Consider the following 57,671-nt stretch of genomic DNA (forward strand, 5'->3'; position numbering starts at 1 on the left):
ACGCCGGCATCGCCCCCGTCACCCGCGGCTCCGGCACCTCGACCAAAGGCGAGCACCCGGCCCGCACCGGCAACCGCAAGCTCAAACGAGCGTTCTTCCTGGCCGCGTTCGCCGCCCTGTCCAACCCCACCAGCAGCGCCTACTACGACCGCAAGAGAACCGAGGGCAAGAAACACAACGCAGCACTCATCCACCTCGCCCGCCGCCGCTGCGACGCCCTCTACGCCATGCTCCGCAACAGCACCCACTACCGACACCCCGAGACCGTCCCCACCCCAACCGCGGCTTGACAACCACATAGGGACACCCCCCCCGGGAAGGGTGGGGGCTGGCCGGGTCGGTGGGTCGGGTGGGGCGGGCGTGATCCCTGGTTGATCATGTGGTTGTCAAGGCCCGTGATCTGTTGAGGAAGTCGGGCCCGTCGGGGCGTCGTCCCCGGTCGTGGTTGTCCTGAGTCCGTCGGCCCCGGTGTCCGGTGACGCCGTGGTCGATCCGCGTCGTTTTCCGGGGGTCGCGGTGCCTGGTCCGCGTCGACGGTGTGGGATCGGCACTCGTTGGTCGGCGTGCCGGTGTTGGGGGTTGCCGCGGGAGCGTGGTCGTTGACCGTGATCGCGGAGTGGGTCGTGGGCCTGGCTCAACCGGTCTTGGCGGAGTGCGGTGTGCGCCGTGATCGTGGTGTCGGCGACCGAGTCCACGGTGCGCCGCGTGTTGGCGCGGGACCACGACACCCAGCACAACACTGGCGACGACCATTCCGACTACTCGACACCATCATCTGACCACCACACCGACTTTGCCGGACCTCTGCCGGATCGGGTGGGGGCTGGCCGGGACTCCGGCATGAAGTGCGGCTTGAATCGTCGCCGGTCCGACCCGGCGCCCGACTCGTGGGATCGCCTGGTCCGCAGGTGACCGGGGTGAGTTGTCCACATTGCCGCCGGCGGTCCCCAGCTTGTCCGAGGCTTCTCCGCCGAGCTGCCGGGCCGGTAGACTGGACCAGGGACGCCCCCCGGGACTGGGTGGGGGCTGGCCGGGAGTCCTGGTATGAGGTGCGGCTTGAATTGCGGTCGGTCCAGTGGCAGGTGCGGCTAGGGGCCAAGCTCGCGGCGTCGCCTCCGTGGGTGACGAGGTCGGGTACCCCTTATCGACGTCGTCGGCTCGCAGCAGGCCTAGCGCCGACGTAGGTTGCCAGGTGTTCTCCGGTCAGCGTGGATCGGTCGGCTACCAGGTCTGCCGGGGTTCCCTCGAACACGATCCGGCCGCCGTCGTGGCCTGCGCCGGGGCCGAGGTCGATGATCCAGTCGGCGTGGGCCATCACGGCCTGGTGGTGTTCGACCACGATGACCGACTTGCCCGCGTCGACGAGGCGGTCGAGTAGGCCGAGCAACTGGGCCACGTCGGCGAGGTGCAGGCCCGCGGTGGGTTCGTCGAGGACGTAGATGCCGCCCTTGTCGGCCATGTGGGTTGCCAGCTTGAGGCGTTGGCGTTCGCCGCCGGAGAGGGTGGTGAGGGGCTGGCCGAGGCTGAGGTAGCCGAGGCCGACGTCGGCGAGTCGGGTCAGGATGGCGTGTGCGGCGGGGGTGGCGGCGGGGCCGTCGGCGAAGAAGGCGGTTGCCTCGGTGACCGGCATGGCCAGTACCTCGCTGATGTCGCGGCCGCCGAGCTCGTACTCCAGTACCGCCGCCTGGTAGCGCTTGCCTTCGCAGTCCTCGCAGGTGGTCGCGACGCCCGCCATCATGGCCAGGTCGGTGAAGATGACGCCCGCGCCGTTGCAGGTGGGGCAGGCGCCCTCGGAGTTGGCGCTGAACAGGGCCGGTTTGACCCCGTTGGCCTTGGCGAACGCCTTGCGGATGGGTTCGAGCAGGCCGGAGTAGGTGGCCGGGTTGCTGCGCCGAGACCCGCGGATCGGGCTCTGGTCGACCGACACCACGCCCTCGCTCGCCGGGATCGACCCGTGCACCAGCGAGCTCTTGCCCGAACCGGCCACACCGGTCACCACGCACAGCACCCCGAGCGGGATGTCGACGTCCACATCGCGCAGGTTGTGCGCGGAGGCGCCCCGGATCGACAGCTTGCCGGTGGCGGCGCGGACGGTGTCCTTCAGCGACGCCCGGTCGTCGAAGTGGCGGCCGGTGATGGTGTCGCCCGCGCGCAGGCCGTCGACGGTGCCCTCGAAGCAGACGGTGCCGCCGCCGGTGCCCGCGCCGGGGCCCAGGTCGACGACGTGGTCGGCGATCGCGATCGTCTCCGGCTTGTGCTCGACCACCAGCACCGTGTTGCCCTTGTCGCGCAGCCGCAGCAGCAGGTCGTTCATCCGCGCGATGTCGTGCGGGTGCAGGCCCGTGGTGGGCTCGTCGAACACGTAGGTGACGTCGGTGAGCGCGGACCCCAGGTGCCGGATCATCTTGACCCGCTGCGCCTCACCGCCGGACAGCGTGCTCGACGGCCGGTCCAGCGCCAGGTAGCCCAGGCCTATCTCGACGAACGACTCCAGGGTGTGCACCAGGGTCGCCAGCAGCGGCGCCACCGACTTGTCCTTGATGCCCGCGACCCACTCGGCCAGGTCGCTGATCTGCATCGCGCAGGCCTCGGCGATGTTGATCCCCTTGACCTTCGACGTGCGGGCGCCCTCGGCCAACCGGGTGCCGCCGCAGTCGGGGCAGGTGGTGAACGCGACCGCCCGGTCCACGAAGGCCCGGATGTGCGGCTGCATCGCCTCCTTGTCCTTGGACAGCATCGACTTCTGGATGCGCGGCACCAACCCCTCGTAGGTCATGTTGATGCCCTCGATCTTCATCCGCTCCGGCTCGCGGTGCAGGAAGTCGTGCAGCTCGCGCTTGGTGAACTTGCGGATGGGCTTGTCCGGGTCGAAGAAGCCGGACGACGCGTACAGCCGGTAGTTCCACCCGCCCGGGGTGTAACCGGGGATGGTCAGCGCCCCCTCGGACAGCGACTTGGCGTCGTCGTAGAGCTGGGTCAGGTCGATGTCGGAGATCGAGCCGCGGCCCTCGCAGCGCGGGCACATGCCGCCGGTGCGGGAGAAGGTGGCCTTCACGGCCTTGCTGCCCGCGCCGCGGTCGACGGTGATGGCGCCGCTGGCCTTGACCGAGGCCACGTTGAAGGAGAACGCGCTGGGCGGGCCGATGTGCGGCTTGCCCAGCCGGGAGAACAAGATCCGCAGCAGCGCGTTGGCGTCGGTGGCGGTGCCCACGGTGGACCGGGTGTCGCCGCCCATCCGCTGCTGGTCGACGATGATCGCGGTGGTCAGCCCCTCCAGCACGTCCACGTCCGGTCGGGCCAGCGTCGGCATGAAGCCCTGGACGAACGCGCTGTAGGTCTCGTTGATCATCCGCTGCGACTCGGCGGCGATCGTGCTGAACACCAGCGAGCTCTTGCCCGACCCGGACACCCCGGTGAACACGGTCAGCCTGCGCTTGGGGATCTCGACGCTGACGTCCCTGAGGTTGTTCTCCCGCGCGCCAAGCACCCGGATCAGGTCGTGGCTGTCGGCGACGTGCGCCCCGTCCTGCTTACCGGTCCTGCTCATTCGTGTCTCCGTGTCTCCACCGTGCTGTGGCTGATCTGCGCTGCTCTGATCTGGGATGACTTCCTACTGTCTACCCGATCGGGCGGGCCGACCGGGGGTGGCGCGACGCCCGTCCGGGTGAGCGGTCGGGGTCGCGCCGCCGGGCTCACCGGTCCTGCAGCAGCCCCAGGACGTTGCCGTCGCGGTCGGTCACGGTCGCCACCAGGCGGCCACCGCCCACGTCGCGCACCGGGTTCTGCACGGAGCCGCCCGCCGCGGTCACCTCGGCGAGCTTCGCCTCGATGTCGGCGACGTGCCAGTGCGCCACCGGACCGGTCATGCCCTGCTGCGCCCCACCCGGGACCAGGCCGATGTGCTGGCCCGCGGTCTCGTAGCCGACGTAGTACTCGGCGTCGTGGGCGGGTTCGACGCCGAGCAGGGCGGTGAACACGGCCTTGGCCGCCGCCAGGTCGGTCACCGGGTGCAGCACGGTCTTGATCCCCTGTGTCTCGCTCATCCGTCACTCCTGAAGTGTTCGCTGTGTTGTGCCTACTGGGCCGTGGGCCGCCTGACCAGGTGTTCGTGCCCACGACGGTCACACTATGTGCCGGTCCGGCCGGGCCGCTTCTCGAATCCTGACCGGTCTCCGCGCACTGTGGACCGCCCGTGGACTGTCCCCAGACCGTCCCCGGACTGCCCCCGACGGCCCTTGGACGCCGAACGGCCACCGCGCCGGGACGCGCGGTGGCCGTTCGGGTGGGGCGGTGATCCAGTTGACGGCGGTGGTCAGTTGAAGATGACGTCCGAGCAGGAGTAGAACGCCTCACCGCTGTCGGGCAGGTGCCGCTGCCAGATGCCGTAGATCAGGTTCCGGCCCGTGTGGCCCGCGGGGAGGGTCACCTTGAGCTGGTAGGCGCCGCCGACGATCGGCGGGTTGAGCTGGCTGTAGAACGGCTTGTCCTCCAGGTCGGACCACTTGAGCGGTTTGGTCGGGTCCCAGCCCTGCTTGGTCACGTACAGCTCGAAGGTGCCCGGGTGCGCGGCGGTCTCCTTGTACTGGAACGTGTACGGGCCGCCGGCGGGCAGCGTGGTGGCGGGCCAGTCCGCGCGGGGCAGGTCCAGACCCTTGTACTTGTCGCGGCCCGCGCTGCACAGCTTGCCGTCCGGGATGATCTGGCGGCTGCGCCCGTTGGCGTTGAGGAGGTTCACCTCGTCCCAGTCGTAGAGCGGCCACGCCTCGCCCGCCTTCACAGCGGCCTTGCAGGCGGCGGACTTCGGGCTCTCCGGGCCCTCGGTGAAACAGCGGTAGATCCGGCTGGCCGGGTTGCTCATCGAGCCGTGCGCGGAAGCGGGCCCGGCGAGCAGCGCCGTCATGGACAACAGCGCCCCCGTGATGGCCGCCAACGCGGTGGCGGCGCGGCCGATCCTCATCTGCGATCTCCTTCGGCTGTCGAGTAAAGGTCTAGACCATTATGGATCTCCGGCACCGCCAAGTCCACCGTGGGGAATTCGCGAAACACCACCGCGACCGGCGAGGATCTGGACTGTTTATCTGTTCAGGGGGCAACCCTCTTGCCCGGCGGGCGGATCGTTCCGATCCTGATCGCATGACCGGTTCCCGGATGACCGTCCGCGGCGCGTTGCTGCTGTCCGCGGTGTTGACTTTGTGGTCGGGTTCGACTGCCCCGGCGTATGCCACCGGCGCCGGGACGGGTGCCTGGAACATGAACCCGGTTCCGCTGGACACCACCCACTCCGGCTCCACCTACAGCATGCGCGACCCCCGGTGGCCCGGACTCGCCTGTCAGGACGCCGTGACCAACACCGTGTTCAGTGGTCCGGACGACGTCTGGGGCAACGGTGACCCGATCGATCGCGAGACCGGCTGTGTGGACGCCTTGTACGCGGCGCAGAACTTCCAGCGGATGGCGGTGAACTGGTTGGGCCGCAACGGAGCCGATGGCAACGGCCGGGCGAGCCTGAGCATCCGGGTCGGTGTCGCGCAGCTCGGTCTCGGCACCAGCGGTTCGGTGATCTCGGTGGGGCACAACACTTCCGGCCAGTGGGTCGGCTCGCTCGACCTGATCGGCCGCGAGTACGGCAGGGTCATCGACCAGTACACGCCGACCGGGCCGTCGGCCAACGGCACCGCGGAGTTCATCGCGGACGCTTTCGGCACCGCCAACGAGTGGTACGCCGCGCAGCCCGCCGGTGACGTGCCGGACTTCCTGATCGGCGAGCGGGTGAACGTGCTGGGTCAGGGGCCGTTGCGGGACATGGCCAACCCGGCCGCGACCGGCGGGCGCAACTGCTACGCCGCCGACATCCCGCGGATCGACCCGGTCGCGGCGGCGGGGGTCGGTGACCACTGGTTCGTGTTGCTGGCAGCGGGTTCGGCGAACAGCCCGACGTGTGACGGGTTGTCGGCGACCGGGATCGGCGTCCAACGGGCCATCAAGATCCTTTATGCCGCGCTGCAGTTGAAGACCTCCGGGAGCAGCTACCCCAAGTACCGCGTCCAGACCCTGCGCGCCGCGCGGTCCCTGTACCCCGGCGGCTGTGTCGAGTACTCGGCGGTGCGGGCGGCCTGGACGTCGGTGGGCGTGCCCGCCCAGCCGGGGGAGCCCGGGTGCTGACGCCGCCGGACCGCTCACCCGATCGGCACGCCCCGATGTGATTGGTTGAACCATTTGGTGTGACCGTGGGTGCGGTTGGGCAGTTCTGCGACATGACCGCCGACACCGACCGCGACCTGGCCGTGTTCACCGCGACCGTGCCCACCCGCGCCGAGCAGTTGGCCCCGCTCCGGCACCGGATTCGCCGGTGGTTGACCCGGTGTCGGGTGCCCGCCGCTGTCCGTGGCGATGTCGTGTTGGCCGCGCACGAGGCGGTCAGCGACGCGATCGACCAACCACGCTCGGGGGACCCCACTACGGTGACGTTGCACTGGGACGAAGAGGTCGTCGTGCTGACCGCGATCGACCATTTCACCTGGACGGCGCGGGCGGCGGCGGTGGATGGCCCCGGGGAGCGGCGGTTGCGGGTGATCACCCGGGTCGCGGCGCGGGTGGACCTGGACGTGGACGCCGACCGGGGCACGTTGACGGCGTACTTCCAGGTGCCGGGCCGACCGTGATCCAATCGCGCTGATCATGGAAGCGTTACAGCGGTGATCTAGCTCGATCGGCTGCAAGAGTGCGTGATCGGGTTATTGGTTCGACCAGGAATTCCGGCGGTTCGGTGACGAATTCGCCGACTTTAATCCTCTGTGGCCACTCTTCCGGGTGGACACTCCGCAGCACCGTTGTCGCAGGCCAGGACGGCCCTAGTCTTTGATTCCACCCAGGGAACATCCGGGCTGGTCCGACCATGTGGTGAGGTGCGGGATGGGTAAGAGCAAGTCGTCCCCAGGCGAGACCGGCAGGGTGTTCCTGCCGCCCCTGGCGCGCAGACCCGGCGGTCGGGTCGCCGTGCTCGCGCTGGTGTTGGCCGCCATGGTCGGCACCGGGGGTCCGGTCTTCGCCGACCCCGACCCGGGTGGCGCCTCGACGTCCCAACCCGCGCCGTCCACGTCGGACACACCACCCGGCGCCGCCGCCAACGCCACCGGCACCGCAGGCACCGCGACGGACTCCACCACCGCGGACACCCCGACCCCGTCGGACTCCCCGACGGCCGACCCGTCCGGGCAAGCGCCCTCCCCGTCGGACCAATCACCCGCCGACTCCCCGTCTCCGGACCAAGCGCCGTCGAGCGGGCCACCCGCTGAGGCCCCGGCGCCCGCGGCCATCGACCCGCGCGCCCCGGTCGACCTCGCGTTGAGCGTCTACGCTCCCGAGGCCGCGAACGCCGGTTCCACCATCACCTGGACGTTGACGGTCACGAACAACGGCCCCGGCGCCGCGTCGGCTTTCACCGTCACCGACACCCTGCCCATCGAGGTGACCGGGATCAGCAGCCCCGGTTGTTCGGTCGCGGGCAACGTGGTGACGTGCGCGGGTGCCGCGCTCGCCGCGGGCGCTTCCACCACGCTGACCGTCAACGGCAGCACGCCGACCCCGTTCACCTTCCCCTTGGTGAACTCGGCCTCGGTGGCCACCGCGCCGACCGACAGCGACGCCGACACCGCCAACAACGAGGCGACGACGGTCACCACGACCGCCGCCCCCGCCCCGCAACTGGGCCTGCTCGCCACCGCGCACCTCAACGACACCAACGGAAACGGCGTCGGTGACGCGGGCGAGTCGATCGGCTACTCGTTCACCGTGCACAACTCGGGCAACGTGACGCTGTTCAACCTCGCGCTGCAGTTCAACGGCGGCGGCACCACGACCTGCGCCGACACCACGCTCTCGCTCAACGAGAGCACCACCTGCTCAGTGGGGACGCACGTGATCACCGCGGCCGACGTGACCGCGGGCCAGGTCGTCACCACCAGTACCGCCACCGCGACCGCCCCGGACGGCGCCGCGGTGTCCTCCGGGCAGTCGGTGACCAACATCCCGACCTTCGCCGCGGCGCCCGCGATCAAGCTGGTCCGCACCGCCGTCCTCGGCGACACCAACGGGGACAACCTCGGCGAGCAGGGCGAGCAGATCGACTACCGGTTCCTGGTGAGCAACTCCGGGAACGTGCCGCTGACCAACATCGTGGTCACCGGCGACGACCTGACCACCAACCCGTGCGCGGCGGTCACGACGGTGCAGCCCAACCAGACCGTCGAGTGCGTCCGCCAGCCGGTCTACGTCATCACCGCGCAAGACGCGGTCAACGGCACCGTGGTGCACAACGCCATCGCGACCGGTGTCGCCCCGGGCGGCACGTCGGTGACCTCCGATACGTCCACCACTACGACACCCACGTTCGTGCCCGCCCCCGCGGTGACCATCGCGCAGACGTTCACCCCGGGTGACGAGAACAACGACGGCCTGGTCGAGGCCGGTGAGACCGTCCGGTTCAAGTCCACGATCACCAACAACGGCAACGTGAAGCTGACCGACCTCGATGTCACCGTCATCGATGGCGCGCCGAGTTCCGCGGGTTGTGTTGGCGGTTTGACCGCACAACCCGGGGAAACCGTGGTGTGCAACCAATCCCTGCCGTATGTGGTCACACCGCAGGACGCGGCGGCGGGCGCGGTCACCCGCACCGTGCGCGCGCACGGCACCGCTCCCGGTGGCACGATCGTGCAGTCGACCGATGTCACCTCGTCCATCCCGGTCTTCGTGCCGCGGCCATCGATCGGGTTGACCCTGCACGAAGACCTGGTCGACGGCAACGGGAACGGCATCGGCGACCTGGGTGAGCAGGTCCGGTTCAGCGTGACCGTCAGCAACACCGGCAACGTGCCGCTCACCAACGTGATCGTCGAGGGCCAGCTCAGCGGCAACGCCGAGACCATCTGCCCGCAGGCGGTGATGATCCCCGAGCAGAGCGCCACCTGCGTCCGCCCGCTGTACACGATCAGCCAGCACGACGTCGACGTCGGCGCGGTGCTCGGCATCGGCACCGCGGTGGGCACGGCGCCGGACGGCGCGCGGATCCGGTCGACGCCGATCGCGGCCAACATCCCGGTGTTCGACCCGGACCCGGTGCTGGCGCTGGTCAAGAACGACCACCTGCGTGACGGCAACGGCAACGGCCTCGCCGACCTGGACGAGCCGATCGACTACACCTTCGCGGTCACCAACGTCGGCAACGTCACCGTGACCGGGCTCAACATCCAGGACGCCACCCTGTCCGGCACCACCTGCCCGACCACGACCCTGGCGCCGCAGCAGAGCACCACCTGCACCTCCAACGCGCCGCACGTGACCACGGTCGACGACATCGACGCCGCCGAGGTCATCAACGTGGCCACCGCGCGCGGCACCGCGCCGGACGGCTCGACGGTCGTGTCGCCGCAGTCGCGGACGAACACCCCGACGTTCGTGGCCAACCCGGCGCTGGCGCTGGACAAGCGGGCCGTGCTCGGCGACACCAACAACAACGGCCTCGCCGATCTCGGCGAGCGCATCCAGTGGTCGTTCCTCGTGGTGAACAACGGCACCCTGCCGCTGCACGGGCTGCACATCGCCGACCCGGTCGCGGGCGCGGTCACCTGCCCGGCCACCGACCTGGCCGTGCTGGCCGCCACCACCTGCGTCGCCGACGCGCCGCACAACGTGACCGAGGCGGACATCCTGCTCGGCAAGGTCGCCAACACGGCCATCGCCATCGCGAGCCTGGGCGACGCCGCCAACACCGAGGTCGTCTCGCCGCCGGACTCGACGATCACCCCGACCGCGGGCCCGAACCCGGTGCTGACCCTGGCCAAGCGTGCCGACCTGGTCGACACCAACAACAACGAGTTGGCCGACAAGGGCGAGACCATCAACTACTCGTTCGTGCTGACCAACACCGGCAACGTGACCCTGACCAACCTCCGGGTCGACGACCCCAAGGCCGGTCCGGTGACCTGCCCGAGCACCACCCTGGCGCCGGGCGCCACGGTCACCTGCACGGCCGCGCCGTACATCGTGACCGGCGACGACATCGCCGCGGGCATCGTCCGCAACGTCGCGGTCGGCTACGGCACCCCGCCGACCGGCCCGCCGGTGCAGACCCCGCCCGCGACGGCCGAGGTGCCCATCGCCAACCCGGCGCTGGAGCTGGTGAAGAACGCCGTGCTCAACGACACCGACGACGACAACCTGGCCAGTATCGGTGAGACGATCACCTACACCTTCGTGCTCACCAACACCGGCAACGTCCCGCTGACCGACATCAGCGTCGACGACCCCAAGGCCGGGGTGGTGACCTGCCCGGTGACCACGCTCGCACCGGCGGCGAGCACCACGTGCACCGCGGAGCCGTACGAGGTCACCGAGGACGACGTCGCCGCGGGGGTCGTGCACAACGTGGCCGTGGCGTCCGGACAGCCGCCGGGCACCGGTGGCCGGATCATCGCGCCGCCCGCCAGCCGCGACGTGCCCACCACCTCGGGGCAGATCAACGGGGATGACGCCAACCAGGCGGGCAGCCCGTCGTCGCCCGCGATCGGTCTGGAGAAGAAGGCCGCTCTGCACGACACCGACGGCGACAACCTCGCCGACGTGGGCGAGCTGATCGACTACAGCTTCGTGGTGACCAACACCGGCGACGTGGCGCTGACCAACATCCTGGTCAACGACCCGAAGCTGACCGATGTCACCTGCCCGAGCACCGCCCTGGCGGTGGGGGCGTCGGTCACCTGCACCCACGCCGGGTACGTGGTCACCCAGGCCGACATCGACGCGGGCACGGTGCACAACGTGGCCACCGCGACCGGTGACGTCACCGGCGGCGACAGCGTCACCTCGCTGCCCGCCACCGCGGACGTGCCGGTCGACAACAAGGTCGTCGCGGCCGCCACCCCGCAGGGTGGGGTCACCCCGGCCCTGGCCGAGACCGGTGTGCCCGGTCTGGTGACCCTATTCGGCTGGGCGATCGTGTCCCTGGTCGGCGGTGCCCTGCTCCTGCTGGGCGGTCGGGGCAGGAGGAAGCGCGCCTGATCGTCCGCGGGGCGGGTCGGCCGGTTGATCCCGGCGGTCCATTCCGGTAGCTGATCGACAAACACGGTGGCCGCGGTTAATTCCCGCGGCCACCGTGTTTTTCCCAGCGTTGCCGCCGGAACTACCCGGTGGCGCAACGAAAAGCGGGCAGACTACCAGCGTCGCCTTGGGTGTCGCCGGCATTTGCGCCGATGGGTCGAACGTGCGATCGGGTGCTACCCGACCGTCGGACCGCTGTGCTTTCATGTGCCCACGGGAATGCGCTACGCGCGTAGACGTTCCACCGCGACCGGTGTGGACGTTTCCCCGGCAGGTGCGGTCGGGTCGAGTCGGGGGAGTTGTTGTGGTCTGCACGGGGTCGAACCACGGGCGACGCGGGACGGACGCGGTCTGCCTGCCGGACCTGCTGCGCGAACAGGTGCGCGCGAGACCGGGCGCGGTGGCGGTCCGCGACGGCGAAACCGTTGTCAGCTATGCGGATTTCGCCAGCCGGGCCGATCGGGTGGCCGGGTTGGTCGCCGCCGCCGGGGTCGGTCCGGACCAGCCGGTCGGCCTGTTCGTCGAACCGTCGGTGGATTCCGTGGTGGCGGTGTGGGGTGTGTTGCTCGCGGGTGCCGCGTATGTCCCGTTGTCACCGGATTACCCGGAGGAACGGCTGCGGTTCATGGTCGCCGACGCGCGGCTGCCGCTCGTGGTGACCGATCGGGCGCTGCTGTCCAGGTTGTCCCGGTTCGTCCCCGGTGGAACCAGGGTCGTGTGCCTGGACGACGCGACCGGTTCCGTGTCAACGGGTGTCGAGGTCGGGCCGGACAACCTCGCTTATGTCATCTACACGTCCGGGAGCACCGGGCGGCCCAAGGGGGTGCTGGTCGAGCAGCGTGGGGTGGTCAGCCAGTTGCGGTGGCTGCGCGACGCGCACGACATCGGGCCGGGCGCGGTGGTGTTGCAGAAGACGCCGTTGAGTTTCGACGCCGCGCAGTGGGAAGTGCTGTCGCTGGCCGTCGGCGCGACGGTGGTCGCCGGATCACCGGGTCTGCACCGCGATCCGGACCGTCTCATCGCGACAGTCCGATCCGCCGGTGCCACCGCGGTGCAGTGCGTGCCCACGTTGCTGCGGGCGCTGTTGGACACCGAGCGGATGGCCGAGTGCACGTCGCTGCGGCAGGTGTTCAGCGGTGGCGAGGTCCTCTCCCAGTCGCTGGCCCGGCGGTGCCTGGACGCGGTGCCGTGGTGCAGGCTGGTGAACCTGTACGGGCCGACCGAGTGCACCATCAACTCCTCCGCGTTCACCGTGGACGCCGCGACCCTGGTGCCCGGCCGGGAATCGGTCCCGATCGGGAAACCGGTGGCGGGCACGCACTACCGCATCCTCGACCACAACGGCGATCCGGTCGGCCCGGGGGAGACCGGTGAACTGCACATCGGCGGCGTCCAGGTCGCCCGGGGCTACCTGGACCGGCCAGAGCTGACCGCGCGGCGGTTCGCCGCCGATCCCCTGTACGGCCGGGTGTTCCGCACCGGCGACCTGGCCCGGTGGAACGCGGACGGCACGGCCCAGTTCGTCGGCCGGGTGGACAACCAGGTGAAACTGCGCGGTTTCCGAGTCGAGCTGGACGAGATCCGGTTGGCCATCGAGGCACACGCCTGGGTTCGGGCCGCGGCCGTGGTGGTCAAGGACGACGAGCGCACCGGTTTCCAGAACCTGGTCGCCTGCGTGGAGTTGGACCCGCGGGAGGCCGCGCTGATGGACCAGGGGCGGCATTCCGCGCACCACCAGTCCAAGCAGAGCAGGGTGCAGGTGCGGGCCCAGTTGTCCGATCCCGGCGTGCGCACCGATCTCGGTGACCGGCCCACCGTCGTGCTGCCCGGCCGCGAACCCAGCGAGCGGCAGCGGCGGGAGGTGTTCGCCCGCAAGACCTACCGGTTCTACGAGGGCGGCGCGGTCACCTCGGCCGAACTGCTCGCGGTGCTCGGTCGTCGCGCCGAACAGCCGTCGGAGTCCGGAGTGGTTGATGTCCCGGTTCTGGGTGCGGTGCTGCGGTATTTCGGCCAGTTCCGCAGTGGGGAGCGGTTGTTGCCGAAGTACGGGTACGCGTCGCCCGGATCGCTTTACGCCACCCAGCTCTACCTGACGCTGGTAGGTGTGCCGGGAATGCGAGCCGGAACGTACTACTACCACCCCGCTGATCACCGGCTCGTGTTGCTGACAGCGCTACCCGGCGTAGAACCCGCGGCGCGGGTGCACTTCGTGGGCAGGCGGCGGGCGATCGAACCGGTCTACCAGGACAACATCGAGGAGGTCCTGGAGATCGAGGTCGGGCACATGGTCGGCCTGTTCGAGGAGGTCTTGCCCCGGTACGGCCTGGACATCCGGCCCGTCGGTCCGCGCACGCCCGCGCTCGCCGCCGAGCCCGGCGACCACCACATCGGCACCTTCGAGATCGGGCCCTGGCTGCCTCGACCGGGCGACCACATCGACCTCTACCTGCAAACCCATCCTGGCCACGTGTCCGACCTCCCCACCGGGCAGTACCGGTACACCGGTCACGGCCTGGAGTGGGTGAGCGGTGAACTGGTGCGGCGCAACCACGTCATCGCCATCAACCAACGCGTCTACCAGCGCGCGAGCGTCGGCGTGACGGTGGTGGCGCGCAACCCCGAGCCGTGGCTGCGGTTCGTCGACCTGGGTCGGACGCTGCACCGGTTGTCGGCCAACGACACCGGGATCGGGTTCATGTCCGCCGGGTACAGCTCCCGTTCGGGGCACGACCTGCCGTCCGCCACCAGGATCGACGCCGTGCTCGCCGCGTGCGGGCTGCCGACCGGGCCGTCGTACTTCGCCGTCGGCGGCAAGGTCAGCGCCGACCAGCGGGCGGGCGAGGGCATGCGCGAGGACGCCGTCCACATGAAGGGCCCGGCCGAGCTGATCCGCGACGACCTGGCCGAGCAGTTGCCCGACTACATGATCCCGAACAAGGTGGTCGTGTTCGACGCGCTCCCGGTCACCGCCAACGGCAAGGTCGACCAGTTCGCCCTGCTCGCCTCCGACCGCACCGACATCGCCGCCGCGCGCCCGCTCATCCCGCCGCGCACCGACACCGAGCGCCGGGTCGCCGCCGTCTGGGCCGCCGCCCTGCGCCGCGAGGCGGTCTCGGTGTCCGACGATTTCTTCACGGTGGGCGGCAATTCGCTGGTCGCGGTCGCGTTGATCAACCGGCTGAACGCCGAGTTCGACAGCGCCCTGCCGGTGCAGGCCCTGTTCGAGGCGCCGACCGTGGCGCAGTTGGCCAAGCGCATCGCCACCGCGGCCGAGTCCACGTCCCGGTTGATTCCACTGTGGACAGATGGTGGCGGTCCGCGGGTGTTCTGCTGGCCCGGTCTCGGCGGCTACCCGATGAACCTGCGCCTGCTCGCCGCCGCGGTCGGCCGCCCGTTCCACGGCGTACAGGCCCGCGGCATCAACAGCGGCGAGACCGCGCACGCCACCATCGCCGCTGCGGCGGCCGAGGACATCGCCGAGATCCGCCGCGACCACCCGCACGGCCCGTACGCGCTATGGGGGTACTCGTTCGGCGCTCGCGTCGCGGTTGAGGCTGCTCACCAGCTCGCGGGGGCGGGGGAGCGGGTCAGTGAACTCGTCCTCATCGCCCCGGGCGCGCCGACCGTCACGATCGACGGTCACCCCGTCACCGCCCGCACCGCCGCCTACACCGACCGCGCCTACATCGCCCTGCTGTACTCCGTCTTCGCCGGTCGGCTACACGGCCCCGATCTAGCCGAATGCGTCCGCACTGTCCACAACGACGACACCTTCGCCCAGTTCGTCGCCCACCGCTTCGACCTCACCCCCGACACCGTTCGCCGCATCGCCACCGTCGTGCACCGCACCTTCACCGCCGGTTACCAGATCCCCGAACTCGCCTGCCGCAGGCTCACCACCCCCATCACCATCCTCAAAGCCAACGGCGACGACTACTCGTCCCTGGAGGCAACCACCGACTACGCCACCCAGCCGCCCCAGGTCATCACCCTCCCGATCGACCACTACGCCCTGCTCACCCACCCCGGTGTCGACACGGTCGCCGCGCACCTGAGACCGAGCCCCTAGCGGCGGGCAGGCGCCTCGTCCAACTTCGCGACGATGGGGCCCAGCAGGCTGTCCAGTTCCCGCACCAACACCGCCACCGCCCGCCGCGCCGTCTCCGCAACGGCGTCCGCCGGGCTCTCGGGCGTGGGCGGCAGCCCCTCGAACGGCAACGGCGCCTCGACCAACAGCGACGCCCGCAGCCGCGGTGTCGTCGTCAGATCGCGCGCGGTCGGGTGCACGAACTGGCCCAGCACGCTGGGCCAGCCCCGCCAGTTCCGATCCCGCGTCCAGTCCCGTGGCCAGTCCAGCGCCGCAGGCCACGGCGACACCATCGACACCCGCGTGGTCAGCGTGCCATCCCACTCGCTGCGCGCGCACGTCACGTCCAGAATCCGGCGGTGCCACCGCACATAACCGGGGATCGACACCGGCGGCACCGCCAGCCGCCAAGCGACACAGGCAAAACCAACCGGCGAGATGTCCCCGAACACCCCGTCGAACTCCCCCACATGCGACTCGACCCGGCCGCCGTACTCCGCCGCCTTCGCCCGCTCGACCCAGAACACCACGTGCCACCCCCACACCGAGCCACGACCCAGTTCGACCATACGCGCTACGGCCCGGCGCAGAGGGGGACGGCGCAGAGGGGGATGGCTGGGTGTGAGACGGCTCGGTGTGGGACGGCTCAGCCGCACGGTGGTTCGTAGGGCAGTTGCGGGACGTGGGCGCGCCACTGGTCGACGGTCAGCCTGCCGTCGGTCGAGGCGCACACCTGCTGGGCGACCCGGGCCGGGTCGAGGTCCCACCGGCGGATGACGTCGTCGCCGCTGCCGGTGATCAGGGTGTTGTCGCCGGGGCCGAAGGTGACCGAGTTGGCGCCGTTGCTGTGCGTGGTGATCGGGCGGTCCGCCGAGCGGGACCCGACGGTCCACAGGTGCACGGTGTCCTCCGCGCCCGCCGCCGCGATGGTCTGGCCGTCTGGGCTGAAGGCGACCGTGTTGAGCGTGTCGGTGGGGCCGCTCAACGGCGGCCCGACCGGCCGGGTGTGCGCCGGGTCGCTGGTGTCCCACAGCCGCACCGTTTTGTCGTCCGCGGCGGTGGCCAGGGTGCGGCCGTCCGGGCTGAACGCGGCGGCGCTGACCGACGCGGCGTGCTCGGTGAACGCCGGTCCGAGCGGCGCAGGCCGGTCCGGGACGCTGACGTCCCAAAGCTGCACGGCCCGGTCCGAGGAGACCAGGGCGAGCGTGCGCCCGTCGGAGCGGAAGGCGGCGGCGTTGACCGCGGCGTTGGTGGGCCGCGCCATCGGCTGCCCGCGCGGCCGCGGGTCCTTCGGGTCGCGGATGTCCCACAACCGCGCGGAGCTGTTGTCGCCGCCGGTGACGAGGTATCCGCCGTCGGGGCTGAACGCCAGGACGTGGGTGCGGCGGGCGTGGGTGTCCACCGGCGGGCCGACCGGGACGGGGTTGGCCGGATCGCGGATGTCCCACAGCTGGACCGTCGGGCTGGCACTGGTGGCGAGCATGGTGCCCGCGGCGTTGAGGGCGACTGTGCTGTCGGTTCCGTTGCCACCGGGAGAGCCGGTGCCGATGGCGAATGACGGGCCGAACGGGCGGGGGTGCGGCGGGTCGGAGTAGTCCCACAGTTGCGCGGTGCGGTCGACCCCGGCGGTCGCCAGGATCTGCCTGGTCCGGTTGAACACCGGGCTGAGCACAGCACCCCCGCGGCCGATCGGGGTGGTCGGCAGCGACCACAGCCGCAGCGTGTTGTCGGCGTCGCCGGTCGCCAGGGTCCGGCCGTCGGGGCTGAACCGGACGGTGAACACGCTGCCCCCGCCGCCGGTCAGCGGCTGCCCGATCGGCGTGACGTGGGTCGGGTCGGTGACGTTCCACAACCGCGCCGTGCTGTCGCTGCTGCCACTGGCCAGTACCTCGCCGTCCGGGCTGAACGACAGCGCCCAGACACCGCGGGCGTGGCTCGCCAGGGGTTGGCCGAGCGCGACGGGGTGGTGCGGGTCACGCACGTCCCACAGCCGGATCGTCTTGTCGGCGCTGCTGGACGCCAGCACCTGCCCGTCCGGGCTGTACAGCATGCTTTGCACGCTGTCGGTGTGCCCGGTGGGGCTGCCCTCCGCGACCGGGTGCCCGAGGTCCGCGATTCCCCACAGTTGGACGGCCCCGTCGGTGGTGCCCGCGACGATCGTGGCGCCGTCCGGGCTGAACGCCACCGACCGCACCCGGCGACCAGGGTCCGCGCCCACCGCGGTGACCGGCTCGACCCGGTCGCGCGGGCGTACCCGCCACACCCGCACCCCCCGCGCGTCGTTGGCGGTGGCCAGCAGGGCGCCGTCCGGGCTGAACACGGCGACGTAGACCGGCGCGCCGCTGTCGACCGGTGGACCCAGCGGCCAGGCCCGCTGGGGGTCGGTCACGTCCCACAGCCGGATGGTGTGGTCCTCGCCCGCGGTGACCAGGGTCTTGCCGTCCCGGGTGAACGCGGCGACGCTCACCCAGCCGCGGTGTCCGGTCAGCGGCTGACCCAACTGCCGCGGGTGGCGCGGGTCGCGCACGTCCCACAGCCGCACCGTGCCGTCCTGGCCCGCGCTGGCGAGCAGGTGGCCGTCCGGGCTGAACGAGGCCAGGTAGACGGCGCCGGTGTGCCCGGTCAGGCTGGTGGCCAGCGGCGTGTTCTGGGTGGACAGCAGCCGGGTCCGCGCCGTCTCGTCGTCGGGCTGCAGCCGGTAGGCGGCCAGGTCGAGTTGAGCCGAGAGCGACGAGTCGACCTGCTGCACCCGGTCCGCCTCGACGAGCAGTTGGCGGTAGGCGGCCTCGTCGCGCTGCCGGATCGCCATGGACGCGGTGACCGCGGACACGACTGTCAGCACCGCCAGCAGCGCCACCGCGGCCCGCCGCAGCCACGCCGTGCGCTGCCGGTGCCGCACCGAGGCCCGCAGGAACCGCCGAGCCGTGTCGGTGACCGCCGCGGGTGGCCGCGCGGCGGTCTGCGCGATCTCCAACCGGCCGCGCGAGTAGAGCATCGACCGGTGGCCGCCGGTGTCCGCCCAGGCCGCGGCGTCGTCCTCCAGCCGCTGCCCGGCCAGGATGCCCGCCCGGTTCTCCGCGACCCAGCCGCGCAACCGCGGCCAGGCGTTGAGCACCGCCTCGTGCGCGAGACCGACCGAGGTGGCGTCCAGGGTGACCAGCCGGGCCGCCACGAGCGCCTCCAGCGCCGTCGCCGCCGCCTCCGGGTCGGCGGCCAGGTCCACCAACTCGCCCCGGGTGGCGTCCCGACGGGTGTCCCTGGCCTCCGGGTTCACCCGCACCAGCCGCAGCAACACCGACCGGGCGGCTGCCTGCGCGGCCGCGGCCAGCCGGGCGTAGACCTGCTCGGCGGTCACCGCGACCGCGCCGCGCACCCCACCCGCCTGGCGGTAGGCGGCGACGGTGAGCAGGTCACCGGTCCGGTCCTGCCAGACGGCCAGCAGGGTGTGCGACAGCAGCGGCAACGCGCCGGTCTCGCGCACCCGGCCGGGCAGGTCCTGCCAGAGCACGCCGACGTCGTGCAGCAGCAGGTCCACCAGCCCACCCTCCAACCGCAGCCCGGCGGCCTCGGCCGGTCGGGTGACCGCCTCGCGCAGTTCCTCGGCGGTCATCGGGGCGAGCGCCACCGGCCGGTCCAGCGACTCCGCCAGCGCCGGGTAGTCCAGGCACCGGCCGTAGTAGTCGGTGCGCACCCCGAGCAGCACCACGGCCCTGGGCTCCCGCTCATCGGACCGGGGCGAGCAGGCGGCGGCGAGGACGTCGATGAACAGCCGCCGCCGCGCCTCGTCCGCGCCCTGGGTGAACACCTCCTCGAACTGGTCGACCACGATCACCAGCCGGGACGCGGCGGTCGCCGCCAACCTGGTCTCGACGGCAGCGCGCACCGCGTCGCCGAGGTCGCCCGCGCCGGTCGTCCCGGGGCCGGGCAGGTCCAGGTCGGGCAGTTCGGGGAGCCGGGCGACGATGGCGGCGACCGGGTCGGCGCCCGGGGTCAACTCGACCACCGACCACGCCTGTCCCGGGCCCGGTTGCTCGCCGCGGGCGATCGCGGGGAGCAGTCCCGCCCGGATGAGCGACGACTTGCCCGACCCGGACGCCCCGGTCAGCATCACGATCTCGCCGGTCACCGCGGCCTCGCCCAGCCGGGCCAACAGCGCCGCCGTGCTGCGCTCCCGACCGAAGTACCAGGGCTCGTCATCCTGCTCGAACACCGCCAGACCGCGGTACGGGCAGACGTCGGCCATCACCGGGGTGGCCTGGTCCTGCTCACTCCCCTCCTCGTTGGCGGACTCGTCGCCGGGGTCGACCTCGGGGACCGCGGGGCTGGACTGCGCTGCCTTCCACCACACCCGCCACGACTCGATCTCGTAGAGCCCGGTGACCGGCGGCTCGGGCACCCTGGCGCGGGCCAGGTGCACCAGCACCTCCAGTACCGCGGCCAGCGAGGAGAACCGGGCGGGCACGTTGCGCCCGCGCCGCCAGTCGCTGACCCGCTGGTTGGACACCCGCACCACGCCGCCGCGCTCGTCCGGCCTGCGCGCCCTGGCGACCGCGTTGGCGACCCGGGTGATCGGTGGGTCGCCCGCCGCGACGTAGAGCCGGGCGAACCGTTCGGCGAACGCCGCCCTCGGCCCGGATCTGTTCAGCGGCCCGTTCATCTGATCGGCCCCCTCGCCACTGGAGATCCCGGTCCGGTCCCGGACCGGGAAGGACAAAACCGCTGGCCCCCGTCCGTTCCCGTTATAGCAGGGTGGAAATGGGGGGAGGATGGAATGGCAGGTGAGCTGCCGGAGTGGGTCGCAGTGGCGTCGGTGCCGTGGTGGGGGCGTTGTGCGCCGCCGTGCGGGCAGCTACGGGCGTCCCATTCCCGCGTGTTTTCCCGCCGCCCGCGCGTTAATCCGCCGGATGGCGGGAAAGCGGCGGCCGGTGATTGATCCACTGGGGTTATCGGACCAATCCGACAACCGCGGGATGTTGATTCTGGGGAGGAATCTGGGGTGCGGTACGAAATCATGACATCGCTACGAGTCAATGACCCGGACGGGTATTCCTACATCGGCGCGCGCAAGATCGAGGTGGTGTTGGTGGCGCTGGTCATCAGGGCGGGCCGGATCACCACCGCCGAGCAGTTGATCACCGAGATCTGGGGCGACGCGCCGCCGCAGCGGGCGACCGCCGCGCTGCACGTGTACATCTCGCAACTGCGCAAGTTCCTCAACCGGCCGGGCAAGGCGACCAGCACCATCGTCACCCGCTCGCCCGGCTACCTGCTCGAACTCGGTGACGACGAGGTCGACGTGCACGAGTTCCAGCGGCTGGTCGACCGCGGCCAGGAACTGGTCGGCACCGGCCGCCACGCGGAGGCGGTGGCCGTGCTCGACCGGGCCAACGGGATGTGGGAGGACCCGGTGCTCGGCGACCTGCGCGACGGCCCGATCGTGTCCGGGTTCGTCGGCTGGCTCGACGAGGTGCGGCTGCGCTGCCTGGGGCTGCTGGTGTCGGCGAACCTGGAGCTGGGCAGGCACGCCCAGCTCATCGGGTTCCTGCGCGGACTGGTCGCCGAGCACCCGCTGCACGAGGAGTTCTACCGGCAGTTGATGCTGGCGCTGCACCGGTGCGGCAGGCGCGCGGAGGCCCTGAACGTGTACTTCGCCGCGCGCGAGGTGACGCTGCGCGAACTCGGCCTGGAACCGTGCCGGGCGCTGCGGGAGATGCAGCAGGCCATCCTGTCCTCGGCCGACGAGCTCGACGCGGAGTCGTTCGCGAGCTGACCGGACTCACCCACCAAGCCGGTACCGACGCCGGGGGCCGCGAACCATGCTGGGTTCGCGGCCCCCGGCGCCGGTATCAGGTCACCAGGTGACGGGCACCTGGTAGACGCCGTAGAAGGTGGCGTCCTCCTTGTAGGACAGCTCGGTCGACGGCACGGCCAGCCGCAGGTCCGGGATGCGGCCGAACAGCGTGGTGAACACGAGTTGCAGTTCCAGCCGGGCCAGGTTCTGCCCGAGGCACTGGTGGATGCCGTACCCGAACGCCAGGTGGTGGCGCGCGGCCGCCCGGGTGGTGTCCAGCTCGTCGGGGTCGGCGAAGGTCTCCGGGTCCCGGTTGGCCAGCGAGTTCAGCACGATCACGCCGTCACCGGCGGGGATGACCACACCGTCGAGCTCGATGTCGGCGGTGGTGACCCGGCTGGTCGAGGTGTCGGCGATGCTGAAGAAGCGCAGCAGTTCCTCCACCACCTGCGGCGCGGTGGACGGGTCGGCCACCAGCGCGGCCCGCTGGTCGGGGTGGTCGAGCAGCGCGAGCACGCCGAGCGCGATCATGTTCGCGGTCGTCTCGTGCCCGGCGACCAACAGGGCCATCGACAGGCCGACCATCAGCTCGTGGTCGAAGGTGCCCGCGTCCTGGTACTTGAGCACGAGCCTGCTCAGCAGGTCCTCGCCCGGGTTGGCGACCTTGTCGTCGACCAGGTCGCTGAGGTAGACCCGCAACTGCCGCCAGGCGGCGACCCGGTCCTCGGCGCCGGTGTCCCGGTTCAGGATGGCGATCGTGTAGCGGCCGAACAGGTCGCGGTCGGCGTAGCGCACCCCGAGCAGTTCGCAGATCACCAGCGACGGCACCGGCAACGCGAACGCCTCGACCAGGTCCACCGGCCCGTCCGTCGCCAGCATCCGGTCGACGCAGCCGTCGATGATCTCCTGGATCCTCGGCTGCAGTTGGCGCAGCCGCCGGGTGGTGAACTCGTTGACGACCATCCGCCGGTGCTCGGTGTGCTCCGGCGGGTCCATCCAGGTCAGCAGCCCCTTGGCCTGCGCCTTGGTGACCGGCTGGCGGGGCAGCACCGCCGGGTAGGCGGGCAGCGAGCGGTCCGCGGTCGACCGCGGGTCGGCCAGGAACCGGCGGGCCTGCTCGTAGCCGGTGATCAACCACGCCCGGTTGCCGCTGGGCAGCGTGATCCGGGTGACCGGTGCCTCGGCGTGCAACCGCGCGTAGGCCGCGGGCGGGTGGAACGGGCACCCGCGGGCCTGCGGGAACCGCGGCGGTGTCGCTGCGGGATCTGCCACGGGGAGGTTCTGGGTCACGGCACTGCCTCCGGCTGGACCAGGTGACGGGCTGGTGGTGCGCGCGGCCGGGATCGGCTGCTCGCGGCCACCAGGGTGGTCGCGCGGGCTAAAGGCGGGCTTGCTGTTCGCGGCCGGCCGTTCCGGCTCGGATTGGCCCGCCTTTAGCGGTGGTCCCTACCGTCGGCCACGGCGGGCCCGCGCCGAGTCGGGTCGCCACGGCGAGGGGACGGCCATGCGGGTGGAGATCGATCACGACGTCTGCGTCGGCGCCGGGCAGTGCGCCGCCTCCGCGCCGGAGGTGTTCGACCAGGGGGACACCGACGGCCTGGTGCGGCTGCTGCGCCAGCCCGCGGCCGCCGACCAGGCCGCGGTGCGCGAAGCGGTGTGGTTGTGCCCCTCGGGGGCCGTCCGGGTCGTCGAGGACTGAGCCCGCGCCCGGACGGCCCCTCCCGGGGCGGGTGTCAGGAGCCGGTGCCCGTGGGGCCGCCGCCGTCGGCGTTGGCGACTTCCCCGGGGCGATCGGCTCCGGACGGCCCCGGGCCCGCTGCCGCCGCGCTGGGGGAGGGCGTCGGTCGGGGCAGCAGGAGCGCGGGGAGCACGGCGACCAGGGCGAAGCCCGCCGCCCACCAGAACGTGGTGCTGAACGCGGCGTCGAGCGCGTCCGGGTGGGCACTGGTCTGGGCGGCGAGCACCAGCGCGATCACCGACGTGCCGAACGAGCCGCCGACCTGCAGCAGGATCCGGGTGGCCCCGCTGGCGTGCGGGACCTGCTCCCGGTCCAGCCCGGTGAACGCGGCGGCCAGCACCGCGATGCTGACCGTGCTGACCCCGGCACCGAACACCAGCAGGCACAGGCCGATCACGACTGGGCTGGTGCTCTGCTCCACCTGGCTGAAGGCGACCGTGGGCAACACCGTCAGCAGGATGCCGACCAGCACGACCGGTCGGGCGCCGACCCGGTCGGTGATCCGCCCGACGACCCGCCGCGCCAGCAGCGCGCCGATGCCCTGCGGTACCAGCAGCAGGCCCACGGTCACCGCGGACAGGTGCCGGGCCTGCTGCAGGTACAGCGGCACCAGCAGCGTCCCACCGAAGAGCGAGAGCCCGGACAGGAACAGCAGGACGGTCGACGCGCTGAACGAACGCACCCGGAACAACCGCAGGTCGATGATCGGCTCGTGGCCGGTGCGCAGCGCGTGCGCCACGAACCCGACCAGCGCGACCAGCCCCGCCACCAGCACGACCACGGCGACCGCGGTCGGCCCGCGGTGCACCGCGAACTGGGAGAAGGCGAAGAGCACCGCGGCCAGGCCGGGGGAGAGCAGCCCCAGCCCCAGCAGGTCGAGCGGTTTGCCCGGCCGCCGCGGCCCGGTGTCCAGCCCGCGCGCGGCGGCGACCAGCCCGGCGACGCAGATCGGCACGTTGATCAGGAAGATCCAGCGCCAACTGGTGTTGCCGACGATCACCCCGCCGAGCACCGGGCCGAGGATCGGGGCGACCACGGCGGGCAGGCTGACCGCCGCCATCAGTCGTCCGATGCCCTGCCCGGCCGCCGCCTGGATCACCAGGGTCTGCAGGATGGGCAGCATCAGTCCACTCGCGACACCCTGCACGACCCGGAACGCGATGAGACTGCCGATGTCCCAGGCGATCCCGGCCAGCACCGAGCTGGCCAGGAACAGCACCAGCGACAGCAGCCAGGCCCGCTTGCCGCCCAACCGCCCGGTCGCCCACCCGGCCAGCGGGATCGCCATGCCCATGGCGAGCAGGTAGCCGGTGCCGATCCACTGCGCGGTGGACACCGTGGTGGACAGGTCGACCACGATGGTGTTCAGCGCGACGTTGACGATCGTCGTGTCCAGCAGCGGTGCCATCGCGCCCAGGATGAGGATCGCGATCAGCCTGCGCAGCGCCGGGTCCAGCCGGTCGGCTGCCTTGTCCGCCGATCGGGTCGTCATGGCGCACCCCCCTTTGCTCGTGCGGGCGCGGTGTCCCGACCGCGCCCGCGGGTGGACTACTCGGCTGCCGCGGCGAGCGAGGCGGCGAAGTGCTTGAGCACGCCCGCGAGTTGGGCGCCGCGCAGCGTGTTGGTGTAGTCCTGGTAGCGGACGATCTTGCCGTCGCGGACCTGGATGATGCCGATGGACGACGGCAGCACGAACTGCTCGCCGCTGGCCAGCACCTTGCCCGCGATGGTGAACTGCGCGGTCACCACTTCGGGGTCGGCGCCGAGGTGGGTCTCGACGGTGACCCGGTTGAACTCCAGCAGTTGCTTGGTCGGGTTCTCGGCGCCGAGGTGCTCGCTGACGGCCTGGAACCCCTCCCAGCGGCTGGGCCTGCCCGCGAGCTCGAACGGCGTCTCGTAGACGGCGTCCTCGGCGAACTGGGCGATGAAGTCCTGCGGCTGGCCGGACTCCATGGCCGCGCGCAGCCGCTCGACGACCTCGGCGGTGGTGGCGGTCTGGTCGCTGACCTCAGTCACGGAATGCTCCTGTAGTCGGTGGTTACACTGCGGATGAGTTGGAGGACTTTCTCCGGTTGCCACGATATGGAGAAGTCCCTCCGTATGTCAACCTGGCTGGCGAGGTGGTCGGATGGTGGCGAACCGAACGGGTGAACAGGACACCGGCGACGCGGCGGCGCCCAAGCGGGCGGACGCCCGGCGCAACCGGGCCCGCGTGCTGGCCACGGCGGCCCGGCTGCTCGCGGTCGACGGCGTGTCCGTGTCCTTCGACGAGATCGCCCGGCAGGCCGGGGTCGGCGTCGGCACCGTGTACCGGCACTTCCCGACCAGGGAGGAGTTGTTCGGCACGGTCGTGCTGGACGGCATGCGGCAGTTGACCCTGCGGGCCGACGAGTTGGCCGGTGCCGACGACGACCCGGGCGCCGCGTTCTTCCGGTTCTTCTTCCTGATGGTCGAGCAGACCGTGGTCAACAAGGCGCTCTGCGAGGCGTTCGAGGACCCCGCCGGGCCGGGTTCCGCCGCGGCCGCCGACCCGGGCGCCTCGCTGGCCTTCGAGACCGCGCTCGACCGGCTGCTGGCCAAGGCGAAGGACGTCGGGGCGGTGCGCGCGGACCTGACCGCGACCGAGGTCCGCGTGCTGGTCGTGGCCGCGGTGATGGCCGCGCGGGCGCACGAGTCGACCGGCTTCACCTGGCGGGTGGCCGCCCTGGTCGCTGGTGGCCTGCGGCCGGACGACGGGCGGGTCCCGCTGCCTGCGCCGGGTGCCGATGTCACGAAACTCGCCCCGGATGCCTGTCACGAAACTGGGCGGGCAGCGGCGCGCTGCGAGGTGTGCGGCGAGCCGATCGCGGTCGGCCGCCCCGGCCGCCCCGCCCGGTTCTGCGGCGCCACCTGCAGGCAACGCGCGCACCGGGACCGGAACCGCGCGCTTTAGCGCGTCTTTGCCCGGCGCGCAGACGATGGTGCTCGCTCCCACCCGACCCCTGGATGCGAGGTTCCATGACGCACACCGACAGCGCGTCCGCGCGGGCGGACGACGAGAACACCGAGCTCATCCCGTCGTTCCCGCAGGCCAGGACCTGCCCGTACGCCCCGCCGGACACCCTGCTGCGGTTGGCCGGGCAGGCCCCGCTGTCCCGGGTCCGGCTCTACGACGGCCGCGAGGTCTGGCTGGTCACCGGGTACGCCCAGGCCCGCGCGCTGCTCGCCGACCCGCGGGTCTCCGCCGACCGCACCAACCCCGACTTCCCGATCGTGGCGCCGCGGCTCAAGGCCGCGCACGCCCGCAAGGTCCCGCTCATCGGGGTCGACGCCCCCGAGCACGACGCGCATCGCAGGCTGCTCAACCCGACCTTCGCCCTCAAACGCGTCCAGGCGACCCGGCCGCGGGTCGAGGCCGTCGTCGGCGAGCTGCTCGACCGGCTCGTCGAGCACGGGCCGCCCGCGGACCTGGTGCGCGGTCTCGCGGTGCCGCTCCCGTCGATCCTCACCGCCGAACTGCTCGGCGTCCCCCTCGACGACATCGAGTTCTTCCAGGACGCCACCGAGCGGACGATGAACTCCACCGACGCCGACGGCCTGCAGCGCGCCGCCGTCGAACTGCAGCAGTACATGGTCCGCCAGGCGGTCGAGCAGGAACGCGAACCCGGTCCCGGCCTGATCGGGACCCTGGCCGGGCACGTGCGGGAGGGGACCATCAGCCGCGCGGAGATGGTCCAGATCCTCTACGTGCTGCTCATCGCCGGGCACGAGACCACCTCGGGTTCCATCGCGCTGGGGATCGTGACACTGCTCGAACACCCCGAGCAGTGGGCCCAGTTGCGGGCCGACCCCACCCTGGCGCCGACGGTGGTGGAGGAGTTGCTGCGGTTCGTGGCCGTCACCGACACCGCGGGCCTGCGCGTGCTCACCGACGACATCGAACTCGACGGCATCCGGCTGTCCAAAGGGGATGGTCTGCTGCTGTCGGCGAGCCTGGTCAACCGCGACCCCACCGTGCACGAGAACCCGCACTCGTTCGACATCCACCGGGCGAGCAGGCGCCACCTCGCGTTCGGCCACGGCGTGCACCAGTGCGTCGGCCAGCACCTGGCCCGACTCGAGTTGGAGGTCGTCTTCGAGGCGTTGCCGCGGCGTTTCCCGGACCTGCGCCTGGCCGTCCCGGTCGACCGGCTCCCGTTTCGCGGCGTTGACCTCGGGCCGGTCCAGAGCCTGCTGGAACTCCCGGTCATCTGGTAGCCGGGGCGGCTACCGCATACGAAGGACGAACCGCCGACCGATCGGCGGTTCGTCCTTCGTGGTGTTCAGGTCGCTCGGCCGAGCTCGTTGTCGATGAACGCGAGTAGGTCGCCCGCGGATGCCGTGTCGAGCGGGTCGCCTGTGTCCACCGGGTTGTCTGTCGGGGTTTCGGTGGGGACTTTGGTCAGCATGGCCCGCAGGAGGGCGGCCAGCCTGCCGCGGGACTCGGTGTCGAGGTCAAGCGAGCCCAGTGTCGAGTTGAGCCTGCCCAGTTCCGCCAACACCGCCACCGCCGGTGGTTCCGGCTCGGGCACGATCCTGGTGTAGAGGTACCGGCTGAGGTCGGCGGGGGTCGGGTGGTCGAACACGATGCTCGCGGGCAGCCGCAGGCCGGTCGCGGTGGCGAGTCGGTTGCGCAGTTCGACCGCGGTCAGCGAGTCGAACCCGAGTTCCTTGAACGGGCGCCGCGGTGCGACGGTGTCCAGCTCGCCGTGTCCGAGGACGGCGGCGACTGTCCCCTGCAGCAAGGTGAGCACCTCCGCGCGGGCCTCCGAAGTGGGCAGTGCGCCCAGTCGGTCGACGAGCCCGGTGGGCGACGGTGCCGCCACCACTCGACGTGGGTTCGGGCGGGCGAGGTCACGCAGTACCGCGATGTCCGGGTCCAGCCGCGACCGGTCCAGCCGCGCGGCCACCAACTGCGGGTGCCCGGCGGCGACCGCGGCGTCGAACATCGCCAGTCCCTGCTCGTCGCTGAGTGCCAGCACACCGGAGGACGCCATCCGGGTCGCGTCGACGGCGCCGGTCATCGCGCTCGAACCGGCCCACAGACCCCAGTCGAGCGACACCGTGGGCAGGCCGAGACCCGCTCGGTGGCTGGACAGGGCGTCCAGGAAGGCGTTGGCCGCGGCGTAGTTCGCCTGCCCCGGGTTGCCGAGAACACCCGCCAGGGAGGAGAACAGCACCAGGGTCACGTCCTCGCCCAGGAGCGAGTGCAGGTGCCATGCGGCGTCGAGTTTGGGCCGCAGCACCGAGTGCAGTCGCTCCGGGGTCAGGTTCGCCACGAGCCCGTCGTCGAGCACGCCCGCCGCGTGCACCACCGCGGTGAGCGGCACGTCCGAGACGACCCGGGCGAGTGCGTCGCGGTCGGCGGTGTCGCAGGCGATCACGCTCACCCGGGCGCCGAGTTCGGTCAACTCGTCGACCAGGTCCGCGGCTCCTGCGGCGTCTGTGCCCGCGCGGCTGGTCAGCAGCAGGTCGCGGACACCGTGCGCGGTGACCAGGTGGCGGGCCACCCGGGCGCCGAGCAAGCCGGTGCCGCCGGTGATCATGACCGTGCCGCGCGGATCGATCCCGGTCGGGATGGTGAGCACGACCTTGCCGACGTGCCTCGCCTGCTGCAGGTGCCGGAACGCGGCGCGGGCGTCGTGCACGGGCCACGGGGTGATCGGCGGTGGGGTCAGCGCCCCGGCGGCGAACAGGGCAAGCACCTCGGCGAGCATCGACCGGATCCGGTCCGGTCCGGCCTCGTGCAGGTCGAACGACCGGTAGCGGACCCCGGGGTGGTTCTCGGCGACGTCCTCGGCGGCGCGCAGGTCGGTCTTGCCCATCTCGATGAACCGCCCGCCGTGGGGGAGCAGCCGCAGCGACGCGTCGGTGAACTCGCGGGCGAGCGAGTTGAGCACGACGTCGACACCAGCGCCGGCGGTGCGGTCGGCGAACTCCGGCTCGAAGTCGAGCGTGCGGGAGTTCGCCAGGTGCGCCTCGTCCACTCCGAGCCCCCGCGGGACGTACCACTTGGCGGGGCTCGCGGTCGCGTACACCTCGGCCCCCACGTGGCGCGCGATCTGGGTGGCGGCGACACCGACACCGCCACTGGCCGCGTGCACCAGGACCCTCTCCCCGGCGCGCAGGTCGGCCAGGTCGACGAGGGCGTAGTAGGCGGTGAGGTAGGCGATCGGCACGGCGGCGGCGCGGGTGAACGACCAGCCCGCCGGGATCGGGGCCAGCAGCCGCCGGTCGGTGACGGCGAGCGGGCCGACCGCGTTGTCGATCACACCCAGCACCCGGTCGCCCGCGGCGAGGTCGGTGACCCCCGGGCCGGTCTCGACCACGACCCCGGCCCCTTCGGCGCCGATGGCGATGTCGCCGGGGTAGAGACCGAGCGCCATCAGCACGTCCCGGAAGTTCAGGCCGGCCGCGCGGACCGCGACCCGGACCTCGCCGTCGCGCAGCGGCCGGGTCGGTTCGTCGGTGGCGCGGGGTGCGAGTGCGTCGATGGAGCCGGTACCGGGGGTGTCCAGGACCCAGGGCCCGCCCGCGGGCAGGTCGGTGCGCTCGACGAGCCGGGGCGCGAGCAGTCGGCCGTCGCGGATAGCCAGTTGGGGTTCACCGGTGGCGATGGCGGCCGACAGGTCCGGGTGGTCACCGTCGACCAGGTCGACCAGGGTGATCCGGTTTGGGTGCTCGGCCTGTGCGCTGCGCACCAGCCCCCACAGCGGGGCGCTCGCCAGATCGGTGACCTCGCCGTCGACGGCGACCGCCCCGCGGGTGCGGACGACCAGCCGGGTGTCCGCGGTTCGCTCGTCGGCCAGCCAGCTTTGCAGGCAGGACAACAGTTCCGCGGTTCGCGAGTGCCCGGCGGCGATGATGTCGTCGGGATCGGCGAAGATCCGGTCGAGCACGACAACAGCGGGCAGTTCGTCCAGTGTGGACAGACGGTCGAGCTCCGACGGGTCGGTGACGATCAGGTGGTCGGGGCCGGAGTCGGGTGCGGGCGCCGGGATCCAGTCGAGCTGGAACAGCGTCTGGTGGGGTGGCTTGCCCAGCCTGCCGGGGTCCAGCGGTCGGGTGCGAAGTCTCCCGATGGTCGCGACGGGCGTGTTGTCGTTGTCGGACAGCGTGATCGCGGTCGTGCCGTCGTCGTTCGCGGTGAGGCGGGCGCGCAGCGACCGGGGGCGGGTCTGGTGCAGGGTGACCGACTCCCAGGAGAACGGGAGGGCTGGTTCGGTCGGCGTCCGGGTGATCAGCAATGGGTGCAGGGCCGCGTCGAACAACGCCGGGTGGACGGCGTGGTCGGCCGGGTCGACGTCCTCGGGCAGGCTGACCTCGGCGTAGGTCGTGGTGCCGTGTCGCCACGCCTTGCGCAGGCCGCGGAAGGCGGGCCCGTACTCGTAGCCCTGCTCGGCCAGTCGGGTGTGCACGTCGGTCAGGTCGAGTGGGGTGGCGTCCGCGGGCAGCCACTCGGTGGTGCCCACAGTCGGGTCGTTGGTGTCGTTGGTGTCGTTGATGAAGGTCGCGCTCGCGTGCCGCGTCCAGGTCTCGTCGGCCTGCCTGGAGTGGACGGTGAGGGTGTCGCCGGTGACGGTGACCTGCAGTTGGGCCGGGGAGTCGGTGAGGACGAGCGGCGCCTGCAGGGTGAGTTCGGCGATCCCGGCGTGCCCGGTCTCCTGGGCGGCGTGCAGGGCGAGGTCGAGGAACGCCGTCGCGGGCAGCAGGACCGTCCCGAACACGGCGTGATCCGCCAGCCACGGCGGGGTGGCGCGGGAAATCCGCCCGGTGAAGACGGTCCCGGTCCCGTCGGCCAACGGGATGGCCGCCGCCAGCAGCGGGTGGCCTGCCCGGGTCTGGCCTGCCGAGGCCACGTCGCCGGTGGTCGGCGCCGGGAGCCAGTACGTCCGGCGCTGGAAGGCGTAGGTGGGCAGGTCGACCCGCCGGGCGCCCGGGAACACGGTGTCCCAGTCGGGGGAGACACCGTTGAGGTGGGCCTCGGCGAGCGCGGTGGTGAACTGGCGCAAGGTGCCCTGATCGCGGCGGAGAGTGCCCAGCGCGGTCGCGGAAGTGTCCGCGGAGCCTGCCGCCACGCTGCCGGTGAGCACCGGGTGCGGGCTGGACTCGATGAACACCGCGTGGCCGGAGTCGATGATCGTCTCGACGGTGTCCTGGAACCGCACCGGGTTGCGCAGGTTCTGGTACCAGTAGTCGGCGGTCAGCCGGGCGGTGTCGAGGAGTTCGCCGGTGTAGGTGGAGTAGAAGGGGATCTCGGCCGGTGTCGGCGTGATGTCCTTGAGGGCGCGCAGAAGCGGTTCCCGGAGGGCTTCCATGTGTGGTGTGTGCGAGGCGTAGTCGACGGGGATGATCCGGGCGCGCACGTCTCGCGACTCGTACCAGGTGTGCAGGTGGTCGAGTTCGTCGGCGTTGCCCGCGATGACGGTGGCCGTGGGCCCGTTGGTGGCCGCGATGTGCAGGTCGGCGTGGTTGGCGATGTCGGCGCTGACCTGGTCGGCGGCCAGGGCGATGGACATCATGCCGCCCGCGGGGGCGGTGGTGGCGATGGCCTGCGACCGCAGGGCGACGATCTTGGCCGAGTCGTCGAGTGACAGCGCGCCCGCGATGTGCGCGGCGGCGATCTCCCCTTGGGAGTGGCCGATCACCGCGGCCGGGTGGACGTCGTGGTGTCGCCACAGCCGGGCCAGCGACACCATGACCGCCCAGAGCGCGGGCTGCACCACGTCGACGCGCTCGAGCGCCGCGGCGTCCGGCAAGACGTCGAGCAACGACCAGTCGACGTACGGGGCCAGCGCTTCGGCGCAGGCGTCGAGGTTCGCGGCGAACACGGGGGATTCGCGGTAGAGGTCGACGGCCATGCCCGCCCACTGCGAGCCTTGACCGGGGAACACGAAGACCGGTTTGGCGGCGCTCCCGTTCCCGGTCACCACGTTCGCCGCGGGCAGGCCGGTCGCCAGGGCGACGAGACCGGCGCGCAGTTCGGCGACCGTGTCCCCGAGAACCGCCGCTCGCTGGTCGAACGCCGTGCGGCTCACCGCCAGCGAGTAGCCGATGTCGGCCGCCGGTACCTCCGGGTGTGTGTCCAGATAGGACAGTAGGCGCTCGGCCTGGTCGGCGAGCGAGGTGGACTTGGTCGAGAGCACGAACGCCACGGGGTTCGCACCGGGCTCGCGCTCGACCGGCCGCGCGGCGGGTGCCTCCTCCAGGATGACGTGGGCGTTGGTCCCCGAGATCCCGAACGAGGACACCCCGGCTCGACGCGGTCGCCCGTCGGCGGGCCACTCGACCGGTTCGGTGAGCAGCCGCACCGGGCCGGACTCCCAGTCGACGTGCGGGGACGGGGCGTCCACGTGCAGGGTTCGCGGGAGCGTGCCCCGCAGCATCGCCATGACCACCTTGATCACCCCGGCGACGCCTGCGGCGGCCTGGCTGTGGCCGACGTTGGACTTGACCGAGCCCAGCCACAGCGGCCGCTCCCGGTCCCTGCCGTAGGTGGCCAGCAGCGCGGTCGCCTCGATGGGGTCGCCGAGGGTGGTTCCCGTGCCGTGCGCCTCGATCGCGTCGATGTCCGAAGTGGACAGGTTGGCGTTGGCGAGCGCCTGCTCGATGACGCGCTCCTGCGCGGGCCCGTTGGGCGCGGTGAGACCGTTGGAGGCACCGTCCTGGTTGATCGCGCTGCCCCGGACCACCGCCAGCACCGGGTGCCCGTTGCGTTCGGCGTCGGACAGGCGCTCCAGCAACAGCAGACCGACCCCTTCGGACCAGGAGGCACCGTCGGCCGAGGCGGCGAACGACTTGCACCGGGCGTCGGGGGACAGCCCGCGCTGGCGGCTGAACTCCACGAACAGTTGCGGGGTCGCCATCAGCGTCACCCCACCCGCCAGTGCCAGGTCGCAGTCGTTGTCGCGCAGTGCCCGGGTGGCCAGGTGCAGGGCAACCAGGGACGACGAGCAGGCGGTGTCCACGGTGACCGCGGGCCCTTCCAGGCCGAGGGTGTAGGACACCCGCCCGGACGCGATCGAGGCCGCGCTGCCGGTGCCGATCATGCCCTCGTACTCCGGCGGCACCTGGTGCACGCGCGAGGCGTAGTCGTTGTACATCACCCCGGTGTAGACGCCGGTTCGGCTGCCGCGCAGCGAGCCGGGAACGATCCCGGCCCGCTCGACCGCCTCCCACGCGGTTTCCAGCAGCAGCCGCTGCTGCGGGTCGGTCGCCAGGGCCTCGCGCGGGCTCATGCCGAAGAACGCCGGGTCGAACTCGCCCGCGTCGTGCAGGAACCCGCCCTCGCGGACGTAGCTCGTGCCGTGGTGCTCGGGGTCCGGGTGGTACAGGGCGTCGAGGTCCCAGCCCCGGTCGGTCGGGAAGCCGCCGATGGCGTCGACGCCGTCGGACACCAACTGCCACAGCCCTTCCGGGTCGCGCACGCCACCGGGGTACCGGCAGGCCATCGCGACGATGGCGATCGGCTCGTCCGGGACCCCGGTCCGCACCACCGCCGTCGGCTCGCCGCCGCCGCCCGTCACGAGGTCGACCAGCCGGTTCGCCAGTTCGGCCGGGTTGGGGTAGTCGAAGACGAGGGTCGCGGGCAGCCGCAGACCGGTGGCCGCGCTGAGCCGGTTGCGCAGTTCGACCCCGGTCAGCGAGTCGAACCCGAGGTCCTTGAACGCGTGACCGGGGTCTATCGCGTCACCGTCGGAGTGCCCCAGCACGGCCGCCGCGCTCTGCCGGACCAACTCCACCGCGCGCAGCCGCCGGTCCGCACCGGAGCCCCCGGCCAGAGTGCTCGTCCCCGGCCGCGTGGTGCCCCGGGTGGCGCGGACCAGACCGGCGAACACCACGGGGAGCGTGCGGGTCTCCGCCTGCCCGCGCAGCGCCGCCGGGTCGAGGGGCGCCGGGATCACCCGGGTGAGATCGGTGCCGAGGGTGGCGTCGAGCAGCCGCAGGGCCTGGGCGGTGTCGACCGGTCGGATCCCGCCGCGGGTGAGTCGGGCCAGGTCGGTGTCCGCGAGGCCTTCGGTGAGTCCGCTCGCGTCCCGCCACAGGCCCCAGGCCAGGGCGGTGGCGGGCAGACCGGTGGCGTGCCGGTGGTCGGCGAGCGCGTCCAGGAACGCGTTGGCGGCCGCGTAGTTCGCCTGACCGGGGTTGCCGAGCAGCCCGGCGGCCGACGAGTACAGGACGAACGCGGCCAGGTCTCCGGTCAGCTCGTGCAGGTTCCAGGCGGCGTCCAGCTTCGGCCGCAGGACGGTGTCGAGCTGTTCCGGGGTCAGCGCCGCGACGAGCGCGTCGTCGAGCACCCCTGCGGTGTGGAAGACGGCGGTGAGCGGGTGGGCTGCCGGGACGGTGTCGAGCAGGCCGCGCAGCGCGTCCCGGTCGGCGACGTCGCAGGCGGCCACGGTGACCGCGCAGCCGAGCGCGGAGAGCTCGTCGCGCAGGCCGGGCGCTCCGGGCGCGTCGAGGCCGGAGCGGCTGGTGAGCAGCAGGTGCCGGACGCCGTGGTCGGTGACCAGGTGCCGGGCCAGCAGGGCACCCAGGGTGCCGGTGGCGCCGGTGACCAGGACCGTTCGCCCCGGGTCGAGTCGGATGCCACTCGATGGCGCTTGCCGCCGGGTCAACCGGGGCACCAGGAGTTCGCCGTCACGCACGGCGATCTGCGGTTCCCCGGTGCCGATCGCCGCGGCGACCAGATCGCTTGTTGCTGTATCGAGGTCGAGGAGGGTGAACCGGCCCGGGTGCTCGGTCTGCGCGGAGCGCAGCAGGCCCCACACCGGGGCCTCCGCGAGGTTCGCGCCGGTCGTGGCCCCGTGCGTGACGACGACGAGTCGGCTGTCGGCGAACGCGTCGTCGGTCACCCAGTCCCGCACCACCGCGAGCACCCGCAGCAGCACGTCGCGGGCTTGGTCGGGCAGCGCTCCGGGAGGGGCCGCGCACGACAACAGCACGACCTCCGGTACCAGGTCCGCCTTGAGCCCCGCCAGATCCGCGTCGAGTTCGACCAGGTCAACCGGGTCGACCGGGGTGGTGCCGGTGGTGTTGGCCGGGATCCAGTCGAGGCGGAGCAGGTGTTGGGTCGCGGCCAACTGCTGGGCGGACACCGGTCGGGTGCGCAGCTCGTCCACCGTCAGGATGGGGGCGCCCGCGGTGTCGTAGAGCGCGATGCCGGTGGAACCGTCGCGGTCGGTCAGCACCACCCGGGCGGCGGTGGCCCCGGCCGAGTGGGCTGTGACACCGCCCCACGAGAACGGGAGCCGGACGTCTGTGGTCTCGGTGGTTTCGGTGGCCTGTACAGCCAGCGGGTGGAGGGCGGAGTCGAGCAGGGTGGGGTGGATGGCGTGCCCGCTGGTGTCGATGTCCTCGGGCGTGGCGATCTCGGCGTAGGTCGTGTCACCGTGCCGCCACGCGCGCCGCAGCCCCTGGAAGGCCGGACCGTAGTCGTAGCCCGCGCCGGTCAGCCGGGTGTAGGCGTTGGTGAGGTCGACCGGAACGGCTCCTGGTGGCGGCCACTCGGTGGGCGCGGCGGGCGCGGGCGGTGGCTGCCTGGTGAGGGTGGCGGTGGCGTTGGCGATCCAGGGATCCTCATCGGACTGTCGTGAATGGATGGTCGTGGTGTCCCCGGTGACGGTGATCTGCAGCCGGGTGGGGGACTCGGCCAGGATCAGCGGGGCGGCCAGGGTGATCTCCGCGATGCCTGCGTGCTCGGTGTGCCGGGCGGCGTGCAGGGCGAGGTCGACGAACGCCGCGCCGGGCAGCAGCGGTGTCCCGTTGACGGCGTGGTCGCTCGACCACGGGTGATCGCCCGCCGAGATCTGTCCGGTGAGGACGGTGGTCGAGCCGTCGGCGAGGGTGATCGCACCGCCGAGCAGGGGGTGGTCGGTGCCGGTGAGGCCCAGCGCGGCCGGATCGGCGGCGTCGGCGGGGGCGTCGAGCCAGTACCGCTGGTACTGGAACGGGTAGGTGGGCAGGTCGGTGTGCCTGCCGCCGGGGAACACCGTGGACCAGTCCGGGGTCGCGCCGTGCAGGTGCGCCTCGGCGAGCGCGGTGCTGAACTGGCGCCGGGAGCCCTGGTCGCGCCGCAGGGTGCCGATGGCCGTGACCCCGGTGAGCCCGGTGGCCAGCACCGGGTGCGGGCCGGTCTCGATGAACAGCGTGTGTCCCGCTTCGACCAGCACCTCGGTGGTGTCGTGGAAACGCACCGGGTTGCGCAGGTTCCGGTACCAGTACTCGGCGGTCAGGTCGGTCGGGTCGAGCAGTCCGCCGGTGAGCGTCGAGCAGAACGGGATGTCCGCCGCCGTCGGCCTGATGCCGCCGAGGGCGGTGAGCAGCGGTTCCCGCAGGGGCGCCATGTGCGGGGTGTGCGAGGCGTAGTCGACCGGGATGATCCGCGCCCGGACGTCCCGGGACTCGTACCGGGCGTGCAGGTCGCGCAGTTGGGCTGTGTCACCGGCGACGACGGTGGCCGTCGGCCCGTTGACGGCGGCGATGTGCAGGTCGTCGTGGCCCGAGAGGTCGGCGCGGACCTGGTCGGCCGGGAGGGCGATCGACATCATGCCGCCGGTCCCCGCGATCGCGGTGATCGCCCGCGAGCGCAGCGCGACGACCGTGGCGGAGTCGGCCAGCGACAGCGCGCCCGCGATGTGCGCGGCGGCGATCTCGCCCTGGGAGTGGCCGACGACGGCGGCGGGGTGGACGCCGTGGTGCTGCCACAGCCGGGCCAGCGAGACCATCATCGCCCACAGCGCCGGTTGCACGACGTCGACCCGGTCCAACCCGGGTGCCCCCGGCCGGGCGTGCAGGACGTCGATCAGCGACCAGTCGATGTGCGGCGCGAGGGCGGCCGCGCAGGCGTCGAGGTGTTCGGCGAAGACGGGCGACTCGCGGTAGAGGTCCACGGCCATGCCCGGCCACTGCGAACCCTGACCGGAGAACACGAACACCGGTCGGACGGTTGCCTCGGCGTGCCCGGTGGCGAGCGTGGGCGCCTGACCGGCCGCGGCCAGCGCGGCGAGTCCGTCGCGGAAGTCGGCCAGGTCCGTGCCGACAACCGCGGCCCGGTGGTCGAACCGGGTCTTGGCCGCCAGCGAACGACCGATGTCGACAGCATTCCGGTCTTCTGCGTTCCGGTCTGCGGTGTCCTGGCCCCCAGCGGCTCGGTCTTGCGCATCGAGGTGGCGCACCAGGTCGCGGGCCTGGTCGCGGACGGCCTGCTCGGTGCGGCCGGACAACACCCACGGCACCGGTGCGAGCGCGGGTGGCGGCGGTTGCTCGATCGGCGCTTCCTCCAGGACGACGTGCGAGTTGGTGCCGCTGATCCCGAACGAGGACACCGCGGCTCGCCGCGGTCGTTCGCCGGGGTGCCAGGGGGTCGCCTCGGTGAGCAGCGAGATCCCGCCTGCGGCCCAGTCGACGTGCGGGGTGGGTTTGTCGATGTGCAGGGTGCGGGGGAGGGTGTCGTGCCGGATTGCCATGATCATCTTGATCACCCCGGCGACGCCTGCGGCGGCCTGGGTGTGCCCGATGTTGGACTTGATCGACCCCAATCGCAGCGGCCGCTCCCGGTCCCTGCCGTAGGTGGCCAGCAGCGCGGTCGCCTCGATGGGGTCGCCGAGCGTGGTCCCGGTGCCGTGCGCCTCGACCACATCGACGTCCGTTGTGGACAGTTGCGCGTTGGCGAGCGCCCGCCGGATCACCCGCTCTTGCGCCGGACCGTTCGGCGCGGACAGCCTGCTGCTGGTGCCGTCCTGGTTCACCGCGCTGCCGCGGATCACCGCCAGCACCGGGTGCCCGTGCCGTCGGGCGTCGGACAGCCGCTCCAGCAGGAGCATCCCGGCTCCCTCGCTCCACCCGGTGCCGTTGGCGGCGGCGGCGAAGGACCGGCAGCGGCCGTCGGCGGAGAGTCCGCGCTGCCGGGAGAACTCGACGAACAGGCTCGGTGTCGCCAGCACCGTCACCCCGCCCGCCAGCGCCAGGTCGCACTCGCCCTGGCGCAGTGCGGTCACCGCCAGGTGCGCCGCGACCAGCGACGACGAGCAGGCGGTGTCCACCGTGATCGCGGGCCCCTCCAGGCCGAGCGTGTAGGCGACGCGGCCGGAGGCGACCGAACCGGCGCTGCCGATCCCGAGGTAGCCCTCCAGGCCGTCCGGCGCCCGGCGGATCCGCGACCCGTAGTCGTCGTACATCACCCCGGCGAACACCCCGGTCGAGCTGCCCCGGACCGACACCGGGTCGATGCCCGCCCGCTCGAACGCCTCCCACGAGGTCTCCAGCAGCAGCCGCTGCTGCGGGTCGACGGTCAGTGCCTCGCGCGGGCTGATCCCGAAGAACTCCGGGTCGAACCGGCCTGCGTCGTGCAGGAACCCGCCGTGCCGGGTGTACGACGTGCCGACCCGTGCCGGGTCCGGGTCGTAGAGCGCCGCGAGGTCCCAGCCGCGGTCGGTGGGGAACCCGGTGATGGCGTCGGTGCCCGCGGCCACCAGCCGCCACAGGTCCTCCGGTGACCGCACGCCGCCGGGGTAGCGGCAGCTCGCGGCCACGACCGCGATCGGTTCCGCCGCCTGCGCCTGGGTCTCGGCCAGCCGCTGCCGGGTTTGCATGAGGTCGTTGGTGACCCGCTTCAGGTAGTCGCGGAGCCTGTCCTCGTTCGACATCCGGCCTGACTCTCCTCGCCTAGGGGTGCGGTGCTCAGCGGTCCAGCCGCGGACCGAGCTCGCTGTCGATGAAGTCGAAGATCTCGTCGTCTGAGGCCGCGGCGAGCACCGGCGCGGCGTGGTCGGCGTGGTCGACTGGGTCGGCCGGGTCGACCCGGCGCAGCAGCTCCCGCAGCCGAGCCGCGACCGCGCTGTCCGGCCCGGCCGCGGCGATCACCTCGGCCAGCCGCTCGACCTCGTCGAGCGCGGTGGGCGCGGCCGGGATGAGCCGGTCGCGCACGTGCCCGGCGAGCGCGATGATCGTCGGGTGGTCGAAGACCAGCGTCGTGCCGAACCGCAGCCCGGTCGCGGCGCCGAGCCGGTTGCGCAGCTCGACCGCGGTCAGCGAGTCGAAGCCGAGGTCGAGCAGGCCGCGCTCGGGGTTGATCGACTCGGGTCGGGCCTGTCCCAGCACCGCTGCCACGACCAGCCGGATCCGCTCGACCAGGACCGCTTCCCGCTCGTCGGCGGGAATCGCGGCCAGCTCGTCGGCCCACGTCAGCCCGCGCGCGGGTTCGACCACCCGCGTCCTGGGCACCCGGACCAGATCACGCAGGACGGCGGGCAGGGTCCCGGACTCGGCGCCGTCGCGCAGGGCGGCCTGGTCGAACGCGGCGGGCACCAGCACCGGGGAGTCCGACCGCAGCGCGGCGTCGAACAGCTCCAACCCCTCGGTCTCGGACAGCGCCCGCACTCCTTGGCGGTGCAGGCGGGCCCGGTCGGCTCCGCTGAGCCGGTCGGACATGCCGGTGTCCCACAGACCCCAGCACAGGGACTGCCCGGGGAGACCGAGGAACCGCCGGTGCCGCACCAGTCCGTCGAGGAACGTGTTCGCCGCCGCGTAGTTCGCCTGCCCGGCACTGCCGACGATCCCGGCGACCGAGGAGAACAGCACGAACGCGGCCAGGTCGAGATCGGCGGTCAGTTCGTGCAACAACCAGGCCGCGTCGGCCTTCGGCGCGACCACCGCGGCGATCGCCTCGTCGGTCAGGCTCTCCAACACGCCGTCGGCGAGTGCGCCCGCCGAGTGGACCACCGCGCACAACGGCCGCTCCGCCGGGATCCCGGCCAGCAGGGCGGTCACGGCGCCCCGATCGGTGATGTCACACGCCACCACGTCGACCGTCTCGGCACCGGCCGCGTGCAGCGCGGCGACCAGGGACTCGTGCGCGGCTCGGCGGCTGGGCAGCAGCAGGTGCCGCACGCCGTGCTCGGACACCAGCCTGCGGGCGACCAGGCCACCGAGCGCACCGGTGCCGCCGGTGAGCAAGACGGTGCCGGTCAGCTCGGGGGCAGCGGCCCGCGCGGTGGCCGGGGCCAGCCGGGGCACGTGGACCCGACCGGCGCGCACGGCCAACTGCGGTTCGTCCGCCGCGAGGGCCGATCGCAGCACCCGCGTGGAGTCCGCGTGCTCGTCCAGGTCGACCAGCCGGAACCGGCCGGGGTGCTCGGACTGCGCGGCCCGGACCATGCCCCAGGTCGTGGCCGCCCCCAGCGAGGGGACGTCGTGGTCCGGCTCGACCGCGACCGCGCCCCGGGTGACCAGGACGAGGGTCGCGTCGCGGAACCGGTCCTCGGTGAGCCAGCGCCGCAGAACCGCCAGCGTCGCGCTCGCCGCGGGGCCGGGTTCGTCGGTCACCGCCCAGTCCAGCAGCACGGAGTCGGGGACCTGGACGGGCAGGTCGTCGAGATCGGCGCAGCGGGTGCCGGTGGTCGAGCCGCCGGGGACGGTGATCACCGGCCAGGTCAGGGCGCGCAACGACTCCGGCACCCGCCGTCGAACCGGCGATGCCGCGCGGACGACCAGTTCGTCGACCGAGATGACCGGGGCACCGGACTCGTCCACCGCCAGCAGGCCGTAGCTGTCCTGGCTGTGCCGGGTGAGGCGGACCCGGAGCAGGTCGGCCCCGGTCGCGTGCAGGTGCACTCCGGACCAGGAGAACGGCAGCCGCGGTCCGGCGTCGAGCGCCAACGGGTGCAGGGCGGCGTCGAGCAGCGCGGGGGTGATCCCGAACCCCGCGGCCGCGGGCAGGCGCACCTCGGCGAACGTCTCGTCTCCGTCGCGCCAGAGTGCCTGCAGACCTTGGAACGACGGGCCGTAGTGGTAGCCGCGGTCGGCCAGCGAGTCGTAGAAGTCCGCCACGTCCACGGTTTCGGCGTCCGGTGGCCAGGCGAGGGTGCCCGGCTGTGCCTCGCCCGCGGCGAGGGTGGCGTCGGCGTGCGGCACCCAGTCCGCTCCGTCGCGGAAGTACAGCCTGGCCGCCCGTCGACCGGTGTCGTCCGGTCCGTCGACGGTCAACTGGACCTGGACCGTGCCGTCTTCCGGTACCACCAACGGCGACCGCAGGACGAGTTCGTCGAGGTGGTCGAGGCCGACTTGCCCGCCTGCCCAGAGCGCGAGGTCGACGACGGCTGCCGCGGGCAACAGCACCGCGCCGGACACGGCGTGGTCGGCGAGCCACGGATACCGCCGGGTCGACAGCAGGCCCGTGCACACCAGTGCACCGGTGTCCGGCAGGTCGACCGCCGCCCCGAGCAGGGCGTGTGCGGCGTCCCCGAGCCCGAGGGCGGCGGCGCCCGCGACCGGTTCCGGTGCGTCCAGCCAGTAGCGGTCGCGCTGGAACGGGTAGCTGGGCAAGGTGATCCCGCGGGCACCCGGGTACACAGTGGACCAGTCGACCGAGATTCCGTGCGCGTCCGCGGTGGCCAGAGCGGTGATCGCGGTGAGCACTTCCGGGCGGTTCCGCCGGGACAGCGCGATGGCCACCGGAGCTGACTCGGCCAGGTTCTGCGCGAGCATGCCGGTGAGCACCGCGTCCGGACCGATCTCGACGAACCGGGTGACGCCGTGGTCGTGCAGGAGTCGCACGCCGTCGGCGAACCGGACGGTCTCGCGCACGTGCCGCACCCAGTAGTCGGGGTCGGTTACCTCGTCGGTGAACCCGCCGGTGACGTTGGAGACCACCGGGATGGTCGGCCGGTTGAGGCTGAGACCGGCGACCACGGCCCGGAAGTCGTCGAGAACCGGTTCCATGTGCGGCGAGTGGAACGCCCGGCTGACCCGGAGTTCCCGGGCCCGGTGGCCGCGTTCCCGGAACTGGTCGGCGATCCCGCGTACCGCGTTGGCGTCCCCGGAGATCACCGTCGACCGAGGTCCGTTCACGGCCGCGATCCCCACCTGGTCCACAGTGGACACAACGGGGGCGACCTCGTCCTCCGGTGCCTCGATGGCGACCATGGCACCGCCTTCAGGCAGGGCCTCCATCAACCGTCCGCGCGCGGTGACCAGGGTCGCGGCGTCGGCGAGTGAGAACACGCCCGCCACGTGCGCCGCGGCGATCTCGCCGATCGAATGGCCGACCAGGTAGTCCGGTTCCAGTCCCCAGTGCCGGGCCAACCGGTAGAGCGCCACCTCCACCGCGAACAGCGCGGGCTGGGCGTACCCGGTTCGGTGCACGGCCTCGTCCATGATCAGGTCGCGGACCCCGGTGTTCAGCCGTGGATCCAGTTCCGCGCACACCTCGTCGAACGCCGCGGCGAACACCGGGAACCACTGGTACAGCTCACGGCCCATGCCCACCCGCTGGCTGCCCTGCCCGGTGAACAGGAACGCGGTGCGTCCGGAGGTCGGGCGGCCAGACACCAGCGACCGGTGTGCAACGCCGTCGGCCAGGGCGTCCAGACCCGCAAGGGCGGTTTCCCGGTCCTCGGCGACGACCGCGGCGCGCTCGTCGAGCCGGGCCCGGCTCGTGGCCAGGGTCGACCCGACGTCGGTCAGTGCGGCGGAAGGGTTGTCGGTGAGGAAGTCACGCAGCCTGCCCGCCGCGGCGGACAGCGCTTCGGGCGTCCGGCCCGACAGGACAAGGGCGACCGGTGAGTCGGGGTTCGCGGTGGGTTCGTCGGCGGGCGGGCCCTGTTCGAGTACGACGTGGGCGTTGGTGCCGCTGATCCCGAACGAGGACACCGCCGCGCGACGCGGACGGCCGTTGTCCGGCCACTCGGTCGGTTCGGACACCAGTGACACCGCGCCGCTCGACCAGTCCACGTGCGGGGTCGGGTGGTTGACGTGCAGCGTCTTGGCCAGGGTGCCGTGGCGCATGGCCATGACCATCTTGATGATCCCGGCGACCCCGGCGGCGGCCTGGGTGTGGCCGATGTTGGACTTGACCGAGCCGAGCCACAGCGGCCGCTCCCGGTCCCGACCGTAGGTGTTCAGCAGGGCCTGCAGCTCGATCGGGTCACCGAGCCGGGTGCCGGTGCCGTGTGCCTCCACCGCGTCCACGTCCTTGGTGGACAGTTGGGCGTTGGCAAGCGCCTGCCGGATGACCTTCTCCTGGGCGGGCCCGTTGGGTGCGGTGAGACCGTTGGAGGCGCCGTCGGAGTTGACCGCGCTGCCCCGGACGATGGCGAGCACCGGGTGCCCGTTGCGTTCGGCGTCGGAGAGCCGTTCGACCAGGAGCATGCCCGCGCCCTCGGCCCACCCGGTGCCGTCCGCTTCGGCGCCGAACGCCTTGCACCGGCCGTCGGGGGACAGGCCGCGCTGGCGGGCGAACTCGACGAAGGTCGCCGGGCTGGCCATCACGGTCACCCCGCCTGCCAGCGCGAGGTCGCACTCGCCGCGCGCCAACGCCTGCGCGGCCAGGTGCAATGCCACCAGCGACGACGAACACGCCGTGTCGACGGTGAGCGCCGGGCCCTGGAAACCGAAGGTGTAGGCGACCCGGCCGGAGGCGATGCTGCCCGCGCTGCCGCTGACCAGGTATCCCTCGTAGTCCGGTGTGGACGAAGTGCTCTGGTGCAACCGAGCGCCGTAGTCGCTGTACATGATGCCGGTGAACACCCCGACACCGCCGCCGCGCAGCGAGGTCGGATCGATGCCCGCGTGCTCGAACGCCTCCCACGAGGTCTCCAGCAGCAGCCGCTGCTGCGGATCGGTGGTCATCGCCTCGCGGGGACTCATGCCGAAGAACTCCGGGTCGAACTCGGCGGCGTCGTAGAGGAACCCGCCCTCTCGGACCGACGACTTGCCCGGCTCATCGGGCGACGGCGAGTACAGGTCGGTCGGCCAGCCGCGGTCGGTGGGGAACGGACCGATCGCGTCGGTGCCCGCCAGCACCAGCCGCCACAACTGCTCCGGATCGCGTACCCCACCGGGGTAGCGGCAGGCCATGCCGACAATGGCGATCGGGTCGTCGGCCACCGGTGCCGCGCGCGCCACCCGGGCCTGTTCGTGTCCACCGAGCACGAATCGGGCCAGCGCGGCCGGGGACGGGTGGTCGAAGACGACGGTGGTCGGCAGCACCTGCCCGGTCTCGGCCATCAGCCGGTTGCGCAACTCCACCGCGGTCAACGAGTCGAACCCGATGTCGAAGAACGCCTGCCCCGGCTCGATGTCGGCCGCCGAGCCGTGCCCGAGTACGGCGGACACGTGGCCGCGCACCAGGTCGAGCACGTAGTCTTGCCGCTCCCGCGCGGGCAGGTCCGCGATCCGGCGGGCGAGGGGAGCCCGCGCGGTGGAGCGGCGGGTACGGCGGGCCAGGCCGCGCAGCGCCACCGGGAGCGCCGGGTTGTCGGCGTCGAGCGCGGCCCGGCTGATCCGGGCGGGCACGAGCGCGGGAAGGCCCGTGCCGAGGGCGGCGTCGAACAGCGCCAACCCGTCCTCCGGCGACATCGGCAGCAGGCCCGACCGGGCGAGCCTTGCCCGGCCGGTCTCGCTCAGCCCGGCCGCCATGCCGGTGCCCTCCCAGAGCCCCCAGGCCAGGGCGGTCGCGGGCAGGCCCCGGGTGTGCCGGAGCCGGGCGAGTGCGTCCAGGAAGGCGTTGGCGGCGCCGTAGTTGGCCTGGCCGGGGTTGCCGAGCGTGCCCGCGACGGAGGAGAACAGCACGAACGCCGACAGGGGAGTGGCTGCGGTCAACTCGTGCAGGTTCCACGCGGCTGTCGCCTTCGGGTCCCACACCGTGTCGACGCGATCACCGGTCAGCGACTCGACCGCGCCGTCGTCGACGACACCGGCCGCGTGCACGACCACCGTCAACTGAAGGCCCGCCATGACCTGCGCCAGCGCGGCCCGGTCGGCCGCGTCGCAGGCGACGACCCTGACCCGGGCGCCCAGGTCGTTCAACTCGGCCACCAACTCGGCCGCGCCGTCCGCGTCCCGGCCGCGCAGGCTGAGCAACACCAACTCGCGGAAACCGTGGCGGCGCACCAGGTGCCGGGCGATCAGGCCACCCAGCCGTCCGGTGCCGCCGGTGATCAGCGCGGTGCCCACGGTCAGCTCGGCGGCCGCAGGATCGTCTACTGTGGTCAGTCGAGGCCGGTGGACCCGCCCGGTGCGCACGAGCGCCTGCGGTTCGGTGGTCACCGCCGGGTCGGCGCCGATGTCGCTGTCAGAATCCACGAGGCCGAACCGGCCGGGGTGTTCGAGCTGGGCGGCTTGGACCAAGCCCCACACCGCTGCCGCGGCGGGGGCGGGGTCGACGGTGTCCGCTTGCAGGTTGACCGCGCCCCGGGTGGCGAAGACGAGCCGACCGGGCGCCGTGGCGAGCCAGTGCCGCACCAGTGCCAGCGCCCGGTGTGTCAGGGAACGCGCGTCGGACGTCGTCGGGACCGCGGTGACCAGGACCGCCGCCGAAGTGTCCCAAGTGGACTCGTCGGACCAGTCCGCGGCGACGGCGGCGACCGGCTCGGGGTTGGTTTCGGTCCAAGACAGGGCGAACAACTCGCCCGTCCGGCCTGCCGGGACCAACTGGTCGGTCGGGACCGGTCGCAGCGTGATCCCCGCCGCCGACAGCACGGGGACACCGGTCGGGTCGGCGACCACCAGGGCGTACGAGTCGGGGCCGGTGGCGGTCAGCCGGACGCGGACCCGGTCGGGAGCGGCCGCGTGCGAGCGGACCCCGGACCACGCGTGCGGCAGCAGGACCTCGCCCCGGTCGAGCCGTTCGACCGCCAGGACGTGCAGCACCGAGTCGAGCAGCGCGGGGCTGATGGTGAACGGCTTTACCTCGGGCGGGAGCGCGACCTCGGCGAACAGGTCGTCACCGGCCCGCCACGCCGCCACCAGTCCGCGCAGCGCGGGACCGTAGTGGTAGCCGCGCTCGGCCAGCCGGGGATAGGCGTCGGTGAGGTCGATCGGGGGAGCCGCGGGCGGCCAGGTGGTGAGGTCGTCGGGATCGGCGGTGGGCTCCGGGTCCAGCACCCCCACCGCGTGCCGGGTCCACGGTCGGTCCTCGGTGGTACGGCAGTGGATCTCGAACGCCCGCCTGCCCAACTCGTCCGGCACCGCCACTGCGATCTGCACCGATGGGGTCGCCTCGGTCAGCACCAGCGGCGCGGTGATCGTCAGATCCGCCACCGCGCCCGCGCCGAGGTGCCCGGCGACGTGCAGGGCGAGGTCGACCCAGGCGGAGCCGGGTAGCAACACCGTGTCGGCGACAGCGTGGTCGGCCTGCCACGGGTGGCTGCCGGGGGACAACGCGCCGACGAACAGGTGTCCTTGGTCGCCCGCGAGGTCGACGGCCGCGGTCAGCACCGGATGCCGGATCCCGCCCGGGGCGACGGGGCGCTGCTCGGCGGTCAGCCAGTACCGCCGCTCCTGGAACGGGTACGTGGGCAGGTCGACCGCCCGCGCCCCCGGGTACACCGTGTCCCACCGCACCGGCACACCCCGCACGTGCGCGATCGCCAACGCCCGGTTGACGGTGCTGCTCTCCGGGTGTCGGGGGCGCAGCAGCGGGACGGCCACGGTCGAGTCGTCCGGCAGGCAGTCGGCCGCCGCCGTGCTCAGTGTCGCGTCCGGGCCCAGTTCGAGGCAGGTGGTGACTCCGTTGTCCACCAGGCACCGCACGCCGTCGAAGAACCGGACGGTCCGCCGGATGTGGGTCACCCAGTACTCCGGGTCGGCCAGTTCGGCGGCCGCGGCGATCCCGCCGGTCACGTTCGACACCACCGGGATCGTCGGCGGGTGGTAGGTCAGGCCCCGAGCGACCTGGCGGAACTCGGCCAGCACCTGGTCCATGTGGGCGGAGTGGAAGGCGTGGCTCACCCGCAGCCTGGTCACCTTGCGCCCCATCGCCCGCCACCGGTCGGCCAGCGCCAGCGCGACGTCCGGATCACCGGAGACCACCGTCGAGTCGGGACCGTTGACCGCGGCGATCGACACCGCCGCCGCGTGCTCGGCGATCTCGGCGGCGACCTCGGCCTCGGCGACCCGTACCGCGATCATCGCCCCGCCGGTCCGGGCCGCGCCCATCAGCCTGCCCCGGGCGGCGACCAGCACGCACGCGTCCCGGAGCGAGAACACCCCGGCGACGTGCGCGGCGGCCAGCTCACCGAGCGAGTGCCCGAGCAGCAGGTCCGGTGCGACGCCGTGGTGTTCCAGCAACCGGAACAGCGCCACCTCCAACGCGAACAGGGCGGGTTGGGCCAGGTCCGTGCCGCTCAGCACGTCCGGGTCGTCGGCGAACATCTTGTCGCGCAACGGCTGTCCGACAAGCGGGTCGAGGAGCGGGTCCAGGTGCGCGCACACGGCGTCGAGTGCCTCGGCGAACACCGGGTGCCGTTCGTAGAGGTCCCGACCTGCGCCGGGGCGCTGGCTGCCCTGACCGGTGAACAGGAACGCGGTCTTGCCGGAGTCCGCCGACGCGGTCGCCGTCCAGGCGTGCTCGGACAACGCGGTGACGAGTTCGTCCCGGTCCCGGCCGACCACGGCGGCCCGCCTGGGCAGGACGGCACGACCGGTGGCCAACGTGAACGCGACGTCGGACGGGTCGGTGTTCTTGTCGCGCAACCAGTCCGCCAGTTGGTCGGCTTGAGCGCCCAGCGCGTCGTCGTCGTGCGCGGACAACGCCAGGACCAGGTCGCCGAGCGGTGCGGATCCGGATGGAGCGGCTGGCTCGTCGCCGCTGTTGTCGGGCGACTCCAGGATGGCGTGTGCGTTCGTGCCGCTGATGCCGAACGACGACACGGCGGCCCGGCGCGGCCGATCCCGCTCCGGCCACGCGACCGACTCGGTCAGCAGCCGCACGCCACCGGCGGCCCAGTCCACGTGCGGGGACGGCTGATCCGCGTGCAGTGTGCGCGGCAACCGGCCCGCCTGCATGGCCATCACCATCTTGATCACGCCGCCGACCCCGGCCGCGGCCTGGGTGTGCCCGATGTTCGACTTGATCGATCCCAGCCACACCGGGTCGGCCGCGGGGCGCGCCCGGCCGTAGACGGCCAGCAGCGCCTGGGCCTCGATCGGGTCGCCGAGCGCCGTGCCGGTGCCGTGCGCCTCGACCGCGTCGACGTCGGCGGCGGTCAGGTTCGCGGCCGCCAGCGCCTGGGTGATCACCCGCTGCTGGGACGGCCCGTTCGGCGCGGTCAGCCCGTTGGAGGCCCCGTCGGAGTTGACCGCCGTGCCGCGCACCACGGCCAGCACCCGGTGCCCATTGGCCTTGGCGACCGACAGACGTTCCAGCACGAGCACGCCGACGCCCTCACCCCAGCCGGTGCCGTCCGCGTCCGCCCCGAACGACCTGCACCGCCCGTCCGGGGACAACCCGTGCTGCCTGCTGAACTCCAGGAAGATGTGCGGGTCGGCGATCACCGCGACGCCACCGGCCAGCGCCAGGTCGCACTCGCCCGAGCGCAGCGCGCCCGCCGCGAGGTGCAGGGCGACCAGTGAGGACGAGCACGCCGTGTCGACGGTGAGGGACGGCCCTTCGAGGCCGAAGGCGTAGCTGATCCGGCCGGATGCCACGCTCGCCTGGTTGCCCACCAGCAGGAACCCCTCGAACCCGGCGGGGGCCGGGCGCAGCCGCGAGCCGTAGCCGCTGTCCATGACCCCGGTGAACACCCCGGTCCGGCTGCCGCGCAGACCGCTCGGGTCGATGTTGGCCCGCTCGAACGCCTCCCAGGCCGCGCGGAGCAACAGCCGCTGCTGCGGGTCGGTCGCCATCGCCTCCCGCGGGCTCATCCCGAAGAACCCCGCGTCGAACAGGTCCGCGTCGGCGAGGAAGCCGCCGTGCCGGGTGGCGACCCCGCCCGGGTTGTCCGGGTCCGGGTCGTAGAGCTCGGCCAGGTCCCAGCCCCGACCAGGGGGGAACTCGCCGATGGCGTCGGTGCCGGTCGCGACCAGCCGCCACAGGTCGTCGGGCCCGCGGACCCCGCCGGGGTAGCGGCAGCTCATGCCGATGATCGCGATCGGCTCGTCCGCCCCGGTGGCGGTGACGGCGGGCGGCCGGTCGGTCGACCCGCCCAGCAGGGCCGCGCGCAGGTGGGCGCCGAGCAGGGCGGGAGTGGGGTGGTCGAAGATCGCGGTGGGGGAGAGCCGCAGGCCGGTCGCGGTGGTGAGCCGGTTGCGCAGGTCGACCGCGGTCAGCGAGTCGAACCCGAGCTCCTTGAAGGCACGGGCGATGTCCACCAGCGCCGGGTCGGGGTGGCCGAGCACGGCCGCGGCCTGGGCGCGGACCAGGTCGAGCACCAGTCGGTCCTGCTCGGCGTCGTCGACCCCGCGCAGGCGCGCCACCCACGACGGGTCACCAACGCCCGCTCGAGCGGCCTGGCGGATCCGAGGTGGGGCGAGCGACCGCAGCACCGCGGGCACGTCGTCGCGGGTGCGCAAGGCGGCCAGATCGAACCGCACGGGTAGTTGGTGCGGCGCGGGATCGGCGATGGCGAGGTCGAGCAACGCCAGCGCGGGCTCCGCCTGCATCGGCTGGATGCCCGACCGCGCCAGCCGGGCGACATCCGCCGCGGCGAGGTGCGCGGTCATGCCGCTCTCGTCGGCCCACAGACCCCACCCCAGCGCGGTCGCGGGCAGACCCGCGGCGGCGCGGTGGTGGGCCAGGGCGTCCAGGAACGCGTTGCCCGCGGCGTAGTTGGCCTGACCGGCGTTGCCGGTGGTGGCCATGACCGACGAGTAGAGGACGAACGCCACCAGGTCGAGATCCCGGGTCAGCTCGTGCAGGTGCCACGCCGAGTCGACCTTCGGGCGCAGCACCCGGTCGAGCCGGTCGTCGGTGAGCGCGGTGACCGTGGCGTCGTCCAGGACACCGGCGGTGTGCACGACGGCGGTGAGCGGGTGCGCGGCCGGGATGGTGTCGAGCACGGCGCGCAACCGCTCCCGGTCGGCGGTGTCGCAGGCGGCGATGGTGATCTCGGCGCCGTGCGCGGTCAGCTCGGCCTCCAGCTCCAGCGCGCCCGGCGCGTCCGGACCGCGCCTGCTCACCAGCAGCAGGTGCCGCACGCCGGCCGCGTGCACCAGGTGCCGGGCCAGGTTCGCGGCCAGCACCCCGGTGCCGCCGGTGATCAACACCGTGCCCGACCGGTCGAACTCGACCGGGTCCGCCGCGGCGGCGGGTGCGCGTACCAGCCGCGGCACCAGGGTTGTCCCGCCGCGCAGCGCGACCTGTGGCTCCTCGGTCGGTACGGCCTCGAGGGGTTCGGTATCGGTGTCGGCACCACTGTCGCCGTCGACGAGTGCGAACCGGCCGGGGTGCTCGGACTGCGCCGAGCGGAGCAGGCCCCAGACCGGCGCGGCGGCCAGGTCGAGGACCGGGTCGTCCGGCCCGGTGGCCACGGCGTGCCGGGTGACCACGACCAGCCGCACGTCGGCCAGCCGGTCCTCGGCGAGCCACCGGCGCACCAGGTCCAGTGCGCTGCGCGCGGCCTCGTGCGCGGACTCCGGCAGCGCGCCGCCGCCCGATACCCGCACCGCCACGGTGGTGGGCAGCGGGTCGGTCAGCAGCGTGCCGAGGTCGTCGGTCGGGGTGATCCACCGGTCCGGCGCGGCGGTGCGCACCGGGGTCGCCGACCAGTCCACTGTGTACAGGCAGTCCCGGCGACCGGTGCGGTCCCGGTCGAGCAGTTCGGCGGACATCGGGCGCAGGGACAGCTCGTCGACCGTGATCACCGGGGCGCCGTCGGCGTCCACCAGGGAGATCTCCACCGTGCCCGGCCCGATCGGTCGGATCCTGGCCCGCGCGGCGGTGGCGTCGGTGGCGTGCAGGGTGATCCCCGACCACGAGAACGGCAACCTGGTGGGGCCCGGGTGGTCCGCCGTGAGCAGACCCGCGACCACGGGGTGCAGGGCGGCGTCGAGCAACGCGGGGTGGATGCCGTGGCCGGTGGGGTCCGTGTCGTCGGGCAGGGCCAACTCGGCGTACACGGTGTCCCCGTGGCGCCAGGCTTCGCGCAGGCCCTGGAAGGTCGGCCCGTAGTCGTAGCCCAGGGACACCAGGTGTTCGTAGAGGTCGGTGAGGTCCAGGCGTTCGGCGCCTGGGAGCGGCCACTCGGCGTCGACGGCGGCGGCCCGGGGACTCCCGAGAACGCCGGTCGCGTGCCGGGTCCACGGCTCGTCCCCGTCCCCGGAAGGTCGTGAGTGGACGGTGACAGTGCTCCCGGTGACGGTGACCTGGAGTTGGACCGGGGAGTCGGTGAGCAGGAGTGGCGCCTCCAGGGTGAGTTCGTCGACTGTGATGTTGCTGGTGTTGCCGACATTGCCGATGTTGCCCGCGTGCCGTGCGGCGTGCAGGGCGAGGTCGACGAACGCGGTCCCCGGCAGCAGCGGAGTCCCGTGCACCGCGTGGTCGCCCAGCCAGGGGTGCGAGGTGAGCGAGACCCGGCCGGTGAGCACCGTGCCGGTCCCGTCCGCGAGCGGGATCGCCGCCGCGAGCACCGGGTGGTCCACTGTGGACTGGCCTGCCGAGGTCACGTCGGTCGCGATCGCCGCGGTGAGCCAGAACCGCTCCTGCTGGAACGGGTACGTGGGCAGGTCGACCCGGCGGCCACCGGGGAAGGCGGCGGACCAGTCCGGGGTGGCGCCGTGGACGTGGGCCTCGGCGAGCGCCGCGGTGAACTGGGCCAGGTCGCCCCGGTCGCGGCGCAGGGTTCCCAGCGCGGTGACCCCGGTGAGTCCGCCGGTCAGCACCGGGTGCGGGCTGCTCTCGATGAACAGCGTGTGCCCCGACTCGACGATCGCCTTGACCGCAGGGTGGAACCGGACCGGGTTGCGCAGGTTGCGGAACCAGTAGTCGGCGGTCAACTCGGTGGTGTCGAGGAGTTCACCGGTCAGCGTGGAGTAGAACGGGACGGTGGCAGGCTGGGGGTTGGTGCTCGCGAGGAGGGTGAGCAGCGGCTCTCGCAGCGCCTCCATGTGCGGGGAGTGGGAGGCGTAGTCGACGGGGATGATCCGGGCCCGGACGTCGCGGGACTCGTACCGTTCGTGCAGTCGTCGCAGGTCGTCGGCGGCACCGGCGACCACGGTGGCCGCGGGCCCGTTGATCGCGGCGAGGTGCAGGTCGTCGTACTCGGCGATGTCACCGCGCACCTGGTCGGCGGGCAACGGGATCGACATCATCCCGCCTGTGCCCGCGGTGGCGGCGATGGCCTGCGATCGCAGGGCGACGACCTTCGCCGAGTCGGCCAGGGTGAGTGCGCCCGCGATGTGCGCGGCGGCGATCTCGCCCTGGGAGTGGCCGATGACGGCGGCGGGTCGCACACCGCGGCTCTCCCACAGCCGCGCCAGGGAGATCATCATCGCCCACAGCGCGGGCTGGACGACGTTGACGCGGTCCAGTCCGGGCGCGCCGGGACGGGCGTGCAGGACGTCGACCAGCGACCACTCCACGTGCGCCGACAACGCCTCGGCGCAGGCGTCCAGGTGCCGGGCGAACACCGGCGACTCGCGGTAGAGGTCGACGGCCATGCGTTCCCACTGCGATCCCTGACCCGGGAACACGAACACGGGCTCGCGGTCCGTCGTGGCGGGTACCGGGGTCGTGCCCTCGGCCAGCGCGGCCAACCCGGCTCGGAGTTCGTCCAGGTCCCGACCGACCGCGGCGGCCCGGAACGGGAACCGTGCCCGGCCGGTGGCCAGCGAGTAGCCGACGTCCAGCGGGTAGCCGACGTCCTGCGAGCGCACCGTGCCGTACACCCGGTCGCGCAGAACCCGGGCCTGTTCGCGGACGGCTTCCTCGGTGTGGCCGGAGAGCAACCAGGGGACCGCGGCATCGGGGAGTTCGCGGTCGGCGAGCGGTCGCGCCGGCGCCTCCTCGATGATCAGGTGGGCGTTGGTGCCGGAGATGCCGAAGGAGGAGATCCCGGCTCGCCGCGGCCGTTCGCCGGGGTGCCACGGGGTCGCCTCGGTGAGCAGCGAGATCCCGCCTGCGGCCCAGTCGACGTGCGGGGTGGGTTTGTCGATGTGCAGGGTGCGGGGGAGGGTGTCGTGCCGGATTGCCATGATCATCTTGATCACCCCGGCGACGCCTGCGGCGGCCTGGGTGTGCCCGATGTTGGACTTGATCGACCCCAGCCGCAGTGGCCACTCCCGGTCTTGGCCGTAGGTGGCCAGCAACGCGTCGGCTTCCATCGGGTCGCCGAGCACGGTCCCGGTGCCGTGCGCCTCGACCACATCGACGTCCGTTGTGGACAGACTGGCGTCGGCGAGTGCCTGCGCTATCACCCGTTCCTGGGCAGGCCCGTTCGGCGCGGTGAGGCCGTTGGAGGCGCCGTCGGAGTTCACCGCACTTCCCCGGATCACGGCGAGGACCGGGTGTCCGTTGCGCTCGGCGTCGGACAACCGCTCCAGCACCAGGACGCCCGCACCCTCGGCCCACGCCGTCCCGCCCGCCGACGCGGCGAACGACCGGCACCGTCCGTCCGCGGCCAACCCGTGTTGGCGGCTGAACTCCACGAACATGCCCGGCGACGCCATCACCGCCGCACCGCCACCCAGGGCGAGCGTGCACTCGCGGCGCCGCAGCGCCTGGACCGCCAGGTGCAGGGCCACCGCCGACGACGAGCAGGCCGTGTCGACGGTCAGCGCCGGACCCTGCAGGCCCAGCGTGTAGGCGATCCGGCCGGACGCGACGCTGATCGTGCTGCCGGTCAACAGGTACCCGCCGTGCCCGCCTGCCGCGTCGTGCAGCCGCGGCCCGTAGTCCTGGGCCATCGCGCCGACGAACACCCCGACCCGTTCCCCGCGCAGCCCGGTCGGATCGATGCCCGCCGTCTCCAACGCCTCCCACGAGGTCGTCAACAGCAGCCGCTGCTGCGGGTCCATCGCCGCCGCCTCACGCGGGCTGATCCGGAAGAACCCGGCGTCGAACCGGTCGGCGTCGTGCAGGAACCCGCCGTGCCCGGTGGCGGACGCGGTCACCCCGTGCCGCAGCGCGTCCAGATCCCACCCCCGGTTGGTCGGGAACTCCGAGATGGCGTCCACCTCGTCGGCTACCAGGTGCCACAGGTCCTCGGCGGACGCGACACCCCCGGGGAACCGGCAACCGATGCCGACAACGGCGATCGGGTCGTCCACGGCGACCGCCGCCGCTGTCGTGGCGCGGCTGGTCTTGCCGAGCAGTTCATCGCGCAGGTGCTCGGCAACCCGCGCGGGTGTGGGGTGGTTGAACAGCAGCCCGGCGGCCAGGCGCAGGCCGGTCGAGGTGCCCAGCCGGTCCCGGAACTCCACCGAGGTCAGCGAGTCGAAACCGAGGTCGGCGAAACCGGCGTCCCCGGTCACCTCGTCCCGACGGTGCCCCAGCACCGCGCCGACCTGGGCGCGCACCAGGTCCAGCAGGAACCGGCGCTGCTCTGGCTCGCCCATCCGGGCCAACCGGTGCGCCAGGCCCTCCACCCCGTCCACTCTGTCCACCGTGTCCACTCTGTCCACCGGGTCCGCGGAGTCCGGTGTTTCGGCCGGACGCTGCTCGCGGGGGAGCGGGGTGACCGGGTCGCCTATCCAGAAGCGCCTGCGCTGGAAGGCGTAGGTGGGCAGGTCGACGGTGTCGGTGGGGCCGAAGAACGCGGCCCAGTCCACGGTCGTCCCGCGCACGTGCAACCCGGCCACAGCGGACACCACGGCCTCCGGTTCGTCCTCGCCGCGCATCGCGGGCAGGAACGACGCATCGGGGGCGACCTCGCGCCCCATCGAGCACAGCGTCCCGCCGGGCCCCAGTTCGAGGTAGGTGGTCACCCCGGCGTCGTCGAGCGCGCGGATGGCGTCGGCGAACCGCACGGTCCGGCGGACGTGGTCCACCCAGTACTCGACCGAAGTGGTGTCGGCGGCGGGGGTGCCGGTCACGGTCGAGACGATCGGGATCCGAGGCGGGTGGAACGTGACGCCCTCGGCGACCGCGCTGAACGCGGCCAACGCGGGCTCCATCAGTTCGGAGTGGAACGCGTGGCTGACCACCAGCCTCGTGGTCTTGCGGCCACGGGCGGCGAACTCTTCGGCGACGCGAACGGTCACCGCCTCCGCGCCGGACAGCACGATCGACCGGGGGCCGTTGACCGCTGCGACGGACACGCCGTCGGGAAGGTCGGACACCTCGTCCTCGGCGGCCGCCACGGAGATCATCACGCCACCTGCGGGCAGCGCCTGGATGAGCCTGCCGCGGGCCGCCACCAGGGCAGCCGCGTCCGACAGCGACAGCACACCGGCCACGTGCGCGGCGGCGAACTCGCCGACCGAGTGCCCGGCCAGGTGGTCGGGCCGCACTCCCCAGGACTCGACCAGCCGGTACGACGCGACCTCGATCGCGAACAGCGCGGGCTGGGTGTACCGGGTCTGGTGCAGCGCTTCGGAGTCGGCCCACAGGACATCCCGCAGCGGCACGTCCAGGTGTGGGTCGACCGCGGCGCAGACCTCGTCCAGCGCCGCCGCGAACACCGGGAAGGTCTCGTACAACGAGCGACCCATCCCCGGTCGCTGGGTGCCCTGTCCGGTGAACAGGAACGCCAGCGCACCCGGAGCGGCCACGGCCGAGTCCACGCCCGCTGCCGGTTCTCCCGCGGCCAGTGCGCGCAGGCCGTCGACCAGGCGGTCACGATCACCGGCGACGACGGCGGCGCGGTGGTCGAACGCCTCCCGGGTGGTGGCCAGCGAGAAACCGACCCCAGCCGCCTCGATGTCCACAGTGGACAGCAAGCTGGCCGCCTGACCGCGCAGCGCGGCCGCCGACTTGGCGGAGAGCAGCAAGGGGACCGTCGCGGGAGCAGCGGCCTGCCGGGGCTCGGCGGTCGCCGCCTCGGTGAGGACCAGGTGGCAGTTCGTGCCGCCCATGCCGAACGAGCTGACACCCGCGTACCGCGGGCCACCCGGCCAGGGCGTCAACTCCTGTTGGACCCGCAGGCCCAGGTCGGCCAGCGGGATGTCCGGGTTCGGCGTGCTGAAGTTCAGGCTCGGCGGCAACTCGCGGTTGCGGAGGCTGAGCGCGGCCTTGAGCAGGCCGACGATCCCGGCCGCGCCCTCCAAGTGGCCCACGTTGGTCTTGGCCGACCCCACCCGCAGCGGCTCGGCGCGATCCCGACCGAGCACCGCCCCCAACGCCGCTGCCTCGACCGGGTCGCCGACCTTGGTTCCGGTTCCGTGCAACTCCACGTACCCGACTCGGTCCGGGGAGACCCCGGCGTGCCGGTAGGCCGCTCGCAGGACCTCCTGCTGGGACTTGACTCCCGGCACGGTCAGGCCCTCGGTCGCGCCGTCGTTGTTCACCGCGCCGCCCAGGATCACGCAGTGCACGCGGTCCCCGTCGGCCAGGGCGCTCGCCAGCGGCTTCAACACCACGACGCCGCCACCCTCGCCCCGGACGTAGCCGTTGGCCCGCGCGTCGAAGGTGTGACACCGGCCGTCCGGCGAGAGGCCGCCGAACCGGGCCGCGGCCATCGTGCTGTCGTCGAGGATGTTCAGGTTGACCCCACCGGCGATGGCCACGGTGGACTCACCGCGGCGCAGGCTCTCGCACGCCAGGTGCACCGACACCAACGACGACGACTGCCCCGAGTCCACGGTCACGCTCGGCCCGTGCAGGTCGAGCACATAGGACAGCCGGTTCGCCAGGATCCCCCGGTGGACACCGGTGATCGTGTGCGAACTGATCGCCTCGATGCCTTGCTGGTAGGACAACCTCGCGTAGTCGTCCCAGATCGCGCCGACGAACACACCGGTCGCGGTTCCCCGCAACGCCGACGGACGCAGCCTGGCGTCCTCCAGGGCCTCCCAACCCAGCTCCAGCACCAACCGCTGCTGCGGGTCCATCGCCGCCGCTTCCCGCGGCGAGATCCCGAAGAACGCGGCGTCGAACTCGTCCACCCGGTCGAGGAACCCGCCCAGCCGGTGCGGCAGCGCCGGATCGGTCCACCGCCCGGCGGGCGCTTCCCCGATCGCGTCCCGACCCGCGCGCAACAACTGCCAGAACGCGGCGACGTCCGGTGCCCCGGGGAGCCTGCACGCCATCCCCACGACCGCGACCGGGATGGCGACCGGTTCCCCGTCCACCGTGGAGGTCACCTCAGCGGAGTCGACCATCGCCACGTTTCACCGCCTGTCTGCTCGACCGGTGCGCTGCCCACCGCGGCTGGTCGCGGGGCGCGCGGAACTCGGCGCTCGGAAGCCATGCTGGGAAACCGGGCTTAAGGTCGGCTTGCCACCGGCTAAAGCTCGCCGCGGCAAGGGGTTCTTTAGAACCCGTGCCTAGTCTCGCGCTGTCCGGTGCGGCCGACGAGGGGTCCGACCATGGTCATTGCCAAGCCTTTCCGCGCGCTTGTGGTGCTGGCCGCCGTCACGGCCGGGGTGGCGGCGGTGTCCTCGTGCGGTGCGCCCGGTCCGGCCGCGGCTGAGCCGTCGTCGGGGTGCGCGGTGTGGGACCGGCTGGTGGAGAAGGTCGTCGGGGCCTCGGTCAACGAACTCGGCGGCCCTCACCCGGCACTGGGCGACAGCAGCGCCTACGTCGCCGAGCTGCGAGACGCGACGGGCGCCAAGGTCGGCTCGATCACCGGCCGGACCGACATCGCGCACCGGCTCGCGGGCGGCGGTCTCCAGGAGCACCTGGTCGAGACGGTCGAGCTCCCCGGCGGCACGATCCTCGCCCAGGGCGTCTACGACCCGGTGCGCAAGGCCGCCGGTGACCGGCAACGCGTCGGCGTCGTCGGCACCCGGGGCGGCTACACCGGCCACCTCGGCGACCGCTACGCCCAGGCCGTCGGACCGGACGAGTTCGCCGTGCGGATCGAGATGTGCCCACCCGGGATGCTGCGCTCCGGCCGCTGATCGGGACGAACGGGAGGCGAAGATGGCAGGCAAGCCCCGCACCGCCCTGGTGATCATCGCGGCGTCGCTGCCGATGTTCCTGGTGTCGTTGAACAACCTGGTCGTCACCAACGCGCTGCCCGCCATCGGCGCGGGCCTCGGTCTGTCCCGGGTGGCCGACCTGCAGTGGGTCGTCAACGGCTACATCCTGGCCTTCGCGGGCCTGCTGCTCACCGGCGCCGCCCTCG

General features: G+C 72.5%; 21 protein-coding genes (1 of these 21 running past the window's edge). 11 read left to right on the top strand and 10 right to left on the bottom strand.

All coding sequences use genetic code 11. From position 1 onward, the window contains the following. The coding region (locus H504_RS34245; protein ID WP_035303880.1) for a transposase at window positions 1-290 on the top strand (290 nt) is incomplete at its 5' end. Window positions 291-1,141: 851 nt separating this feature from the next. On the opposite strand, the gene H504_RS0109975 is transcribed toward H504_RS34245, so the two are convergent. The 3 genes from H504_RS0109975 to H504_RS0109985 all read right to left on the bottom strand — a co-directional run bounded on the left by H504_RS0109975 (window position 1,142) and on the right by H504_RS0109985 (window position 4,957). Beyond that, entirely contained in the window at window positions 1,142-3,547 is a 2,406-nt protein-coding gene (locus tag H504_RS0109975) for an ATP-binding cassette domain-containing protein (RefSeq protein ID WP_026422663.1), read from the bottom strand. Window positions 3,548-3,692: 145 nt separating this feature from the next. Further along, the gene (locus H504_RS0109980) at window positions 3,693-4,043 is read right to left on the bottom strand and encodes a VOC family protein (protein WP_026422664.1); all 351 of its coding nucleotides are present in this window, start codon (window positions 4,041-4,043) and stop codon (window positions 3,693-3,695) included. 269 nt (window positions 4,044-4,312) lie between these two features. Then, entirely contained in the window at window positions 4,313-4,957 is a 645-nt protein-coding gene (locus tag H504_RS0109985; RefSeq protein WP_026422665.1) for a lytic polysaccharide monooxygenase auxiliary activity family 9 protein, read from the bottom strand. Between the two features lie 176 nt (window positions 4,958-5,133). Here H504_RS0109985 and H504_RS34250 point away from each other — a divergent pair, with 176 nt between their 5' ends. The 4 genes from H504_RS34250 to H504_RS34255 all read left to right on the top strand — a co-directional run bounded on the left by H504_RS34250 (window position 5,134) and on the right by H504_RS34255 (window position 15,166). Then, a complete protein-coding gene (locus tag H504_RS34250; protein ID WP_051385689.1) occupies window positions 5,134-6,162 on the top strand; it encodes a M4 family metallopeptidase in 1,029 nt (342 codons plus the stop codon). Window positions 6,163-6,227: 65 nt separating this feature from the next. Then, complete coding sequence (locus H504_RS0109995; protein ID WP_157440322.1) at window positions 6,228-6,662, top strand: ATP-binding protein; 435 nt, start codon at window positions 6,228-6,230, stop codon at window positions 6,660-6,662. A gap of 250 nt (window positions 6,663-6,912) precedes the next feature. Beyond that, window positions 6,913-11,058: a DUF7507 domain-containing protein gene (locus H504_RS0110000; protein WP_026422667.1), complete on the top strand. Its 4,146-nt coding sequence runs from the start codon at window positions 6,913-6,915 to the stop codon at window positions 11,056-11,058. A gap of 343 nt (window positions 11,059-11,401) precedes the next feature. Further along, entirely contained in the window at window positions 11,402-15,166 is a 3,765-nt protein-coding gene (locus H504_RS34255) for a non-ribosomal peptide synthetase family protein (RefSeq protein WP_051385690.1), read from the top strand. Here H504_RS34255 and H504_RS34260 read toward each other — a convergent pair. Both H504_RS34260 and H504_RS0110015 read right to left on the bottom strand, forming a co-directional pair. Continuing rightward, complete coding sequence (locus tag H504_RS34260; protein WP_157440323.1) at window positions 15,163-15,711, bottom strand: hypothetical protein; 549 nt, start codon at window positions 15,709-15,711, stop codon at window positions 15,163-15,165. The two genes, H504_RS34255 and H504_RS34260, sit on opposite strands and share 4 nt — an antisense overlap. A gap of 119 nt (window positions 15,712-15,830) precedes the next feature. After that, a complete protein-coding gene (locus tag H504_RS0110015) occupies window positions 15,831-19,841 on the bottom strand; it encodes an nSTAND1 domain-containing NTPase (RefSeq protein ID WP_026422668.1) in 4,011 nt (1,336 codons plus the stop codon). A gap of 339 nt (window positions 19,842-20,180) precedes the next feature. On the opposite strand from H504_RS0110015, the gene H504_RS0110020 reads away from it, so the two are divergent. After that, window positions 20,181-20,954, top strand: coding sequence for an AfsR/SARP family transcriptional regulator (locus H504_RS0110020; protein ID WP_026422669.1), 774 nt, complete (start codon window positions 20,181-20,183; stop codon window positions 20,952-20,954). Between the two features lie 81 nt (window positions 20,955-21,035). Here H504_RS0110020 and H504_RS0110025 read toward each other — a convergent pair whose 3' ends face one another. After that, complete coding sequence (locus H504_RS0110025; protein ID WP_026422670.1) at window positions 21,036-22,247, bottom strand: cytochrome P450; 1,212 nt, start codon at window positions 22,245-22,247, stop codon at window positions 21,036-21,038. 232 nt (window positions 22,248-22,479) lie between these two features. On the opposite strand from H504_RS0110025, the gene H504_RS0110030 reads away from it, so the two are divergent. After that, the gene (locus H504_RS0110030; RefSeq protein WP_026422671.1) at window positions 22,480-22,674 is read left to right on the top strand and encodes a ferredoxin; all 195 of its coding nucleotides are present in this window, start codon (window positions 22,480-22,482) and stop codon (window positions 22,672-22,674) included. A 34-nt stretch (window positions 22,675-22,708) separates the two neighbouring features. Here the strand turns inward: H504_RS0110030 and H504_RS34265 are convergent, their stop codons facing one another. After that, complete coding sequence (locus H504_RS34265) at window positions 22,709-24,205, bottom strand: MDR family MFS transporter (protein WP_084467519.1); 1,497 nt, start codon at window positions 24,203-24,205, stop codon at window positions 22,709-22,711. A 56-nt stretch (window positions 24,206-24,261) separates the two neighbouring features. Further along, window positions 24,262-24,729 carry a nuclear transport factor 2 family protein gene (locus H504_RS34270; RefSeq protein WP_051385693.1) on the bottom strand — a complete coding sequence of 156 codons (468 nt, stop codon included), beginning with the start codon at window positions 24,727-24,729 and terminating at the stop codon, window positions 24,262-24,264. Window positions 24,730-24,844: 115 nt separating this feature from the next. Here H504_RS34270 and H504_RS34275 point away from each other — a divergent pair, with 115 nt between their 5' ends. Beyond that, entirely contained in the window at window positions 24,845-25,645 is an 801-nt protein-coding gene (locus H504_RS34275; protein WP_169735366.1) for a TetR/AcrR family transcriptional regulator, read from the top strand. Window positions 25,646-25,710: 65 nt separating this feature from the next. After that, entirely contained in the window at window positions 25,711-26,949 is a 1,239-nt protein-coding gene (locus H504_RS0110050) for a cytochrome P450 (protein WP_051385695.1), read from the top strand. A gap of 65 nt (window positions 26,950-27,014) precedes the next feature. On the opposite strand, the gene H504_RS0110055 is transcribed toward H504_RS0110050, so the two are convergent. Both H504_RS0110055 and H504_RS0110060 read right to left on the bottom strand, forming a co-directional pair. Further along, window positions 27,015-38,375, bottom strand: a complete 11,361-nt coding sequence (locus tag H504_RS0110055; protein ID WP_026422673.1) for a type I polyketide synthase — start codon at window positions 38,373-38,375, stop codon at window positions 27,015-27,017. A 34-nt stretch (window positions 38,376-38,409) separates the two neighbouring features. Continuing rightward, window positions 38,410-56,703 (bottom strand): type I polyketide synthase, encoded by an 18,294-nt coding sequence (locus tag H504_RS0110060; RefSeq protein ID WP_051385696.1) that lies wholly within the window; start codon window positions 56,701-56,703, stop codon window positions 38,410-38,412. A 207-nt stretch (window positions 56,704-56,910) separates the two neighbouring features. Between H504_RS0110060 and H504_RS0110065 the strand changes: the two genes are divergently transcribed. Continuing rightward, window positions 56,911-57,444 carry an allene oxide cyclase barrel-like domain-containing protein gene (locus H504_RS0110065; RefSeq protein ID WP_157440324.1) on the top strand — a complete coding sequence of 178 codons (534 nt, stop codon included), beginning with the start codon at window positions 56,911-56,913 and terminating at the stop codon, window positions 57,442-57,444. Between the two features lie 22 nt (window positions 57,445-57,466). Next, window positions 57,467-57,671, top strand: partial view of a DHA2 family efflux MFS transporter permease subunit gene (locus H504_RS34280; protein ID WP_084467520.1) — the start only. Its footprint extends 1,787 nt past the window's final position; the window shows 205 of its 1,992 coding nt (coding positions 1-205); it begins with the start codon at window positions 57,467-57,469; its stop codon lies beyond the right edge, outside the window.

This window comes from Actinokineospora inagensis DSM 44258 (assembly GCF_000482865.1).
Classification (GTDB): Bacteria; Actinomycetota; Actinomycetes; order Mycobacteriales; family Pseudonocardiaceae; genus Actinokineospora; species Actinokineospora inagensis.

Excerpts from the sequence above, each read along its gene's own strand:
- H504_RS0109985 (WP_026422665.1), bottom strand. The coding sequence starts at position 4,957 with ATGAGGATCGGCCGCGCCGCCACCGCGTTGGCGGCCATCACGGGGGCG.
- H504_RS0110055 (WP_026422673.1), bottom strand. The coding sequence starts at position 38,375 with ATGTCGAACGAGGACAGGCTCCGCGACTACCTGAAGCGGGTCACCAAC.
- H504_RS0110050 (WP_051385695.1), top strand. The coding sequence starts at position 25,711 with ATGACGCACACCGACAGCGCGTCCGCGCGGGCGGACGACGAGAACACC.
- H504_RS0110000 (WP_026422667.1), top strand. The coding sequence starts at position 6,913 with ATGGGTAAGAGCAAGTCGTCCCCAGGCGAGACCGGCAGGGTGTTCCTG.
- H504_RS0110065 (WP_157440324.1), top strand. The coding sequence starts at position 56,911 with ATGGTCATTGCCAAGCCTTTCCGCGCGCTTGTGGTGCTGGCCGCCGTC.
- H504_RS0109980 (WP_026422664.1), bottom strand. The coding sequence starts at position 4,043 with ATGAGCGAGACACAGGGGATCAAGACCGTGCTGCACCCGGTGACCGAC.
- H504_RS0110060 (WP_051385696.1), bottom strand. The coding sequence starts at position 56,703 with ATGGTCGACTCCGCTGAGGTGACCTCCACGGTGGACGGGGAACCGGTC.
- H504_RS0110030 (WP_026422671.1), top strand. The coding sequence starts at position 22,480 with ATGCGGGTGGAGATCGATCACGACGTCTGCGTCGGCGCCGGGCAGTGC.
- H504_RS0109975 (WP_026422663.1), bottom strand. The coding sequence starts at position 3,547 with ATGAGCAGGACCGGTAAGCAGGACGGGGCGCACGTCGCCGACAGCCAC.
- H504_RS0110015 (WP_026422668.1), bottom strand. The coding sequence starts at position 19,841 with ATGAACGGGCCGCTGAACAGATCCGGGCCGAGGGCGGCGTTCGCCGAA.
- H504_RS34265 (WP_084467519.1), bottom strand. The coding sequence starts at position 24,205 with ATGACGACCCGATCGGCGGACAAGGCAGCCGACCGGCTGGACCCGGCG.
- H504_RS34250 (WP_051385689.1), top strand. The coding sequence starts at position 5,134 with ATGACCGGTTCCCGGATGACCGTCCGCGGCGCGTTGCTGCTGTCCGCG.